Here is a 57,671-nt window from a genome sequence, read left to right as displayed (position 1 = left end):
TGTGGATTGGCCGGCTGCTGTATCCGCTGGCAGTGCTGGCGGTGGTGATCGCGCTGGTGCGGGTGCGGACGCTTAGAAGCCAGCCGCTGATGGGGACTCTGATCCTTTGGTCGGCTGGATATGGGGCGTTTCTGGCGTATCACGACAATCTGCAGCCGCGCTATTACCTGGTGATCGCGGTTCCGCTGACGCTTCTGGTGGCGCTGGTGTTCGAGCCGGCGTGGCATATGCTGCGTCCGGTGTTTCATGCGACGCACTCCACGCCGGCGCGGCCTGTGCTGGCTCTGGCATCGATGTGTGCGCTGGCGGCGGTGGTGTTTACGGATGTGCGGCAAAGCGTCTGGTATGTGCGGCATCCGCAGTTCACGCTGGTGGACGCGGCACGGTCGCTGGCCGAGGTGGTGCGGGCGAATCCCTCGCAGAGCGCCCTGGTGCTGTCGATTAGCGGCTCGGATCTCTCTCTGATGACGGGACTTCCGAGCATCTGCGACGACTTCGGTACGCTGGATCTGGCCAAGCGGGTGGCTCTCTACAAGCCGGGCTGGTATGCGGCGTGGAACGACCTGGAAGACGACAAGATGGATGCGTTATCGCGGTTTTACACGCCGGTGCGTGTGGCGACGTTTCCGGCGATGGACGATCCTGATCGTAACCTGTTGATTCTTTACCGGTTGGATCCGCGAAAGACGATCGAGCCCGCTCCGAAGAGGACGCGCAAGCCGATTCCCAAGTCGCTGCAGACGAAGATCGGACAGCAGCCGAGCGTGCAGCAACTGGAGCACTAGAGGTCTGACCACCGGTCCTAAAAAGTGGTCTGGAGTAGACCGTTTTCGGTGCCTGGTTTGTGTCGCCCGTATCCTGGCGATCTAAAGGAGTTATGGGCCGGCGACGCGAAAACCCCCATGTTTCACCAGAGACTTTTTGGACGCTAAAACGTGGGATTTTGCATGGAAAATGTGGCCAAAAAGCGTGAAAAACGTGTTCGTGCAAAGTGGTCTGTTTCTGCTTCGATAAACGCACTCACTACCGGAGGGGCGGTCTGGGGGCGAAGGTCTCGGCGATGTCGAGCTTCATGGGGGCCGGTGCGCCGGAGGCCTGGGCGGGGGTGAAGGTCCAGCGCCTGACCTGCTCGATGGCTCGGGCGTCGAGGCCGTAGCCGAGGGGCTTCAGGACGGAGACGAATTTGACGGCGCCGTGCTCGTCGACGGTGAGGCGCATGAGGAGGGAGCCGCGCACCTTGTCGTGCTCGGCCTCGGGGGTCTCGGGGACGTCGGTGCGGTGGGCCAGGGTGGGGGGCGCGGTCACGGTTGCGGGGGCGGGGTAGACGGGTTCGCCGTCCCAGGCGATGTGGGGGTCGAAGTAGTGGCGCCAGAAGTCGGGCATGGAGCGCTGGAGAGCGGGGTCGATGCCGATGGAGAAGATCCGGGCGAGGGTCTCTTCGATGGGCTCGGTGCCGAGAAGCTGATTCGAGGGAGAGCCTGTGCCGGGGATGGCGACGAGGATCTTGAGGTGCTGGTCCTTCTGGGGGTGCCGCTCGAAGAGCTGGTTGTCGGGGTTGAAGCGGATGGCGACCCGGACGCCGTCGAGCTCGAGGGTCGCGGGGTCGATGCGCTTGATGGCCTCGAGGTCGACGCCGGCGAGGGTCCAGTCGGTGGACTTTGGGGTGCCTTCGGCTTTGCCGGCGGGGTCGTAGTGGAGCTCGTTGGGGGCGTAGAAGCCGCGGAGGATGAGGGAGCGGCCGATCCAGCGGGCGGCGGCGGCCAGGGTGGGGTCAGGGCTCTGGGCATGGATGGGAGCTGCGGCCAGGGCGATGGCGAGGATGACTGCGGTTCTTGCGTTCACGGTTTTCCTCCGCATGATGCGTTGGATGCTTTGGGTGGGATCTGAAGCAAAGATTTTGGGGGATAAAAAGGATGGGAGACGCGCTCTGCGAGCGGCCCGCGAGGAGGACAACAAGGCATACCCCAGGGCTAAAGCCCGTTCCCCGACGGCCCTGTGAGACCCAAGGCTCAAGCCCTGGGGTACCTGGAAGCCAAGACCACGGCTTCAGGCTGCGGCGGGTTCGTGGCTGAAGCGGTGGTGGAGGATGAGGGCGAGGAACGGGGTGACGAGCGCGGCCCACTCGGCGAAGATGCGGAGCTCGACCAGAACGCCTACCACCATCATGCCGAGGAACCAGAGGGCCATGACGCCACCGGCGGCAGCGCTGTAGGCGGGGTTGCGGATCCAGCGGCGGCAGGCGATGACGATGGGCAGGGTGAAGGCACAGACGCTGAGCAGGACAGGCCACTGCTGGGGGAGGAGGAACTTCAGGTTCTGTCTGGCGTGGCTGGCGAAGAGGCCGTTGTCGCCATCCATGGGATTGCCCTGGAAGCGATGGGCGAGGTAGAGCTTGATGGCGATCCAGAGGGCGGTGAGGATGATGGCGTTCAGGGCGATGACGGACGGCTTTGCTTTTTTTCCAACGGAATTCCACAGGATGTAGAAGAGGACGAGGAAGATGGTGGTCTCACGGTTGAAGGTGGCGATGAGAAAGACGGGGTAGAGACCGAGGAGGCGTCCGGTGACGATGAGCCAGATGCCGAGGGCGAAGAAGGCGAGCGAGGGGACGTCGTAGGGGGCGGTGTAGTTGAGGCCCCAGGTGCTGGCGAGGTCGAAGTAGGACATGAGGACGACGAGGAGGGCGATCCAGCGGGCGAGCGAGGCGTCTCCGGTGAGGGCCTGGATAGTGCCGCGGGTGGCGTAGACGGCGGCGAGCATGCCGAAGAAGGCGAGCAGCGCCATGACGAGGGAGGGGACGGTGTGGTCGCCGAAGGGGAGGTGGGCGGCTACTTTCGTCAGGGCGTGGACATGCCCGGCGGCTCGCATGAGGAGCATGGGGAGTTCGCGGTTCTGGTAGGGGAGGCGCTCGTGGCCGGCGACGTAGTCGGGGAGGCGGAGGAAGACGCTTTCGGCCATGTAGGCGAGCATGAAATGGAGGCAGAGGAGGAGGGTGAAGAGCGTGCGGCCGAAGCGGGCGAGGGCGGTTTCGGGGCCGAAGATGCCTGCGGTCGGGGTGCTCATGGGGGGTGGATCTCCTTGGTGGGTGTGAGTGCAATAGTAAACGGGGGGGGTGGACGGGCATGGTGAGACGTCCGCGGTGGCGCCCAGATCTCAGGAGCGCGCTGTGGGGAGCGGATTCCGGGATTGGTAAAAAGCTTGGAATCTGTTGACTCCGTGCAGGATTTCAACTATTCTGGACACTCGCGCAGTCTCTCTGCACGTCCGGGTGGTTGTTTGCCTGAAGATGTGATTCGAGAAGACGACGTTGTGGATCCACCTGGGGCGGCTTTTTTGAGTCTGGCCCCTGAAGCACCCACTCCTCAGGCCCCATCCAGGCTTTGTGCGGACCCGAAGCAGTCAGATGTTTGACGCGTATTGGAGATGCGTTTTCTCCATGGTGTCGGGCGTTTCCTGCGTCAAGGCTTTTCCGCGAGCGGTAGGATACTGCGCGCATGCACTAAAAAATCGTTCCACTTCGATTCTTCCGATGTACGCCGACCCAGGAAGACGGCAGAACCAAGGAGTACTCCGCAGTGACTAACAACTTCACCACGATTCCGAGTGGCAAGAACATTCAGCGCAAGTGGTATGTGATCGACGCAACGGGCAAGACGCTCGGCCGTCTCGCGACCACCGCCGCCTCCGTGCTCGCCGGCAAGATGAACCCGCTGTACACGCCGTACATCGACATGGGCGACCATATTGTCGTCATCAACTGCGAGAAGATTGTGCTGACCGGCATGAAGTCGAGCCAGAAGCTTTATCGCCGTTACACGGGTTTCCCGGGTGGACTTCGCGAAGAGTCCTTCGTCAAGCTGCTTGCGCGCCGTCCTGAGGCGATTGTGGAGCAGGCCATCAAGGGCATGCTGCCGAAGAGCAAGATGGGTCGCCAGATGGCGACGAAGCTGAAGGTCTACAAGGGTTCGCAGCATCCTCACCTTGCCCAGCAGCCAGAGCCTCTTGAGTTCCACGCTTCCAACGCTCCCAAGGCGTAAGGCGTAAACGGACAAGCACCATCATCGGCACACCTCACGCCGGGGCAATGAAGCCCGAGAGGAAAGTTCAAGGAGCACCATGGCAGATCTGATCCAGTTTTACGGTACCGGCCGCCGCAAGTCGAGCATTGCTCGCGTCTTCCTGCGTCCCGGAAGCGGCAAGTTCACCGTCAACAAGAAGGACGTGGACGTTTACTTCGTCACCGCCCAGCAGCGTGCAGCGGCCAAGCGGTCGCTTGGCATCGCCGACATCGGCGAGACCTTCGATGTGCTCACCACGGTTCGTGGTGGGGGCGTCATGGGCCAGGCCGACGCGGTCAAGCTCGGCATTGCGCGCGCGCTGATGGAGTTCAACCCCGAGCTGCGCAAGGCTCTCAAGGCAGAAGGCCTTGTGACCCGCGATTCGCGCGGCAAGGAACGCAAGAAGTACGGACAGAAGGGCGCACGCGCTCGCTTCCAGTTCTCGAAGCGCTAGTCCGAGCAGTTCTAAGTTGGAGGTTGTCAGTTGTAGGTTGGGCTTGCTCACTTACAACTGGCAACTTAGAACTTACAACTTAGTCGCAGCACCCTTCTTCTTCAACCGGGAGAAGGTTTGGAGTTCAATTTCCCGACGCTTCATTGCCAGGGATCAATCCAGACCGCGGAGCGATGGTCCAACAGAGCCCCTCCGGGCAAGGTCTATAAACAGGAGCCAATTATGGCAAGCATTACGATGAAGGAACTGCTCGAAGCAGGCGTACACTTCGGCCACCAGACCAAGCGTTGGAACCCGAAGATGAAGGAATACATCTTCGGTGAGCGCAATGGCATTTACATTATCGATCTGCAGAAGACCTTGAAGATGTTCAAGGAAGCTTCGAAGTTCGTGACCGATCTGACCTCGACGGGCAAGCTGATCCTGTTCGTCGGCACGAAGCGCCAGGCCCAGGATGCGATCGCTGAGGAAGCGACCCGCGCCGGCATGCCGTACATCAACTCGCGCTGGCTGGGTGGTCTTCTGACCAACTGGGTGACGGTGCAGAAGTCGGTGAAGCGTCTTGCCGAGCTCGACGACATGTCGACCGATGGCCGCTATGAGCTGCTGACGAAGAAGGAAGTCATCAAGCTGGAGCGCGAGCGCAAGAGCCTGTCGACGAACCTGTCGGGTATCAAGAACATGAAGCGCCTGCCGGATGCGATCTTCATCGTCGACTCGAACAACGAGGCGATTGCTGTTTCGGAAGCGCGCAAGCTGGGCATCCCGGTTGTCGCGGTTGTGGATACGAACTGCGATCCGACCGTGGTCGACTATGTGATCCCTGGTAACGACGACGCGCTGCGTGCGATTCGCCTGTTTACCACGAAGATTGCCGATTCGGCGTACGAGGGTGTGCAGATGGTTTCGGAGCGTGCGTTTGCGACCGAGTCCGCTGATGTGACGCCGATCGCGACCGAAGCGCACTTCCTGGGCGAGGACGAGGAAGGCAACACGATCGTTGCCGACGCGCCTGTGCAGGAGTCTGCCGGAACCGCTGAGGCAGCCACGGAAGACGAGACGGTGGATCTGGAAGCCGCTCTTGGAGGCAACATCCGCAAGGCCCCTTCGGCCGAGACGGAGCCTGAGCTCGAGGCTGAGCCGGCTCCCGTAGAAGCCACCGCATAAGTAAGCCACAAGTCTCAACCGAGAGAGCGTGGCTGCGAAACGCGACCACGCTCTTTCTGCGTCCGGCCCTGCCTGATGCAACCGAAACGAAACATTTGTCGCATACGCTGACAAGAGAAAAGGGAAACGACATGTCTACCGATACCGCTGTGAAGATTGACGCCAAGCTTGTAAAGGAACTCCGCGAAAAGTCCGGTGCCCCGATGGGCGACTGTTTGAAGGCCCTGCAGGAATCGAAGGGCGACATGGACGGCGCGTTTGTGGTGCTGCGTAAGCGCGGCATGGCTTCGGCCGCGAAGAAGGCGACGCGCACGACGAACGAGGGCGCGGTTGGCACGTACATCCATGCCGGCGGCAAGATCGGCGTGCTGCTCGAGCTGAACTGCGAGTCGGATTTCGTCGCCGTGACGGAAGACTTCCAGGAGCTGCTGCGCGACATCGCGATGCACATTGCTGCGACGGATCCTCGCTACATCGGCCGGAACGAAGTGCCGCAGTCGGACCTGGACCGCGAGAAGGAAGTCTTCCTGGCGCAGCCTGCGATGAAGGGCAAGCCGGAGGCCGTGGTGGCGAAGATTCTCGAGGGCAAGATCTCGAAGTTCTACGAGGAGGTCTGCCTGCTGGATCAGCCGTTCATCAAGGAAGCGACGCAGACGATTCAACAGTTGATTGCAACCAAGATCGGCAAGCTCGGCGAGAACATCAGCGTGCGCCGGTTTGCTCGCTTCAAGGTTGGCGCGTCCGATTGGACCGTCGCCCAGGCAAAGATTGCAACGGAGGAGACCCAGGCATAGGCCTATCTCCGATCCGCAGCACACCACGAGCCTGGGCGACAGCCCAGGCTCTTTCTTTTGCTCCGAAGGCGAGCTGCGCTGACGGAACAACCCAACCTCGGTACTTCGCCGCCGTGGCGAAAAGGCCAGAAAGGAACTACTTGTATGCAGATGATTGATGACATTCCCGTATGGGGAACGCACGAAGCCAACACGCTGGAGCAGGCGAAGGTGTGTGCGCGGACCGCAGACCACTTCGCGCTGATGGCCGATGGGCATCTTGGCTATGGCGTGCCGATTGGCGGTGTGATTGCCTCCGAGACGCGGATCTCGCCTACGGCTGTGGGCTTCGATATTGCGTGCGGCAATAAGGCGGTGCTGCTGGATATGCCGGGGGCGGAGCTGCGGGCGAACATCCACACGATTATGGACGACATCTGGAACACGCTTTCGTTTGGCGTGGGGCGGAGGAACAACGAGAACAACAAGGACTCACCGTTCATTACGGATGAGCATGAGGGATGGCTGACTGAGGCGGCGAAGCCTTTGAAGCACAAGGCGAATGCGCAGCTTGGGACGATCGGCAGCGGGAACCACTATGTCGATCTGTTCACGGACGAACAGGACCGCGTCTGGTGCGGGGTGCACTTCGGTTCGAGGGGACTCGGGCACGGCATCGCTACGTGGTTCCTGAAGGCCGCGGGCGCGCAGGACGGGATGATGGTCGATCCGGTGTGGTTCGACGTCGAGAGCGATCTGGGCGCGCAGTATATTGCGGCCATGCAGCTTGGCGGAACGTATGCGTACGCCGGCCGGGACTGGGTGTGCGCCCGTGTGGCTCGGTTGCTGGGCGCGGAGGTGGTGGAGGAGGTGCACAACCACCACAACTATGCGTGGCGGGAGGAGCATGACGGCAAGTCCATGTGGGTTTGCCGGAAAGGCGCTACTCCGGCGTTTCCGGGGCAGAAGGGCTTTGTCGGGGGAACGATGGGGGAGATCTCCGTCATTCTCGAGGGTCTGGATGCTCCTGAGGCGAAGCTGAGCCTGCGTTCGACGGTGCATGGTGCGGGTCGTGTGATGGGCCGGAAGATGGCTACGGGCACGGTCGACCGGAAGACCGGCGTCTTGAAGCGCGAGGGGCTGGTGAAGCCGGAGATGATGGAAGGCTGGCTGCAGCGTGGCGGGGTTGTGCTGCGGGGCGGCGGGCTGGATGAGTCTCCGGACTGCTACAAGAGGCTGCCCGAGGTGCTGGCAGCGCATGGGGAGACGATCCGTGTGCTGCATACGCTGACGCCGGTTGGTGTGGCGATGGCAGGGGCGAATGAGTTTGATCCTTATAAGGATTGAGCCTGGGCCTTCCTGTTCCTTCGCGTCTTGCGGAGGGACAGGAAGGCTTTAAGAGCAAAGGCCAGAGCCGAAACGATTCTTTTCGGGAATCTCAGTACAGGATTGTAAAGACAGAAGCTTTTTGGCCTGGCTGAGGCCAGGCCCTTCCGGTTTGCGTCCACGGATAGTCAGGTGGGACGGTTCGGTCACTTGATTGGATGGGATGGAGTGGGGATGCTTGGTACAGTGATAGATATCCCCAACGAGTGAGGTTTTATGCGTCCTCTGGCTGCTGTTTCTTTGCTTCTTTCCTTTGTGGCTCAGCCTGCGGTGCAGGCGCAACGGGCTTCGCCTTATCTCGGGTATTCTGCGGCTTCTTCAGCTACGGAACAGACGTGGGAGTCGAAGTTTCGGGCTCTTCCCGAGGCGCCGCGCGTTCATGCCAACATGCTGAAGCTGGCCGCGCACCCGCACCACGTCGGATCGGCGGCGCAGAAGGCCAACGCCGAGTGGGTGCTGGCGCAGTACAGGTCCTGGGGATGGGACGCGCACATCGAGCAGTTCGACGTGCTGTTTCCCACGCCCAAGACGCAGCTCGTCGAGCTGCTGGGGCCGAAGCCGTACACGCTGAAGCTGGATGAGCCGGAGACTGTCGATCCGTATACGCATGAGACGGCGACGCGTCTGCCGAGCTACAACATCTACTCGGCGGATGGCGATGTGACGGCTCCGGTGGTGTATGTGAACTACGGGATGCTCGACGACTATGCGGAGCTGGCGCGGCACAACATCTCGGTGAAGGGCGCGATTGTGCTGGCGCGTTATGGCGGCGGGTGGCGCGGGTTGAAGCCGAAGCTGGCGTATGAGCATGGCGCTGTGGGGTGCATCATCTACTCCGACCCGGCGGACGATGGGTATGGCGTGGACGATGTGTTGCCCAAGGGGCCGATGCGGCCTCCGTTCGGGGCGCAGCGCGGTTCGGTTTCGGACTCGCCGCTGTATGCGGGCGATCCGCTGACGCCTGGGGTGGGGTCGGTTCCTGGGGCGAAGCGGTTGAAGATCTCCGAAGCCAAGACGATCATGAAGATTCCGGTGCTGCCGATCGGATATGGCGATGCACAGCCGATTCTGGAGGCGCTGGATGGGGCGGCGGTGCCGGCGGCGTGGCGGGGTGGGTTGCCGCTGACGTATCACTTTGGGCCGAGCGTGGCGAAGGTGCATATGAAGCTGACCTTCAACTGGGATACGAAGCCGGTGTACGACGTGATTGCGACGATGGTGGGTTCGGTAGAGCCGGATGTGTGGGTGGTGCGGGGGAACCACTATGACGGATGGGTGAATGGCGCGGACGATCCGGTCTCGGGGCAGTCCGGCTTGCTGGAGGAGGCGCGAGCGCTGGGTGAGTTGCACAAGCAGGGATGGACGCCGAAGCGGACGCTGATCTATACGGCGTGGGATGGCGAGGAGCCGGGGCTGATCGGGTCGACGGAGTGGGCCGAGACGCATGGCGAGGAGCTCTCGAAGAAGGTTGCGGTGTATGTGAACTCGGATGAGAGCAATCGCGGATTTCTGAGCGCGGGTGGGTCGCACTCGATGGAGCACCTGATCAACGATGTGGCGAAGGATGTGATCGATCCGGAGACCAAGGCTACGGTTTGGCAGAGGCAGCAGGCAGGCATGCTGACGCGGGGCGGACGGGGCGGCGTGAAGCTGGACCCGGGGAGCACGACGATTCCGATCGGGGCGATTGGGTCGGGATCAGACTTTGCGGGGTTCCTGGACCACTTTGCGATCGCTTCCATCGATCTGGGGTTTGGCGGGGAGGATCGTTCGGGCACGTATCACTCGGCGTATGACACGCCGTGGTTTATCGATCACTTCGGGGATAAGACGGGATCGTATGGGGTGGCGCTGGCGCAGACGGCGGGCACACTGGTGATGCGGATGGCGGATGCGGATGTTCTGCCGTACGACTTCTCCAACCTAGCGACGACGATCAAGGGCTATGACGCGGAGCTGAAGCAACTGGTGAAGACGAAGCAGCAGGAGTCGGTGGTACGGCAGAGGAATCTCGACGCAGGCTTGTACAAGCTGGCGGCGGATCCGCAGGTGCCGCTGGCGATGCCGGAAGAGCTGCCAGCTCCGCCGGAGATCGACTTCAGCGCGCTGGATCAGGCGGTGACGGCGCTGGGCGCGGCGGCGGAAAACTTCAACCAGGCGCGAGCGACGATGAAGGGGGCGACTCCGGCGCAGCTTGCGGCGCTGAATGCGCAGTTGGCGTTGACGGAGAGGAAATTCCTGTCGACGGCGGGTCTGCCGGGGAGACCGTGGGTGCGGAACACGTTGTATGCGCCGGGGATGTACACGGGGTATGGGGCGAAGACGATTCCCGGGGTGCGGGAGGCGATCGAGGACGGGCGGTATCCGGAGGCGATCGAGCAGATGGTGATTGCGGCGAAGGCGATCGAGGATGAGGCGAAGTTTATCAACGAGATCGCGGCTTCTGTTCCGCGCTAACCGCAGAAGCCGTTGCCCCGGGTCAGATTCCGTCTGACCTGGGGCTTTTCTTTTTGAAGCACTTCTTTGCTGTGGCCGCATCCAACCGGGATATAGGTTGGGCGTCTGTGCCGTTGGGCTCATATTCCTGTTGCGGCGCGGGTGTATAAGCAGCGGAGAGGGAAGGGAATCGACCGGTATGCGTGTCCTCGTCCTGAACGGTGGGTCTTCGTCGATCAAGTTCTCGGTGTATGAGACGGCGGTGGGCGATCCACGGCTGTTGGTGGATGGAGAGCTGAGCAACGCCGGGATGCCCGGGCAGACGCTTGTGGTGGGGGGCGATCCTGTTCCGGCTTCGTCTGGCCCGCCGATGGAGCAGGTGCTGGCCGCGGTTCCTTCGGAGCCGCCGATCGATGCGGTGGGGTATCGGGTGGTGCATCCGGGGCCGAAGATCCGCGACCATGTGCGGATTACGGCGGCGGTGCTGGAGGAGTTGACGCAGGCGATTGCGTTTGCGCCGCTGCATGATCCGGCGGTCATCGAGATGATACATGCGGGAATGGCGCGCTATCCGGCGCTGCCGCACTACGCTTGTTTCGACACGGTGTTCCACCAGACGATGCCGGTGGAGACTACGACGTATCCGATTCCGCTGGCGTGGCGGGACAAGGGCGTTCATCGCTATGGGTTTCATGGGCTGAGCTGCGAGTCGGTGGTGTATCAACTGCGGGCGGTGGCGGGGCTGAGCTTTCCGAAGAGGATGGTGATCGCGCACCTGGGTTCGGGATGCAGTGTGACGGCGGTGGTGGAGGGGAAGTCGGTCGATACGTCGATGGGGCTGACCCCCACGGGCGGTGTGTTGATGGGAACGCGGCCGGGCGATCTCGATCCGGGGCTGGTGTTTTATCTGCTGCGGCAGCCGGGGGCCACGGTGGATTCGGTGGAGCGGATGCTGAACCATGACTCCGGACTGATGGCGCTGGGCGGTATCAACGACATGCGGAGGCTGCGTGCGGCGAAGGATGCGGCGTCGCATTTGGCGATTGCGATCTTCGTGCAGAGCGTGCGGCGGGCGATCGGCGGGATGGTGGCGCTGCATGGGCTGGATGCGCTTGTGTTTACCGGGGGGATTGGGGAGCACGATGCGAAGACGCGGTGGGCCTTAGGCAATGGCTTCAGTCACTCTGCGCTGATCGATACCGAGATTGAGTTTGCGGCGAATGAGCTGCCGGCGAAGGGCCTGCGCAAGGTCAGCGATGAGGATTCGCCGTATAGCGTGTTTGTCGTCCCGGCGGAGGAGGATCTGATGATCGCCCTGCATGTCCAACGAATGGCATCCAATGGTTGGTGACTGCGGTCACATTGTGTTTCCGGTCACTGAACAACAATCGAAAGAGCACTTGATAAGGACGCCCCATGACGACTCCCCAGACGCCTGCCGTACTCACTCCTGAAGAGCTTCGCCTGACCCATGCTTACTGGCGCGCGTGCAACTATCTCTGCGCGGGCATGCTGTATCTGCGGGAGAATCCGCTGCTGCGCGAGCCGCTGAAGCCGGAGCACATCAAGAATAGGCTGCTTGGGCACTGGGGATCGGACCCCGGGCAGAGCTTTATCTGGGTGCATCTGAACCGGCTGATCAAGAAGTACAACCTCGATCTGATCTATCTGTCGGGGCCTGGGCATGGGGCGCCGGCGACTTTGTCGAACTGCTATCTGGAGGGCGTTTACTCGGAGGTGTATCCGAGCATCACGCAGGACGTTGAGGGCTTGCAGAAGTTTTTCAAGCAGTTCTCGTTTCCGGGTGGGATTGGAAGCCACTGCACGCCGGAGACGCCGGGGTCGATCCACGAGGGTGGCGAACTGGGGTACTCGCTGTCGCATGGGTTTGGCGCGGCGTTCGACAATCCGGACCTGATCGTGACGGTCTGCGTGGGCGATGGCGAGGCGGAGACGGGGCCGCTCGCGACCTCGTGGCACGCGAACAAGTTTCTGAACCCGATTACGGATGGCGCGGTGCTGCCCATCCTGCATTTGAACGGGTACAAGATCGCGAACCCGACGATTCTTGCGCGCATCTCGGCCGAGGAGCTGGAGCAGTTGTTCCTTGGATACGGCTGGACGCCGCACGTCATTGAGGGCGACGACCCGGAGGTGATGCACCAGAAGATGGCTGCGCTGACCGAGCAGTGCATCCTCGACATCCAGGCGATCCAGGCGAAGGCGCGTGCGGGCGGCGAGCCTGTGGAGAGGCCGCGGTGGCCGATGATTATCATGCGCACGCCCAAGGGCTGGACGGCGCCGAAGGAGATTGACGGGCACAAGCTTGAAGGCTCGTGGCGCGCGCACCAGATGCCGATTCTCGATCCGGTCACCAATCCGGCGCACATGGCGCTGCTGGAAGGGTGGCTGCGCAGCTATAAGCCGGAGGAGCTGTTCGATGAAAACGGGACGCTGCTTGCGGAGATTCGGGCGCTGGCTCCGGAGGGGACGAGCCGCATCTCGGGCAATCCGCATGCGAACGGCGGGCTGTTGCGCAAGCCGCTCTCCATGCCTGACTTCCGCGACTACGCACTGGACGTGAAGAAGCCGGGGCAGGTCGAAGTCTCCTCGACGGCGACGATCGCGAAGTTTCTCTGCGACGTGATGCGGCAGAATATGACGAGCTTCCGGGTGTTCGGCCCGGATGAGACGGCTTCGAACAAGCTGGACGGGATCTACCCGGGATCGCATGGCAAGACGTGGGTGAACGCCACGCTGCCCGAGGATGCGGACGGGGGGTATCTCTCACCGGAGGGGCGCGTGATGGAGATGCTCTCGGAGCACACGCTCGAGGGCTGGTTCGAGGGCTACGTGCTGACGGGGCGGCATGGGTTTCTTTCGTCGTATGAGGCGTTCATCCACATCATCGATTCGATGTTCAACCAGCATGCGAAGTGGCTGGAGAAGTCGAAGCTGGAGCTGCGGTGGCGGGCTTCGATCTCGTCGGTCAATCTGCTGATCAGTTCGCTGGTCTGGCGGCAGGATCATAACGGATTCACTCACCAGGATCCGGGATTCCTGGATCTGGTGACGAACAAGAGCCCGGAGATTACGCGCATCTATCTTCCACCCGACGCGAACTGCCTGTTGTCGGTGACGGATCATATTCTGCGGTCGACGGATTATGTGAACGTCGTGGTGGCGGACAAGGCACCGCATCTGCAGTACCTGACGATGGACCAGGCGATCAAGCACTGCACCAAGGGCATCGGGATCTGGGATTTTGCGTCTTCGGACGCGGGGCACGAGCCGGATGTGGTGGTGGCGTGCGCGGGGGACATTCCCACGTCCGAGGCGCTGGCTGCCGTGGCGATTCTGCGGGAGCACTGCAAGGACCTGAAGATCCGGTTCGTCAATGTCGTCGACCTGTTCCGGCTGATGCCCGAGAGGCAGCATCCGCATGGGTTGAGCGATCACGAGTTCGATTCGCTGTTCACCAAGGACAAGCCAGTCATCTTCAACTTCCATGCGTATCCGACGCTGATCCACAAGCTGACCTACCGGCGGACGAACCACGACAACATCCATGTGCGCGGGTACAACGAGAAGGGCAACATCAATACGCCGCTGGAGCTGGCGATCCTGAACAAGGTGGATCGTTATCACATTGCGATGGACGTGATCGACCGCGTGCCGAGCTTGCAGGTGTCGGCGGCGCACCTGAAGGAGTGGCTGACGGACCAGATGATCGATGCAGTGAACTATGCGCACCAGGAGGGAATCGACCGGAAGGAGATTCGTGAGTGGAAGTGGCCTTTATAGGGCCACGCACGACGGTGCTTGCAGGCTACGTTACTTTCGCGTGAAAGAAAAAGGTTGCCCTGTGGAAAAAACTTGACTCGATTTGCCTTGATGACGTACACACAAGCTACCGGCTTCTCGCACTCGGAGGGCTAGACCGTAGAGTCCCGGAATACGGCGTGAATGAAGGTACGTTGAAACGATGACCTGCAACAGGTGCCAATCCGAAGCTTGCAACACGTTCCCAGCCGATGTGCGTATCTACATGAACAACTCCCGGACGGTGGCCGCACCACCGATGAACCCGGGTCCGACGATTGCGGTGTGTCTGAGTTGCGGTTGGTCGGAGTTTAACGCGCCTCCGGGCTGGCTGGCTGCGGGATGGCTGCGACCGATTCCCGCGCCTGCGTATAAGGGCTTTAACGGCCCGTCGCGCTAGGCTCTTGTCTCCACATTGTCCAGTTTTATCCAGCCACGTTGTGTGTGGTGGATAAACCATTTAACAATGAGTTTCCGATGGTGGGAAAGGCCTGCTTTTGTCGTCGATCCGACAGATCCTATGCTAGTCTTCGAGGGTCGAGCTACCGCACCGCAGGTCTCATCGTTCGAGACGCTCGCTATCTTTGGAGGTCTCTTGTCATGAAGCAATTCTCCTGCGGAGATGTTGTTCCCGGTTGCACGGCAAAGTTTACCTACGAGACGCAGGAGGAGATTCTGGAGGCGGTCGCGGTTCACGCGGAGGATGCCCATGGAATCAAAGAGGTCACGCCAGACCTGATCTCCCTGATCACCGCCCGTATACAAGAAGTTCGGTTTGCATAGGGAACTCCGGGTGGATCGTTTGTGTTCGTCAGTATCCCCCGGTTGAGATCGCGTGGCTTATTTTGAAACGAGAATGCCGGTCTGCTGGATAACGCGATCTTTGTGGCGCTTCTCGACCGTCTGATCGACGGTTCGCTCCCGTTCGTGTTCCACTACCAGCCGATCGTCGATTTGCGGCGCGCCACGGTGGTAGGGTACGAGGCGCTGGTGCGGTTTCCGCCGGAGATTGGGCTTGCCCCCGATGTCTGTTTCCAGGCAGCGGGGCTGTGCGGACGCCGCATGGATCTCGAGGAGGCCGTGCTGACGCGTTCGCTGGCGGCGCGATGCAATCTTCCGCCGAACTGCTTTCTGAGCATCAATCTGAGCCCAACCTTTCTGCTGACGCCGCGCTGGGACGCGGTGCTTGCGGCAACGGGTTCGCTGGCGGGCGTGGTGATCGAGATTACGGAGCAGGACCGGGTGGAGGACTACGACCGGATTCGTCCGAAGATCGACCTGATCCGCGCCCAGCAGGGATGGGTCGCGGTGGACGATGCGGGCTCGGGGTACGCGTCGCTGAAGCACATCATGGAGCTGAAGCCGGACTTTGTGAAGCTGGACCGGTTCTTCGTGGGGAACTGCCATGCGGAGAACTCGAAGACGACGCTGATCCAGATGATCGGGCATGCGACGGACCGGCTGGACGCATGGATTGTGGCCGAGGGCGTGGAGACGCCGGATGAGTTGGATGAACTGTTGCGGCTGGAGGTTCCGCTCGCGCAGGGGTTCTTCCTGGGGCGACCCAAGCCCGATATGCTTCCGCTTCCGGTTGAAGTCACGGCGATTCTGCGGGAACGCGCGCGGGTGCTGGAGCATCATGGAAGCCTGCTGGCGCACGCGGACCGGTGCGTCATTGCCGCGACCCGCGACGAGGCGGAGAGGATTATCCAGAACGCGGACGAGCCGGATTTTGCCGTCGTCCTCGACGAGTTTCAGCGAGCTCTTTTCCTGCTGGAGGTTCACCCTCTGCTTGGTGTGCGCGAGGTGAAGGATTTTATGCGGGTGCAGCTTTCGAACGACGCCAGGACGATTCTGCAGCGCGCCCTGACGCGCCCGGCGACGCATCATTTCGACCCGATCGTCGTGCTCGATGAGCAGGGGGGCTTTCAGGCTGTGGTTCGGATCGACCGGCTGATGCGCAGCGTTCTCGACGCCCGGGATTACTGATGGTTCGGCGTTGCGCTAGAGATCCATGGCCTTCGCGGGGCTGAGGAAGAGGCCGCTCCAGGAGGGATCGAGGTGCAGCCAGCGCTGGGTACTGAACCAACTGGTGGCCATCTCGGGGACGTGCAGGAAGCCGTGGCCGCCGGCGCAGATGAGCTCCGTGCCGTTGAAGGCGAGGAAGTTGCGTGAGGGCTCGCCGACGCGCGCGGGGCAGGTGAGTTTGCCGAGACAGACCGGGCAGCGCCGGCGCTGGTCGCGGAGGGCCCAGCGCAGCGCGAAGAGGGTCATGCCGAACGTGGTCACCAACTGGATGTACTGCGGCGTGTACGGGCTGGCGGAGCGCAGGCCATAGGCCGCGATGAGGCTGGCACAGTAGATCGCCGGCATGGCGCAGCCGATCTTGGCCGCGAGAAAGAGCCAGCGGCGCACCGCGGCGACCCAGGGAAGATTCACCGGGCGGGCGGCATACTCGCCGAGCGAGAGGGAGGTGGTGGCGGGCAGGGCCAGAAGCGCGAGGAACGCGGCGAAGAGGTACATCTTCCAGATGTCGGCTTTCAGGGCGGGCAGCATGCGGCAGTCGTAGAGGACGTCGCCATCCGGGCCGGGCACGGTCAGCTCCCAGGCCGAAGAGAGCATGCTGCGGCTGGGATCGAGGCGTCCGATGAGATGGACGGGCGTTGCGTCCGGCCATGAGGCGGTGTCGGGCAGAAGGATCCAGCCATCGAGCTTGCCGGCCGGAGCGGCCTCGTCGGGGACGATGCCGCCGATCTGTACCCGCTGGGTTCCGACGTTGACGGTCTCGCCGAGAAGGCTGGTGTCGCTGCCGAAGTCCGTGCGCCATGCGGTCTCGCTGAGCATCAGGACGGGCTGGCCGCCGCGCGTCTCCTGTGCCAGCGCGACGGGGACGCCGAGCAGGGTGAGGATGTTCGCGCTGGCCCGGGCCAGAGCCAGGGGACGCGTGGTTCCGGCCTGGAGGTGGATGGCGCGGACCGTGGGAGCGTAGACGGCGAACTCGCGGAAGAGATGTTGTTTGCGCCGCTGCCAGGATCGCACCAGGCTCATCGGGACCACGGGGCCGGCCTGGTGGTCGGCGGGCGAGATGGCGACTGCGTCGGTGGCGCTGCGATAGACCGGAGAGCTGCTGGCCAGTTTGACCGCCGGGATGGACTGGGCGATCGCAAAGCAGAGGACCGCCACGGCTCCAACCCAGGCGACACATGTCCTCGCCGAACCGGCGGCACGGACGGGCCTGACAGGATGCATCGCGCGGAGCGAACGGGCGTCCTCGACGGCTCCCCAGCAGAAGGAGGCGATCTCCACTTGCGTGGCGGAGGCGGCCATGTACCAGAGCTCGGAATCCCATTCTGCGATCCACTCGCTGCGCAACGTGCGCGGCACCGCGAGGCCCACCGCACGGAGCGCCATCCGGTAGCCGAGCAGGGTCATAGGGCCTTCACCTCGTCCATCGCGCCGAGCCGCTCCAGCAGCGGGTAGCGCTTCATCATGGCGGTGAGGGTCGTTTTGCCGGCGGGGGTCATCTTGTAGAACTTGCGGGGCGGGCGCATCTCCTTGTCGGCGATTGCCTGCTTCTCCCACTCGGAGCGGATGAGGGCGTCGCGCTCCAGGCGGCGAAGCGCCGGGTAGACGGTTCCGCTGGGCAGCCCGGTGCGTTCCATGATGCCGAAACCATAGACGGTTCCTGCAGAGATGGTCTGCAGAATCATGGCCGCGGTATGGGAGAGTTTGATCTCGACCGGCATGCGTTGAATTGTACCTATGTAGATCGCTACTTGACGAGTCCAATACAGAATGCTACATAGGGTACAGAGGAATTCATTCATGCTCAGCATCCAGAACCTCACGAAACGGTATCGGGGTATTCCGGCCATCGACGATGTCAGCTTTACCGTCGCGCCGGGAGAGATCGTCGGCTACCTGGGACCGAATGGCAGCGGCAAGTCGACCACGGTGAAGATCATCACCGGGATTCTCGAACCAAGCGGGGGCAGCGTGCTCTTCCATGGGCGCGATATCCGCGATGATATGACGGGGTTTCGGGCGTCGTTCGGCTATGTGCCGGAGGAGGCGCAGGTCTATACGCATCTGAGCGGGCTCGAATACCTGCAGCTCGTTGGCCGGCTGAGGGGGTTGGAGGAGAGGCCGCTCGAGGCGCGGGCCACGCGTTTGCTGGAGTTGCTTGGGCTGCAGTCGTGGAGGCATTCGCCGATCTCGGTGTACTCCAAGGGCATGAAGCAGAGGGTGCTGATTGCGGCGGCGCTGCTGCATAATCCGCGTCTGCTCATCTTCGATGAGCCGCTCTCGGGGCTGGACGTGGTGTCGGCCCGGTTGTTTAAGGATTTGCTCGTGGAACTGGCTGCGGAGGGCAAGGCGATCCTCTACATCTCCCATGTGCTTGAGGTGGTTGAGCAGGTATGCGATCGGGTGATCGTGATCGCAAAAGGGCGCATTCTCGCAGATGCGCCTCCTGCCGACCTGACTCGTTTGATGGCGCTGCCGAACCTGGAGAGCGTGTTCGCAGAGCTGGTCGAACAGCAGGATACGAAGTTGGCGGCGAAGAACCTGGTGGAAGCGATGAGGTCTGCGCATGTCTAGCCTGGGGATGTCGACGAAACCGGCGGTGATGTCACTCAACGTGCAGGCGGGGATGCGGCAGGATATGCGGCGGCAGAGCCAGTTCGAGGTCATGGTGCGGCATCTTTTCGATCGGATGCTGAACAACGAGGCCTTCGGCGAAGACGCTGCGGCGCGGATGACGGAGCTGGCCGGGGCGATTGCGATCCCCGGATTGCTGGTCGCGCTGTTCCTGTTTCCCGCCTACCATCTGCCGCCTCCGCTGCATCTTCCGCGCACACTGATGCAGCAGGCCTGCGATCATCTGTTCTTCTGCACCTACTCGTTCGTGATTCTGGGGCTGGCAATGGTGTTTCAGTGGGACTCGCTGTTTCCCGACCTGCTGGACGTGTATGTGCTGACCAGCCTGCCGATCGAGCGGAGGCGCATGCTCTGGGGCAGGCTGACGGCGCTCGCGATCTTCCTTGGCCTGGTGCAGGTGGAGACGAGCACGCTGGGCACGATCTTCCTGCCTGCCGTCGCCGATCTGAAGCTGGGCTTCTTCCACCATGTGTTCGCGCATGCGATGGCAGTCAGCATCAGCGGGGCGTTTGCGGCTGCGTTCTTCCTGGCGATGCAGGGGGTGCTTGGCTGCCTGCCTTTTCCGGCTTTGGCCGCAAGGGTGGCTTCGGTGGCGAAGATCGTCTCGGTGATCGTGCTGTTGATGATCCTGTTTCTCTTCCCCCTGGCTGCGCACTCGATCGAGGCCATGCTTGCGCCGCCTTTTTTTGCGCGATACCTTCCTCCCTTCTGGTTTCTTGGCGTGTACGAGGTGCTACTGGATGGTGCTGGTGCGGCGCCGGTCTTTCATCGGCTTGCGCACACGGCGGTGTGGACGACGGGTGCGCTCGCGGTGGTGGGCGTGGTGCTTTATCCGCTTGCGTACCGGCTTCGGGTACGACGGCTGGTCGAAGGCAGCGCCAGTGGACGCCGCATGCGGTGGACGCTGCTGGATGGGTTGACGCATCGTCTGATGGCGCGCACGCCGAACGCGCGGGCCGTCTTTCACTTTACGGCGCAGACGCTGGCGCGGCTGCCGAGGCTGCATCTCTATCTGGCGATGTATGCCGGGGTTGGGCTTGCGCTCATTCTGTCGGGGCTGCTGACGTTCCGCACCGTTGGCGGCTGGATGCAGGTCGTTGTGCCGGTGGATGGTGTGCGGCTGGTGTTTCCTTTGGTGGCTTTCTGGACGGTGATGGGGCTGCGGACGGCGCTGATGTCCCCTCTGCTGTTGAAGGGAAGCTGGCTGTTCCGGGTGATCGACGGATGGCCGCGCGAGGAGGGAATGCGGGCGGCGCGGGCGCTGGTGTTCACGATTGCGACGATTCTGATCGTCCTGTCGGCGGTGGTGCTGCACTTCGTGGAGCCCGTTGCGATGAGGACAGCCTCCACGACGGCGGTAGAGCTGCTGCTTGGCGTGGGGCTTTCGCTGATCCTCACGGACCTCGCGTTTTTGACAATGCGTACCATTCCGTTCACCACCGCACGCATCAAGACGGTCCACCAGATGCCGATGGCTCTCGTGCTTTACCTGGTGGTGTTTCCGTTTTTCACGTTGAAGGTGCAGATGCTGGAACTTTGGGATGCTCCGACTCCGGTGCATCTGTTCCGGGTCGCGCTGCATTTCGTGGTGGCGCATGTTCTGCTGTTGCTGGTGAGGCGGCTCATTCTTGAGGCTGAGCCGCCTGTCCCGGAGTTTCTCTATCTGGGGCTTGGGTTGCGGGATCGGTGATCAGCGCGAGGCCCAGGCGGATGGTTTGGGGCCCATGACCAGATCGAGGGTTGCGCCCTGCATGATGTCGTCGTAGCGAAGGACGGGTTTATCCAACGGCTTGCCGTTCAGCGTGGCGGACTGGATATAGAGGTTCGTGGACGAGTTGAGCGGGGCGTTGACGCGGAGGGTCTTGCCGTTGGCGAGACGCATGGACATGCTCTTGAACAGGGGGCTGCCGATCATGTAGTCGCCGGAGGCCGGGTTGACGGGATAGAAGCCGAAGGCGGTGAACAGGTACCAGGCCGACATCTGCCCGCAATCGTCGTCGCCATCAAGGCCGGCGGGAAGGTTGGCGTACTCGGCTGCGGCGATTTCGCGGACCTTGGCCTGCGTCTTCCAGGCCTGGCCGCTAAAGTCGTAGAGATAGCCGTAGTGGTGGCTGGGCTCGTTCTTGTGGACGTTGTGGCCGCCGGCGAAGTGCTGGTCCAGCATGGCGTTGTACTTCGCGGGACCGCCCATGAGGTCGACGAGTCCGGGCAGATCCTGCAGGACCATCCATGTGTAGACCCAAGAGGTGCCCTCGGTCCAGCCGGCGTCGGGGCTTGCCCAGTCGCCGTTGCGGAGACGGCCCTGCATCAGGCCGGTGTCCTTATTGAAGAGGTTGCGGTAGTTCTGGGAGCGCTTGAGGAAGAACTCGTAGTCGGTGGTCTTGCCGAGGGTCTTTGCGACCTGCGCGACGCACCAGTCATCATAGGCATCTTCGAGCGTGCGTGAGGCGGCTTCAGCGGTGGTGTCGGTGGGGATGTAGCCGAGCTGCTTGTAGTAAGTGAGGCCGCCACGTGCCTCATACGGCACATGCTCCTCGCGGTCCTTCCAGAGGCGGTGGGTGTCGTCGTCGGGCGGCGTCATGGCGTCTTTGTACACGGCGTCCCATGCGGTCTGGTAGTCGAAGCCCTTGAAGTGCTTGACCATGGCTTCGGCGACGAGCGAGTCGGCGTGGGTGCCGATCATGATGTTGGTGTAGGAGGGGTTGGGCCACTTGGGCATCCATCCGCCTTCCTTGTAATTCTGCAGAAGGGCCGTGATCATGCCGGGGATGCGCTCCGGAGCGAGTAGCGTGAGCAGGCTGTTTTCGGCGCGGAAGGTATCCCAGATGGAGAAGGCGGTGTAGGAGTCGCCGTTGTGGATGGTGTCGTCGAAGGCGCTGTAGTAGCGGCCCTGTTCGGAGAAGACTCTGGGGTAGAGCAGCGCGTGATAGAGGGCGGTGTAGACGATGTGCTTCTGGTCGTCGGTGGCGCCGGTGACCTGCACGCGCGAGAGCTTGTCGTTCCAGGTGGCGTGGAGCTTCTGGCGTACGGCCTCGAAGCCCCAGGTGGGGATCTCGGCCTTCAGGTTGGCGCGAGCCTGATCGATGCTGATGAAGGAGGTTCCGACGCGGACCTCGATCTGCTCGCCTTCGCGGGTGTCGAACTCGGCCCATGCTCCGCGCTCGGCCTTGCCTTCGAGTCCGTAGGTTTCGGCGCGGTGGAAGGGCTTGCGGAACTGGACGACGAAGTAGCCCTTGAAGTGGGGAAGAGGGATGGTGCTGAGGTGCTTGTCCATGCGGTCGGGGTTGTAGCCCGTGATCTCGTGCGTGGAGTGGTCGACTGAAGCGGAGCCATCGATGCCGGGGCGGGAGGCCTCGATGAGGATGCGAGAGGTCCGACCTGCGGGAAAGGTCACGCGGAGATAGGAGCAGCGTTCGGTTGCTGTGATCTCGGTGCGGATATGCTTGCCGTCGGGGTCGGTCATGCGGACGGAGTAGTAGTCCGGGTGGGTGATCTCGTCCGCGTGGGTGAAGCTCATCCCGCGCGACGCAGGCTCGGTCGCGAGCGGACCGGTCTCCGGCATCAGGGTGACGTAGCCGTAGTCGCCCATCCAGATGGCGGGCTGATGGGTGCCGATGAATCCGGTGATCTTCGTGTCGTCGTATTTGTAGGAGACGCCGCTGATCTTGTTCTGACGCGTCTGCGGAGTCCAGTCGGTCATACCGAAGGGAGTGTTGACGAAGGGCATCATGCCGCCGTAGCCGATGGGGCCCGAGCCGGTGCCGATGTAGGGGTTGACCCAGGCGACGGGGTCGGCCGGAACAGATTGGGCCCCCGCCGTAACAAGCGCGGGAGCCCAGAGAAGAAGACAACAGAGAGCAGTTTTCATGTCGTTAGAAAGCATACCTGAGGCTGAACTGGAACTGACGATCGGCAGCGTAGGTGTTGCCCTTCGTCTTGCTTTGACCAAACGTTCCTGAGGTGGGATTGGTCGTGGGGTTGTCGGCGGTGGGATGGTTGGCGAGGTTGAAGGCTTCGGCACGGAAGACGAAGGTCTGGCTATCGTGCGCAGGGACAAAGTGAATGGTCTTCTGGAGCGCGGCGCTATAGCTCTGGAAGCCGGGGCCAAAGATCTGGTTGCGAGATCCGCGCGGCGCAAAGGTGCCGAGCGTGGGAGCTACCCAGACTGCGGTGTTGAACCAGAGCGCCGACCCGTTTTGACCGGCAAAGTTCTTCAAGGTGTTGGCGGTGCCGTTGTGACGGAAGAGCTGCGTTCCCGAGCCCGGTCCGACGCCTGCGTACTCGCTGCCGGTGGAGATGTTGAGAGGACGACCCGTTTGCGCCTGGAGGGTTCCGGAGAACTGCCAGTTGCCGAGTGTGCTGCGCTCGATGAGATTGCCGTGGCTGAAGAACGGAATGTTGTAGACGAAGTTCGAGACGAAGACGTGACGCGTATCGAAGTCGCTTGGGCCGTAGTAGATGGATTTGTCGAAGGCGTTGGGAAGGGTGGTGCCGTTGCTGGAGCCGAAGTCGAGAGACTTCGACCAGGTGTAGGAGACTCCGAGAAGGAGGTTCTTCACCAGGCGGCGCTTGAGGTTTGCCTGCAGGGAATGGTAGCTGGAGGCACCCTTGTTCTGGGTTTCCGTGATGTTGGAGAAGCCCTTGTAGGGACGGAGTGCGTCGGCCTGCTTGATGGTCGGGTTGGCCTGGATGGTTCCGGGCTGGAGCTGGTTGATGTTGGCAAGCTGCTCGAGGTGAATGCCGCGACGGCCGGCGTAGGCGAGGGTGAAGGTGCCTATCTCTTTGAACTCCTGCTCGAGGGTGACGTTCCAGTTATAGGCTTCCGGGCTGGGGTAGTTGTAGGCCTGCGAAGAGAAGTTGAACGGGAAGTTGTTGGTGCCCACGCCGCCCGGGGTATCGGCCGAGCCATTGGTGACGGTGGACGAGGGCTGGAAGGGAGCGTTGCCGCCGGTGAAGACGTTGTCGGTGATGCCGAGACGCTGGAAGTAACGTCCGCCACCGAAACGGAAGACGGTGGTGGGATGGATCTGCCAGGCGACGCCGAAGCGGGGCTGGACGTTGGTCTTGACCGTGGGCGAATAGGTATTGCTGAATCCGCGGAAGAGCCCCTGATAGCCGGAAAGAATGGCGGGATCGACGTGCCCCGCGGCGCTCGCCGGGAAGCCGCTGCCTGGGATGACGACGCCGTTATAGCGATCGCCACCGGTGACGACGTCCGTCGACGGGTTGACCGTGACGGCGTTGGCCGCGACGTAGCTGCCGGGGTTGAAGACGGCGAGGTTGCCCCACTTGGCGTAGTAGGGGTTCATGATGCTGTAGCGCACGCCCCACTCGACGACGACGTTGGAACGAACGCGCCACTGATCCTGCAGGAAGCCCTCGTACATGGTGCCGCGATAGAGCGTGTAGGAGCGCTGTCCGATCTCACCGTAGGTGTCGAAGAGGCCGGTGGCTACGTTGGCGACTGCCCTGCCTGTGGTGGCGGGGATGGCTCCATTGGTCAGACCATTGCGCGTGTCGGTGAAACGGAAGTAGCCGTTCTGATTGTTGGTCGCTCCGGGTACGGTGCTGGAGACGCTGATCTGGTCGAAGTTGTTTTCGCCTGCGTACTCAAAGTTGAAGCCTACCTTGAAGGTGTGGCTGCCGAGCACCTTGGTGAGGTTGTCGCCGATGCCGTAGACGATACCGCCGGAGTGCGAGGGATAGGGACCGCCATCGAGAGTTCCGAAGTTCGAGATGCCGATGGTCGGAATCTTGTTCGGGATGGTCTTGGTGGAGGCGGAGTAGAGGTAGGGATAGTTGATGCCGTACTGGCTGCGGTCGTACAGGCCCTTGGAGGTGTCGATGTTGATGAAGACGTGATCGGAGGAGGCGGAGACGACGAGCTCATTGACGAGCGTCGGGCTTGCCGTCCACGCGTAGTGCAGCACACCGACCTGATTGGGACGATGGAAGATACGCGGGGTGCGGTTGAAGTTGCCGTAGTGCGGCTCGTAGTCGTCGTAGTTGTAGTTCAGGACGGTGAAGCGGATGCGATGTGCGTCGAAGGGGACGTAATCGATCACCAGGGTGTCTTTGCGCTGACGCTCGGAGTAGAGAGCGGCATCGGCCCAGTTGTAGGTCGGGGCGTTGGTGTTCGGGTTGGGATAAGCCTTCAGGAGGCCGAGGCCGTTGGCGCTGAGATCCGATGCGGGAATGATGTTATTGGCGTAGGGCAGGCCGGTGTAGGGACTGTAGATCTGGTTGCTGGCGCAGGGGTTGGATCCAGTTGCCGTGCAGCCGTAGAAGTAATTGGGAGCGAGCAGCTCGGAGAAGTTGCCGGTGCGCATGAGCGCGGTGGGCACCTGCTGGAAGGCGGTGTCGTCGTGGTTGTACTTCACCCACTCCTGACCGGCGAGGAAGAAGAGCTTGTCGCGGTTGCGGTTGAAGGCCTTGCCGAGGGTTACGGGGCCGTTCAGATTCCAGCCGAATTGGTTGTACCGGAAGCCCTGTGGCTTGGACTGGAGGGCGATGGGGTTGGTGGGGAGTTTGCGCTGCCAGGTGTTGGCGTTGAGGGCGGTGTTACGGAAGTATTCGTAGGCGGAGCCGTGGAGATTGGTTGTACCACTTTTGGGCACCATGCGGATCTGCCCGCCTGCGGTGCGGCCGTACTCCGCCTGGTAGCTGTTGGTGAGGATCTGGACCTGCGAGGTGGAATCGACGTCGGCGACGCCGGTGCTGGTGCCGTTGGAGCGGGTGCGGACCATGGGTGCGCCGTCGAGGGTGAGGACGCTTTCCTGGCTGCGCGCGCCGCCGATGTTGATGTTGTTGTCGAGGCCGAAGGCGAAGGCGGCCATGGAAGAGTTGCGCACGACGCCGGGTTCGAGCTGCGAGAGGTACATCGGGTTACGGCCGTTGAGCTGGATGTTCTTGACCTGCTCCTGGGTGACGAGCTGTCCGACGGCGGCGCTCTCGGTCTGGACGGTGTTGACGCCGGCTTCGACGGTGACCGAGGAGGTGGATTCACCGAGCTTGAGGGAGACGTCGACGTGACGGCCGATGCTGGGGTCGACGTTGACGTTGTTGAGCGTGACGGACTGGAAGCCCTTGGCTTCGATGCGCACGGTGTAGCTGCCGGCCTGAATGTCGGGCGAGGTGAAGTTGCCGCTGTCGTTGGTCATGACGACCCGCTCGCTGCCGGTTGCGTTGTTATGGATGGTGACCTTCGCGTTGGGAAGAAGGGCTCCCGTGGAGTCGGTCACGCCTCCGGAGAGGGACGAACTGTCGGACTGGGCGAAGCTCTCTTTCGAGAAGAGAGGGCTCATGAGCATAAGCATGCATATGCCGAGACGAAGCGATTTGAAGCGCATAACTGTTCCTCCGGAATGAAAGTGCAATTTGGAAAGATCGTTCTTTAGTTACCGCTTTCGCCCGTTAGGCGAAGGCTACCCCTTTTAGTGGATGGAGAGAGCGCGTGTCAAATGAAATTCGTGCTGTCCGGGATTAATATTCCCTTTACATTCCAAGACTTTACGAGGGGACGAACAAGCGGCCAGCAGCAGGGCGCAGCGCTGCCGTGCCTGCCCTGGAAGGCAAGCGAAGGGTATTTACCGCTAACTGGTCAGACCGCTTGGGAGAGTGCTACAGGGAGTGCAGTTGGATCTTCCAGCTCCCCTGCCGTACGGCTGCCGGGGTGGTGAGGAGGACGCGATAGAGGGCGTCTCCCCAAACGTGCTGGAAGGAAGGATCGGTCAGTTGGATGCGTTCGGAGGTTGCCGTGAACTGGGTGGGGTCGTACTGCAGGACGACGTTGCCGAGGCGGACGTTGCCGCGTTCGATCATGGGTGGTCTGGGGGTGAGGAAGGCGAGGGCTACGGTCTTCGCTTCCCTGAGCGTAAAAGTCTCCTCGAGCCGGACGGACTTCGTGGTGCGGTCGAGGGTCGCGGTGCGCATCCAGCGGGTGACGCCCGCTTCAGCCGGGTAGGCGGGGGCGAGGTTCGCGGTCATGCCGGTGGAGGCGGGGGTGTCCAGGGAGGTGGCTTCGGTGGCGCGATACTCCTGGGGCGGTGTGCCGGGGCGGCTGCCCTCGTGCTCCCCGATGCCGCCTACGATGGGCAGGTTGTGGAACTGCGACTGCATGGACCAGATGGTGTAACGGTCCCTGGAGAAGGTCTTGGCCTCGTAGGTTCCTACGCCGGCGTCGACGAGGAGGGGTTGGCCGTCGTGGAAGACGAGGATACTGCCGGAGTCGTTGTGGCCGTGGCTGCGGGCGTTGCTGGCGGCCTGCATGGCGAGATAGAAGCCGGTGGTAGAACCTTCGGTTTGGCGGGCGGTCATGAGGGCCAGGTCGGGGTACCAGCTTGAGCGCACGAGGGCGTCGTGGCGGGGGGCGGTGCGGATCTCCCGGGCGACCAGGAGCGCGTTGAAGGCGCGGGTGAGGGAGGCGATGCCGCCTACGTTGTCGGCGACGGCATCGCGGAGGGCTTTGCCTGTGGCGGCGAGGCCGCGATCGGCGGAGAGGAAGGCTCCGAAGGCCACCATGGCGGGATCGTTGCAGTCGTGTCCGTAGCGGTAGATGAGCTCCGGCGGAGGATCGGCCTGGAGATGCGCGTCGCCGTAGTTGCAGTACATCTCCCCGGCGATGTGGGCGTTGAGGATGAAGCGGCCCATGGCCCTGGTGAAGGGATGCTGCAGGACCTCAGAGCCCATGCCGCCGTGGCAGGAGACGAGCATCTGGCAGAGGTCGAAGAAGGTTCCGGCGGAGCGTGTCCAGTAGGCGGGGCCCTCTTCGCAGGCGCCGTCGGCGGAGTAGTCGGCGAGGTACTCGTCGGTGGAGCGGCAGAGCTTGAGGACGGTGTCGGCGCGGCGGGTGGCGTCGGGCTCGAGGACGAGGGTGGTGGTGAGGATGTTGGAGTTGATCCACGGGTTCCAGTTATTGAGGTGGTGCGGGCGGCCGTTGAGGCCGAGCCAGGACCAATCGTTGCGGGCGAGGTACGGATCCAGAACACGTTGCCGGGACTCTCGGACGATGCGTGGGAGAAGCAGGGGCGAGACGGTGTCGAGGCGATCGCCGAGCAGATGGACGATGAGGGCGAGGGTTGCGGAGGTCTCGGAGGCGAAGAGATCGATGATGGGCTCGGCGGTGTCGGCGAGGCCGGTGCCGGCCTTTTGGGCGCCGAGGTGGGCCTGTGCGCCCCAGAAGCTCTCTTCGCAGATGAGCCAGATGCCGTTGGCGATCTGGTCGAGGTATTTGCCGTCGTTGCTGAGGCACTCGCCGAAGACGAGATCCATGAGGCGCGTGCGGCGTCCGAAGTGGAGGGCTTCGAAGCGGGAGCGGTTGCCGTTGCGGCGGAATTCGAGCTCAAGGGTGGCGAGTAGCTGGGGCCAGTCGCCGGTGTTGGCGGTGTCGGCGCGGGTGGTGAGGATGTCGCGGATGTCCTGGGGGAGGCCGGTCCAGAAGGCGCGGGTCGCGAGGGTAGGGTAGAGGGTCCAGGCTGAGCCGGCGATGAGATTCGCCTTGAGCGGGCTGAAGGTTTTGGCGAGGGATGGCTTGCCCAAAAGTGGCTGCTGCTGGGCGCGGAGCAGCGAGGGGAGGGCGGCGTCGAGGGTGGCGAGGCTGCCGGCCGCGAGGGTCGATGCGACGAAGCTGCGGCGGTTGATGCTGTGGCTGCGTGCCATGGCGCTCCGGGTGGAATCGTTTCTAGGCCGGCTCCTGTGTATCAGGTTGGCTGGCGAAAAAGCAAGGTTTTCGGTTTTTGAGGGTCGAGAGGTCCTACCTCAGAGGCTAAGGGGCGGGTTAAATTGGTCTGTTTTGAGCCGTTTCAGTGTGTGTCTGTACGCGTGGTCTTCTAAAGGGGTTAGGGTGCTTCGATGTGAAATTCCCCATGTTTCACCAGAAGCGTTTTGGACCCTAAAACGTGGGCAAATGGATGGAAAGTGTGGCCAATTTGTGGTGAACCATGCTCATGAAGAAGTGGTCTGTTTTGGTTTCGATTATCGCTCGAAACGGGGCATGAACGACGGATCAGAAGCTGCGCCATGCAGGATGTTTTTTGTTAACGGATCAGGGCCGGCGTGGAGCCGGCCCTGATCCGTTTTGAGGTGAGGAAGGGTTATGCCTTGGGGGCGGCGGAGAAGATCTCTACCAGGCGGTCTGCGATGATCTGGTCCTCGCCATCCTTGAGCTGCCAGACGGCGAAGCCGAAGGTGTTGGGATCGCGGCCTGGTCCGTTGCCGCGGCGGCGCTGCTGGGCCAGTTCGGGGTGAGCCTTCATGCGGGCTTCGGCCTCGGGATCGCGGCCACGCATGCCGCCTGCGCCGGCACCGAAGCTGCCGATCCCGACGGGTTTGGTGTCGGCGAGGCCCTGCATGACGTCCTGACCGGTGATCTTGAGTTTGGTGGGATCGATCTGCCAGCTATAGCGGGGGGTGACGTTGCCGAGGGCGTTGGGGTTGAACTCGCGGGGGCGGGCGGTGACGCCGAACTTCGCGATGGCGTCAGAGATGAGTTTGGCGCGCGCGTCGTACATGCGGAGGGTTTCGTCGTAGTCCTGATTGACGAAGATCTCGAGGGCCTTGAGGAGCCCGAAGATGGTCTCCTTGCCGACCTTGCAGCAGCGTCCGATGCGGTCTTCCTGGGGGCTCATGTTGAGGAGGGCCCAGTGGATGAGCTCTTCCTTGCCGATGAGGATGCCGGAGGCCTGGGGACCCTGGATGTCCTTGCCGCCGGAGAAGGTGACCATGTCGAAGCCGACGGCGGGGTACTCCCAGAGGCGGGAGACGGGGGGAACGTCGGCGGAGGCGTCGTTGAAGGTATAGATGCCGTGGGCCTTGGCGATGGCGACGGTCTCGGGGCCGGAGACCTGCCCGCGGTCGGACTGGATGTTGGTGAAGTGGATGGCGACCGTCTTGGGGTTGATGGCGGCGATCATCTCTTCGCGGGTAACGACTTCGACGAGCTTGGCGCCTGTCTGGCGGATCTGGTGATCGAAGGCGTAGCGATGGGCCTTCTGGATGATGACTTCGTTGCGGGGGAAGGTGGCGACGTCGGGACAGAGCTTGATGCGCTCCTCGAGGTCTTCGGTCATCATGGCGGCGTAGCCGACGACCATGGCGGCTGCGGCTCCGCCGGTGACGAGGCCGGTGTATCCGGCGGGCGACTTGCAGAGCCTGGCGATGAACTTTCCGGCGGCGACTTCGAGCTCGTCGATGAGGACGAAGTGCTCGTTGCCGCGGCGGATGAGCTCCATGACCTCGGGCTTCATGACGGATCCGCCGATGACGGTGACGGTGCCCACGATGTTGATGAGGGGCTTGACGCCGAGTTCGGCGTAGATGTCGCCGGTGGAGCCGAGTCCGGAGGTGATGGGGACGATGGGGTTTCCATCGACCAGACGCTTGGTTTCGGCTTTGGGCTTCTTGCCGAACATGCCTTCGGCCTTGGCGGTCGCGGAGGTGAGCAGGCTACCGCTCGCGACGCCAAGCGAAGAGAGAAACGAACGTCGACTCCAGGCGGACTTCAAATTCATGTGGATTCCTCTTTCAAGCACGGTTGGTTGTTCTGTTTAGCTGCGGACAGGCGGCGGAGCGGGGGGGCCGACGACGAGTGCGCTGCCTACGATTTCGATGAGAGAGTCGCCGGGGATCCACTCGAGGGCCATGCAGGCGCGGGAGGGAGCTTTGCCGGGCGAGAAGTAGGTGCCGTAGATCTTGTTGAGTGCGTCGTACTGGGCCTTGTGAGCGGCGAAGCGCGCGCTGCCGGTGGGCATGGGGATGGTGTCGTCGTTGGGCAGGCAGAGGAAGACTTCGAGGTGGAGGATGCTGTCCATGTTGCTGCCGGCGCGCTCGAGAGACTTTTTGAGCGCGTCCATGGTGCGGGTGACGTGCTTCTCGAAGGGGTCCTTGACGGTGATGTGGTCTTCGCGGCCATAGCCGTCGTTGGAGCCGGTGCCGGAGAAGTAATAGATGCCTTCGTGGGTGTGGTTGTTGCGCGGGCCGCGGGGTCTCTCGGTGCCTGGAATGACGGGCTCGGCGGGTGCCGGCGCGGACTGCTGCGCGAATAGCTTTGTCGAGCCGGTGACGACGGTCGCCATCGCAGCCATCTTGCCGAAGAAACTACGCCGTGTGCTGTTCTCCATGTGCGTCTCCTATGCTGCCTCTGTGTGCTGCCTCTCCGGACGCTGCCGGCGACGACTACAACTTACCACTTTGTAACGTTCGTTTCGTAACGGGATTCGGTGGCGAAGGTCTTCTGCGATGGGGAAGGTGTTGCGAGAGCGTGACTGGGTGGATCGAGTGTACGCCTGTGGGGGCGGGTGTCTACGGGCGATTGGCCCACGGTTTTCTAGGGCTGTGGGACTAGTGGTTCCGCGTTGATCTGGCGGCGTGGGCGAGGGCAGGAAGGCATACCCAAGGGCTCAAGCGCTCTCGATGACGGCCCTGTGAGACCCAAGGCTAAAGCCCTGGGTACCCAGACGCCAAGACAACGGCACGGAGATGCTCCAGATGGACCCTGGCGGGCTGAGGTCAGGTGCGGGCGTATTGGGACTCGGTGGGGGAGGGGTAGGCGATGGCGAGATGGGGGGTGAGGATGCGCTCGTTGCGGCGATAGCGAGAGGTCGCGCATGCGTCGAGAACCCCGGTGGCGAGGAGGGTGCGCTCGGCGGAGTAGGGAGCGGTTTTGGTGCGGTAGAGCTCTTCGATCTTGCCGGCGAGGCAGGCTGAGTGAGTCTCGTTGGGAGGCACGCTCATGAGGAACTGCGTGGAGAGGATGCCGTGGCCGGCGACCCTGATGGCGATGTTGTGGTCGCGGAGGGCACCGTTGAGCATGAGCAGGGTCGCCCGGGTCCCGTCGGCGTACTCGATGCAGAAGGCGGTGGGGTCTTTGACGAGCTGCGAGAGGACGCCGGGGGCGGCGAGGTTCTGGGTGCGGCCGTCGAGGAGGGTGAGGCCGAGCGGGGTGTCGCTGCGGGAGAGGGCGGAGGTGAGGAGGTCGTGCGACCAGCGGCCGGATCTGGCGGCGTCCCATACGTCGTCGCCCTCGAGGAGCTGTACGGCTTTGACGCCGGTCTCGCCGCCCTTGCGACGTTCGAGCATGGCCTGCATGGCTTCGAGGGCGTCGAAGTCGAGGGTGCCGGCGCCGACCATGACGGCTTCGGTGACGGTTGCGCCGAGGGGAAGGTCGATGTCGGGGAGGCGCCAGGTGACAGGCATGGAGGAGCCGGCGAGGAGAGGCATCCTGAGCTTCTTCGCAGTCTTCACCATTTCGTCGGCTTCGTCGAAGTTGAAGGACAGTGAGCCGTAGTTGAAGTAGGGCACGGCGCGTCCTTCGGAGGTAAAGACCTGCGCGCATTGCTGGAAGAAGTCGTAGGTGGGGAGGAGGGCCTGGCCCTTGTGATTGAGGGGGTAGTCGTCCTGCTCGACGATGGTGAGGACGGCGTCGACGGCGAGGCGGTTGCCTCCGTCGCGGAGGGCCTGCTGGATGTTGTTGCAGAGTCGGAAGCCGAACTGCTGCGAGCGGGCGTGGCTGAGGTCGTCTGAGGCTTCTTCCGCTGGGGGGCGCGGTGTGGGGGCGGATGCTCCGGAGAGGAAGCGCAGGTAGTCCGGGGGCGCGGAGGCCATGCGGCGTGCCCTGGCATCGACGTAGAGGGAGACGACCTGCACGTGGGGTATGTGCCATTCGCCTTCGCAGGGATAGCCGACGAGGAAGCGGTCGGCGATGGTCTGGAGGCGGGAGCCGAGCTTGTAGGTGCTGCCGAGGATAGCTAAGCGGATGGGACGGTCGGAGGGTGCGGCGGCGCGGAGGAGCTGCGGGTAGGCGAGGGTGGCGGTGGAGAGGGCGGAGGACGCTACAAAACGGCGGCGGCTGATGGGCGTCATGGGCGTCAGCTTCTCCAGAAGGTGGATGCGGGGTTGGGTTGGTAGGTGACGGCGGCGAGGTGCGGGGTGTCGAGGCGCTTGCCTGCGATGGCGCTGTCCACGCCTGCGATGAGGAGGCCGCTGGTGAGGAGGGAGCGCTCGACGGGGTACTGCGCCTTGCGGGTGAGGAACATCTGCTCCGCGTTGTTGACGAGGGGCGAGAAGAAGCTGGCGAGGGTGGTGCGGCCATCGGGCATGGGAAGGTACATCTGGGTGGAGAAGGGCCTGGACTGGCCTTCGATGTGGGCGGCGAAGGTGAAGTCGCGGACGAGTCCGTCCATGAGCATCATGGTGGAGAAGAGGCCGTCGCGATGCTTGTAGTGATAGGCGACGGGCTTGCTGACGAGCTTCTTCAACTGTTCGAGGGTGGGGAAGGTGTTGGTGAAGGTGGGCGATGCAGGTGCCACGGTGGAGCTGCGGCTGAGGGCGGCGTTGAAGAGGGACTTCGACCAGAGGCCTTCTTCGTGAGCCTTCCAGAAGGCGTCGCCCTGGTAGGTCTGGACCCACTCGACGCCGGACTCGCCGCCTTTGCGTCGTTCGACCATGCACTGGAGGGTTTCGAGGCCGTGGAAGTCGTAGCTGGTCATGCCTCCGTAGCCGATGGAGAGGGCTTCTTGGGTGACGGCTCCGAGAGGGAATTCGACGGAGGGGATGCGCCAGGTGACGGCGAGGCTGGATCCGCCCTGCAGGGGAAAGTTGAGCTCGCGGGCTGTGTCGACCATCTGCTTCGACCACTCCCATTTCCAGGAGAGTTCCTTGTCGTTGAAGTAGGGGACGGAGCGGCCGCTGGCGCGGAAGACGTTTGTGATGGCTTTGAAGAACTCGTAGTGCGGGCGCATCATGATGCCGTTGGTGTTGAGCGGATAGGTGCCGTGTTCGGCTACGACGAAGACTCCGTCGACGGCGAGTTTGCCGGTGCCGAGGGTGAGGGCTTCTTCGATGGTGGAGCAGAGCTTCATGCCCGGATGACGGTCGACGCGCTCCTGGGTGAGATCGTCTTCGCCACGCTGATCGACGTAGAGCGAGACGATGTCCATGTCGGGGCGATGCCATGCGCCGTTCCAGCCGTAGCCTTCATTGAAGCGATCGATGATGTGCTGCGGGTGCGCATACTTTCGATAGATCGTCACCACGCCGGCGAGCTTCAGCCGTTTGGTTGGAGTCTGTGCAGGAGTCATGCGATCCTCGTTTGCGGGAACGTTTCGCCGAAGTATAGCAACCGCTATACTCTCCCCAATGCAACCAATGTCCTATGGAGGATTTAAGTGCTGAATCGCCGCCGCTTCCTGGCCATGTCCGCTGTTGCACCTGTGGCGCTTCGTGCGCAGCCGGGGAGGCAGGTCCACCAGCATGCGCTGATCGTCGATGCGCATGTGCATGCGCTGGATCGCGAGTTTTACCATGGCGGTTCGATGGGCACGCGGTATCCCGATGGGCAGTGGGATCTGGTGCGGGCGAAGGAGGGTGGGGTCGGTGCGTTCTTCCTTTCGATCTATGTGCCTGAGGAGTATCTGCCGGGACGATTTGAGACGAAGCAGACGCTGCGACGGATCGACCATGCGCTGGAACAGATTCGGCTGAATCACGATCTGGTGGAGCTGGCGTTGACGCCGGACGATGTTGCGAAGATTCGTGCGCGGGGGAAGATGGCGGCGATCCTCGACATTGAAGGCAGCTATGATCTCGATGGGGATCTGGGTGTTTTGCGCGATCTGCATCGGCTTGGGCTTCGGTCGGCACAGCTCTCCGCGCACAACTGGAATCAGCACTATGCGGATTCGTGCTGCTCGACGCCGGAGCATCATGGGCTGACGGAGCATGGGCGCGAGGTCATCCATACGATGAACCGGCTTGGGATCATGATCAATGTTTCGCACTCGGGGGATGAGACGATCGCGCAGGCGATCGATGTGAGTAGCGCGCCGGTGTTTGCCACGCACCATGGGCTGCGGAGCGTGAACAATATTCCGCGCAACCTGTCCGACGAGATGTTGAAGAAGCTGGCGGGGAAGGGCGGCGTGATCGGGTTTCAGATCGGCAGCGACTTCAACAACCTGCGCGCGTACGACTACAACACGAAGCAGAAGGGCAAGACGTTCTGGGATACGAGCAACCTGAAGGATCGGGTGCAGGGCAAGACGATCTATGAGGTCGATCAGATGGTGGCGCCGGGGTTCCCGATGATTGGGCCGCGTCTGCCGGACGATGTGGCGATGACGGTGGATGAGTGGGTTGGGGTTGTCGACAAGGCTATACAACTTGCCGGTGAAGATCATGTTGGGATCGGCTCGGACTTCGATGGCGGGCCGCCGTTGGCGCGGGGGATGCGCGATGTGCGCGACCTGCCGATGATTACGGATGCGATGTTGCGCCGGGGCTACTCGACGGGGCGTATTGAAAAGTTCTGGGGAGGCAATGCGATGCGCCTCTTCCGCGACGTTACCGCGCAGAGTAACAGGAGCTAATGCAGCGATGTCACAGAAACCTCTTCGCGTCTCTCTGATTGGATACGGCTATGTCGGCAAGACCTTTCATGCTCCGTTGATCTGCGCGGTGGAGGGGTTGGCACTTACCGTTGTTGGATCGAGCCGTCCGGACGATGTGCACGCGATGTATCCGGATGCGCGGGTGTGCTCGTTCGAAGAGGCTGCGGTTGCCGACGATGTAGACCTCGTGGTGATTGCGACGCCGAATACCAGCCACTTTCCGCTGGCGGCGGCGGCGCTCAGGGCGGGGAAGCATGTTGTGGTCGATAAGCCCTTTACCACGACGCTGGCCGATGCGCGTGAGTTGGTGGCTCTGGCGAAGGAGCATGATCGTCTGCTGTCGGTCTTTCACAATCGGCGCTGGGATAGCGAGGTGCTGGCGACGAAGGCTGTGCTGGAGTCGGGTGCGCTGGGCAGGGTGACCCACTATGAGTGCCACATGGATCGCTTTCGGCCGGTGGTACGCAAGCGGTGGCGCGAGGACCAGGGCGAGGGGGCGGGGTTGTGGTTCGACCTGGGGCCTCACCTGATCGACCAGGCGGTGCATCTGTTTGGGCTTCCTGAGGCGGTCACGGCTAGCTTTGGGACGCTGCGCGATGGCGGACAGACGGATGACTGGGCGCATGTGCTGCTGACGTATCCGGGGTTGCGCGTGATTCTGAACAGCACGCTGCTGGCCGCGGGACGGGGGCCACGCACTACGGTGCATGGGACGGCTGCGACGTGGATGAAGTACGGCGCGGATACGCAGGAGCCGCAGCTCCAGGCCGGGATGCTTCCGAGCGACCCGCTCTTTGGGCACGATCCCGACCCAGGCATTCTGATCGACGGGGCTACGGGTGAGCGGACGGAGATTCCTGCGCCGAGGGGGCTGCAGCAGGGGTACTACGAGGAGATTCGCGACGCGATCCTGTCCGGGCAGCCGCCACGGCTTACGGGCAAAGACGCGATTGCCGTGATGGCTATTCTCGAGACGACCTTCGCGTCTGGCCGCGAGGGACGGACGCTGCCCCTTCCTCTTACGGAAGAGGAGCGTCACGATTGGAAAACGAAGGGGTAGGCGCTCTTCCGGAGGCCGGGAGCATCGGAGGTGTGCGTCGTCGGCTACACTGGGTGTGAACCCTTTCGACCAGATTGCACCCTATCCCAGAGTCCGGACGCCCCGGCTCGATACTGCCCCAGGAGAGTTTGTTGATACAGACGCCGCTATCGGTTCCGAAGATGGAAGCACATCAGCCGCTCTTTTCGGGAGGAAGACTTTCATGAACGTGCGCCGCATTCTTCAGCTCCTGTTTACCAGCCTTCTGGGCCAGGGCATTACCGTCATTTCGCAGTTGCTGATTCCGCCGTTTTTCCTTCGCTTCTTCGGGCTCGAGGTGTATGGCGAGTGGATCGCGTTGAGCGCTTCGGTGGATTACCTGGGGACCTTGAACTATGGGATCCAGAACTACGCCAATAACCAGACGACGATTCTGTATAACGGCGGCGACGTGAAGGGCGCGAAGGATATCCAGGCGAGCGCTTTCCGGCTGCTTCTTCTGCTGTTTGTTTCGTTCGCCGTGCTTGGAGTGGCCGTCTTCTTTATCCCGATTGCCTCGCTGTTGCACCTGAAGCATGAGAACGCTCATGTCGCGGCTCTCGCGCTCTATCTGCTGATCCTGCGGGTGGCGTTCAACATGATGTTCAGCCTGCTGGCGAACAGCTACATGGTGGTTGGCCAACTGCATCGCGGAAACTACTTCCAGAGTGCACAGCGCCTGTTTATGGTGCTGGCGATGGCGTTGGCTATCTTTCTGCATGCGTCCTTCCCGGTGCTTGCCGCCATTCAGCTTGGGTCGCTGTTTCTGTTCTTCTTCCTGATCCTGATTGACGTGAGCCGAACTGCCCCGGTGCTGCTTCCCGATCTGCGCTACGGAAGCTGGAAGCAGGTGCGTCAGATCATCAAGCCGAGCGGGCACTTCGGGCTGATCGCGATGGCTGGATTTCTTACGTGGCAGGGGCCTGTGCTGATGATCCAGATTGTGCTGGGTTCAGCGCAGGTGGGTATCTTCCAGTTGGTGCGTACGGTGTTCCAGATGTCGCGGCAGATTCTTTCGATTGCGAGCAATACGATCTCGCAGGACATTACGCTGCTGGTGGGCAAGAACGACTGGCGGCAACTGCGGCGGCTGTACGATCTTTCCGAGCGGATTGTGCTGTTCCTGATTCCGATTGTCAGCATCGGCAGCCTGCTGATGTGTCCGTTCCTGTTTACGGTGTGGCTGCACAAGCGCAATCTGTATGACTGGAAGCTGTGCTGCATGATGGCGATCATCTCCGCCGTGCTGGGCATCAAGGAACACAAGACGCAGTTTCAGTCGTCGAGCAACAAGCATGAGGATCTTTCGGTCTTCATCCTGGTGGGCTATGCCGCGATGCTGCTGGTGTCGATTGGGACGATGAAGTTTCTCGGGCTGTATGGCTTCCTGGGGACCTGGCTTCTCTGGGAGATGATTCAGACGCAGTTCGTGCTGGGGTTGAACGACAAGATGTTCCCGAAGGAGTATCGGATCAGCACGCAGCCGATTGTGCGTCTTACGATCTTTATGACGATCGCGTTTCTGCTGGCGGGGTATCCTGCGTATCGCGAGGTCAACTGGCCACTGGCATGGACGGTAGTGTGTGCGGTGTCGGTCACGGCTGTTTTCGGCATAGCGGGGTACTTTGTGTTTGAAGTGGATGAGATTCGTGGGTTGCTGGCATCGCGCTTCAAGAATCGCTTCGCCCCCAAAGCCAGCACGACCTAGACCGGTTCGACGACCCCAGAGGATGCATGAGCGCTAATGTGAGGAAGCTGGTTTTTTCGCTGGGCAAGGCTCTGATGCGGGCGAGTCTCTGGGTGCCTGCGATTGCGGTTCTGATGTACTACGATGCGCTGGACGGCTCGGATCGCAAGGCGAAGATCCGCATGCTGTACTGCTTTCTGATGGCGCGGCACAGTCGCACGGCGCGGGGTCTTTATGTGAAGCTTCTGCGGCGCAATCTGGATCGTTCGGCAGAGGCGAACTTTGCGCTGGCTGTGGTGGCGTATCGCTTTGAGCGTTACCGGCTGGCAGGGCTGATCGACCGGCGCACGGCACGGCAAGCACACCCGCCGGTGGCTGCCGCGGTGGCGCGCACCATGGCGCGATTCGACGAGGCGATTCTCTCGGGTGCGATCTATGACATGGTGGCCGCGATGGTCGATCGTCTTCCGCTGGCAGCGGGTGAGGATGTTGTCCTGGTGGCTGCGGGGGAGCGTTACCTTGGGCTCTTCGGGCTTTGGCTGGAGCAGGCGCGCAAGCATATCCGTGGACGGATCTTCGGGCTGGCCATGGATGCGGGCGCGTTCGCGGCCATGGGTGAGGCTCTCGATGGCGGCGTTGTCGATCTGTCCACTTTCTTTGTCTTCGATGAGCATGGCAAAGTGGACGATCGCTGCCGACAGGTTCTGTGGATTGTGCGGGTTTTGTTCCTCCGCGAGATTGTGCGGCGTGGGCATCGTCTGCTTTCGATCGATCTGGATGCGGTTGCGATGGGCGATCTTGCGTCGATGCTGGACCGCATGCCTGAAGCAGATATCGTGGTGCAGAAGGACTATTCGATTCCGCAGGAGGTTGCGCGGAAGCTTGGGTTTATTGTGTGCTGCGGCTTTATGGTCTTTTCGCCGACGCAGGCGACGAAGGATTTTCTGGATCGCTATGTGAAGCGCACGATGCATGAACTGGACGACCAGGCCGCGATCAATCATATGATTGCGGATGCCGGCGTGGCGGATGTGGTGACGACGAGTGAGTCGATGAGCTTCCGTGCGGATGGGGTGCGGTGGGTGTGCCCGGATAAGACGCTGGTGTCGCGGGATATTGCTACGGGCAAGGTAATACGGCATTTCCACCAGGGGCAAAGTGTGGATGAGTTGCGTGCGCTGCTAGGGCTTGGCTAGGGCTAAGAGGCGACTACTTTTTCGAAGTGCTTTTTGATGGACGCTCTCGTTCGGAGTTATCGGGACGATCTAGAAGACACCGTTTCAATAAAAATAATTTCTATCGACTGCTTTCGTCTCTCTGCTCTACACTACTGCTCAATCAGCGGCCGCGGAGATTTACGCCATGACGATAGCAACCTCATCTTCCAATTCACGTTTGCCAGAACTTCAAACATGGAATCGTCCTATCAAGGCTCTCGATGGGATCCGAGGCACAGCTTTACTCTGTGTCTTCTGCCTTCATCTGTTGGGCTCAAATCAGCTGCCCGGACATCGATTGATCAATCTGATGCTGAAGGTGAGCGGTGCGGGCTGGGTGGGGGTGGATCTATTTTTTGCACTTTCCGGGTTTCTGATCACGGGAATTTTATTCGATTCGGTTGGTACCGCGCGTTATCTTCGAAACTTCTATCTGCGTCGTGCGTGTCGCATTTTTCCTTTGTACTATGGCTTTATTTTGTTGCTGGTCTGCATTTTTACAGTGATTGTGCCTCTCCGTCTTCGACCTATATCGTTTCTTCCTCTTTTTATGCAGAACACGCCACTCTGGTGGAGCAATATCCACGGAGGGAGGGTTGCGGATGCCTCTTTTCATCTTTGGTCGCTCGCCGTCGAAGAGCAGTTCTATCTTGTCTGGCCGCTTGTGATTTTCGTGGTTCGCGAGAGACGACGGCTGCTTTGGATCGCGGCGATGCTTGCGTGCGCGGCACCGCTTATCCGGATCTTCCTGCTGGCCCATGGCTCTCCTCTTGAAGCTACTTACAAGCTCACCTTCTGCAGGATGGATGCGTTGCTGGGAGGGGCGTGGCTGGCCCTGATGGTTCGCGGAGCCTATGGCGGGAGGGTGCAAGCCTATGCGCCCAAGGCGTTCTTGATCGCGGTGACGGGATGTCTCGCGATCGCGTGGAGGACGGGGGATTTCTATTGGGAGAGGAACCTTGCGATCAATCGGTTTGGGTATAGCCTGCTCGCGATTGCGGCAACATCGCTGATCGCCATGGCACTGAACGGAGAGTCGTTGGTTGCGCGCGTGATGACCGCGAAGCCGCTTCGCTTTGTCGGACGCTATAGCTTCGGGCTCTATCTCTTTCAGCCTCTGGTCAGTGTGCTTCTCGCGATTCGCTTTGCCCGTTCACTGCACGCGCATATTGCTTCGCCGCTGCTCTACCGTGTGTTGCTGGAATCGATCGTTCTTGCGATTACCTTTGCGGTGGCACTGTTGAGTTTCCGGTATTTCGAAACTCCGTTTCTGAGACTCAAGAGATTCGGTCAGGCGGAAGAGGTGAAGGAGGCGATGCACCGGCCGCAGCCATTGTCCGCGGCCGGTGCGATCGTGAGCCGGTTGCAAAGGACTTGAGACTCAGGCTCGCACGGCCTCCCAGGTGGCTTCGCCGTATTCTCCCATGGTGACCGTGCCCGTCATGGTGTTGCCTTTGACGGTGCCTTTGAAGTTGCAGGGGATGGGATAGCCCGTCACGGGCAGGCTGCTTGTGAGGACGACCTGATCCGCGTGTACGGCTCCTTTGAATGGAGCATGGTAGATCTCTCCCTGCTGCTCGCCGGTGAGGTCGTTGCCGCTCTGGGAGAGGACGAAGCGTTGCTCGCCGGTGCCGCGCACGTAGTGGATGGTCACGGCCCAGTTACCTGCGACGGATGCGGGTTCGCCAGTGGGTACGATGGGGTCGGGATAGACGCCGGGCTTCGTTAAGGCTTCGTAGATCGCATCGCCGACGATCCCGACTTCCACGGGCGTGAGGATGTAGGCCCATACGATGACCGAGCTCTTCATGTGGTCAGGGCGCGTGCCTGTGCCGCCGAGTGAGATGCGGACTGCGCCGTCGTCGAGTTTCCTGGACAACTCCGTGCCGGTGATCTTCGTTACGGCTGCGTCCCACTCGATTCTGACCCCGGGGCAGCGATCGATGGAGCCGACTGGAGGCGGCGGCAAGACGGTCGCCTTGACCGAGGGCAAGCCCTTCATCTTGTCTGCAATCTGCTGCATCCAGCCCATCCACATGACTTGTTCGGCGGCGTGGTCGCGCTTGCGCCATGCTCTGACGGCGGCGAGGAGGCCCATCGTCTCTTCCTTGCTGCACTTCATGGCGCGGCCGTAGTTGTGGTGCGGAGAACCCTGGAAGTAGGCGGCCTTGCAGAGGGACTTGTTGCCGATGAGGAGCCCGGCGGATTGCGGGCCGCGCATGCATTTGCCGCCTGAGTAGGCGACGAGATCGGCACCGGCTGCGAGGTGCGGGTTTGGCAGATCCGGTTCGGTTGCGGCGGCATCGACAAACACCGGCACGCCCTTGGCTTTGCAGATGGCAGCTAGGTTCTTCGTGCTCATCGGGGTATCGTCCCAGCGCGGGTTGGCGAGGATGTAGAGCATGGCGGTGCGATCGCTGATCTTTGCCTCGAGCTCTTCCGGCGTGGAGAACTCTACCATCTCGGCCCCGCACATGCGTACGCCGATGTCGTATGGATTGCGCGAGGTCTTCGGGATGACGACCTGGTCCTTCTTCTTGATGTAGGGTAGCGCCTGACTTTTCTCGATGTCGGTTCCGGCGATGCAGGCGATGGTGGCCTGGCAGGTGGCGGCGGCGGTGCCCGTGGTCGCGATGCCCCACTCCGCACCGCAGAGCTTGCCGAGTTCCGCGCCGACCGCGTCCATCATCTCGTCCATGCGGACGTGGTAGAGCGAGGCGTTGTACATGGCCTGCTTGACCTCGGGCAGGGAGGTGGATCCGCTGACCGCCGTGATGGTGCCTCGACAGTTGATGAGAGGGCGCAGGCCGATGCGGGTGAAGAGGTTGTCGTGAAAGTCTCCGTCGGTAAAGGGGACTTCATGCGCGGACAATACCTGTCCTGCGGCGGGCTTTCCGTTCTTCGCCGGAGCGGCGGCGTGCAGCGTTGCGGGGGCGAGGACGTTGACCGCGCCCGCAACCGACAACATTCCAGACTGCTTCAGTACATCCCGTCGCGACCAACCTGTCGTCTTTGCCATCGTCATCCTCTTTCTGGTGGTTTTGCTTTACTTTGCGGGTGTGCCTGCGGGCGTGAAGGCGATCTTCTCCGACGACCCAGCCAACTCGTCGACGGAACGGAAGACCAGACGCACGATTCTGGTGAGCTTGGGATAGTTGATGCGGTCCCAGCTATCGTTTTCGGTGTGGTAGTCATGGTGAAGACCGGTCTGGAACTCGACCTGCGGAATGTGCAGGGTGGCGAACCAGAAGTGATCGCTGCGCGACCAGAGGGAGTCGGGATCCACGGTGTCCATCTTGTAGTCGAGCTTCAACCCTTCCTTGTTGCCGGTGTCGATGATGCGTCGCAGGCTCAGGTTGTAGCGCGTTCCGAGGACGTTCACCATGTTGGCGTTGTGGTCCGTGGGCAAAGGCCAGTTGGGATCTTCTTCGTCGCGGCCGATCATGTCGAGGTTGATGTTCGCTACCGTGTTCGCGAGCGGAACGATGGGATGGGTGACGTAAAAATAGGAGCCGAGGAAGATGCGCTCTTCGCCGTCGTACGCGATGAAGAGTACGCTTCGCTTTGGTTTGACTCCTCCCTTCACCATCGCGCGGGCCACGCCGAGGATGCCTGCGACGCCGGAGGCGTTGTCGTCCGCGCCGTGGAAGATGTGACCGTCGATGACGCCCATGTGATCGTGATGCGCGGTAAGGATGATGGTCTGTGCTTTGAGGGCTGGGTCGGAGCCCTCGAGCATCGCCACGACGTTGCGCCCGTGGATTGTCTTGAGTCCTGTGTAGGCTTTGGTCAGGCAGACGGAACTACGCGGCACTTCGAAGGTTTGAGGCTTCAGGGTGTGGTCGATTCCGGCCTGCAGGGCGTCGGAGGTCTTGCCGCTGGCTGCCAGCATCCGGTCGGCAACGTCTCGATCGATGGTGAAGACCGGCAGATCCCACATCTGCCCGGCGAGCGCGTAGGACGGGCCTCCCGCTGAGCGTACGGCGCTTGCGGGGATGGGTTTTACGCTGCGGGGGACGCGGTCCTGCACGATGAGTACGGCTGCTGCGCCGCGCTTGCGGAGTTCCTCGACCTTGTCCCAGAAGAAGGCGTGATAGCTGTCGAGCGTGCCCATGAACCTGGATGTGGGATCGCCGGCCTGCGGCTCGCGGCCGAAGACCATGACCACCTTACCCTTGAGATCGGTGCCGGCGAGATCGTCGTAGGCAAACTCCGGGGCGGAGATGCCGTATCCCGCGAAGAGGATGGGGCCACAGGCGTTGTCGGCGCGGAGGCTTTGGCGATTCCAGCGGAAATCCTTGTCGATGGCGTAGGTATGGTCGACGCCATCGAGCTTCGCGGTGAGCGTTGTGTGCTGCTTGTCCACGTCGCCGGAGAGGATGTCCATGTTCTGAAAGTAGGTGCCGTTGTCGCCAACTGGTTTCAGGCCGAGGCGCATGAACTCCGCCGCGATGTAGTCGGTGGCGATGTGGTCTTCGATGCTGCCGATGTTGCGGCCCGCCATATCGTCCGAGGCGAGGAAGTAGATGTCGGCTTTCAGATCCGCCGGTGTAATCAGGCTTGCGGGATTTGCCGGCGACTGTGCGGTGCATGCCGTCGCTGCCAAGAACAGCAGCGCTGCGCGACGCATCGTGGTGAAAGCTTTGGTCCTTACCGTGGTGCTGCGGATCATGGAGGCCTGCTTCAGATGGAATTTTTCAGCGTGCAGGGAATGGAGATATCTTCGCAGGATCTGCGCGTGCGCAGGACGGACAAATGACGTAGCTTCGGAGCAATTCGCCGGGCGGGTTGGGGATTGGCCATAATAGGGGGGGATGCGTCTCTCCCCGACTGGAGCCTACCCTTTGCCGCTCGTCTTTCGAAATCTCTCCGTTGCCGCTGTTCTTGCTCTTTGTTCTCTTGCGCATGCACAGACGAAGCCCTCGCAGGTGTGGGTTGCCGACCAGGGTGACGGCACGTATGTGAATCCGGTGCTGAACGCCGATTACTCCGACCCGGATGCGATTCGTGTGGGCAATGATTTTTATCTTGTCGCCTCGAGCTTCGACCAGGTGCCGGGGCTGCCGATTCTGCACTCGAAGGACCTGGTGAACTGGGAGCTGATTGGCCATGCGCTGTCGGAGCAGCCGCCGGTGGAGGTGTATGCGAAGACACAGCATGGCAATGGGGTGTGGGCTCCGGCGATCCGTCAGCATGCGGGGATGTTTTACATCTACTATCCGGATCCGGAGTATGGAATCTATGTGACGAAGGCCGCGAAGATTACGGGACCGTGGTCGACGCCGAAGCTGGTGCGTGCGGCGAAGGGCTGGATCGATCCGTGCCCGCTGTGGGATACGGATGGCAACGCGTATCTGATCAATGGCATGGCGGGGAGCCGGTCGGGCATCAAGAACGTGTTGATCCTGAGCCGCATGTCGCCGGATGGGGAACACATGCTCGATGATGGGACGATCATCATCGATGGGCATGGGCAGGACCTTACGGTGGAGGGGCCGAAGATCTATAAGCGGAATGGGTTCTACTATGTTTTTGCGCCGGGGGGCGGCGTGCCGACTGGATACCAGCTTGTGTATCGCGCGAAGGATATCTATGGGCCGTATGAGCGCAGGGTTGTCCTGTCCAAGGGGAGTACGCCGACCAACGGTCCGCACCAGGGGGCGTGGGTGGAGACGGCCGCGGGCGAAGGATGGTTTCTGCACTTTCAGGATCGCGGGCCGTATGGACGGGTGACGCATCTTGAACCGCTGCAGTGGGAGCATGACTGGCCGGTGGTGGGCAAGGATGGCGAACCGGTGCTGCGGTATAAGAAGCCTGCGGTCGCGGTGGTAAGCAAGGTGATGACGCCTCCGGATTCGGATGAGTTCGACTCCGCTCGCCTTGGGTTGCAGTGGCAGTGGCAGGCGAATCCCGTTGCGGGGTGGGCGCTGCCCTCGCAGGCTCTTGGCGTGCTGCGCCTGCTGAATGTGCCGGTGGATGCCGTGCTGGGCGAGAGGCTGTGGACGGCTCCGAATGTGCTGACGCAAAAGCTGCCCGCAACGGCGTTTACGGTGACGACGAAGCTGAACCTTGCGTCGCACTCGGTGGGGGATCGCAGCGGTCTGGTACTGCTTGGGCAGGACTATGCGTATGTCGCGACGCGGCGTACGGAGAAGGGGCTTGTCCTGGTCTATGGCGTGAGCCACGATGCAGGCGCGGAGACGGAGACCGTCATCCGGCCGCTTCAGGGAGAGACGGTTTACCTGCGGATGCAGTTGAGCGAGGGGGCGAGGGCGCAGTTTTTTGCGAGCGAAGATGGCACGCACTTTACACCGGCGGGAGAGGTGTTCCAGGCACGTACGGGAGTCTGGATTGGCGCGAAGGTGGGTCTCTTTGCACAAGGGCCGGCGATGCGTGGAGAACGCAGCTACGTCGATGTCGATTGGTTCCGCTTCGAACGCTGAGGCGGTGGCTACTTCGATGCTTGCGTATGGAGCGTGATGGCAGTGTGGCCGGCTTTGATCGGCGTGGTCAGGGTTCCATTGGGAAGAGAGAGGCCATGCAGGGTGAGGGTGGTTGCTTCCTGGGTGTCTACTTCGAGCAGGATGATGGCATCGTCCTTGCGCGTGATCTGCATGTCGACGGGATTCTCGAAGAGGAGAGTTGCGCCGGTGGTTTTATCCCGGTAGTGCATTGCATGGATTGCCATGGCACCATGCGCCCACCAGGCGGTAATGGATGACTCGGCTTGGTTGAGCTCGACTGCAGTGTCTGCTGCGGTGAGGGTCGCGGTGTTGCCGGTCTGCACCCATGTGGCGTTCGCGATGGACTCGCGACGATCGGGCTGGAGGATGGTGACGATGGAGGACGATGTCTGGGGGGTGAGGGTGGAGATCTCGAAACGTGTGGGGCGCTCGATGCTCTCGTGTTCGGCCTTCTCGTAACTGGCGAGCGGCATGGGGGATTCGCGTTGAGAGGTGGCCAGGGGTGTGGTGGCAAAGGCTCGCACGGTGAGGTCGTGGCTGCCACCGGTCAGGCGGAAGGTGTTGGGCAGATCTTCGGTTGCGACCTTTTGTTTCGGATGCCAGACCTGGGTGTAGGTGTGGGGCGTGGGGGACTCTATCTGATCGATAACGATGAGCGGGCCGTTCGCTTGAAAGAACAGCGTCCGCGTGTAGCGCGTCAGCTTTGCGGCGTAGGCTGTGGTGAGATCGGCCTGGACGAGCGACGCGGATGGACCGATGAGGGCGTGCGTGATGGAGGGCGATGCGCCGAAGACTGCGTTGCCGGGAAGGATCTGGCTTTCGGGATTGCCGTCGAGGAGTAGTGTATTGTGGCCGACGGCCTGCGCGTTGAAGGTGAGGAAGGCGGGGTCTTTGTAGTAGTCCGCGTAACCGGCTTCGCCGAGCCATAGCTTGCCTTCGCGTGCAAAGAAGATGCTGCCCTGATCGGCGTGGTTGTGGTTGAAATTCTGTCCCGCACGCATGGCGATGACGGTGCTGTCGGGGCTCCAGTTCTGGCGGAGAACTACGATGCCGCGACGGTCGAAGAGACGGGATGGGGGATCGTCGGAGGGCGGCGCGTTGACGGGATGGATGTTGCTCTCCCAGAGCACGCGGCTCAACAGATCGCCGTTCCCGGTTCCACGGTACTTGAAGTAAAAGCCGGTCAGGCTAGCCGACTGGTTCAGCGATGCGAGATAGGCGAAGACGTTTGCTGGCTTGAGGTCGACGTGGCTGTCGCCGTAGTCGAGCACCTGATCCGGGCCGAAGGTTGCGTAGCGCATGTATCGTTCGGCGGGCATGAGATCCGCATCCAGCGACTGGCCGAGGAGACGCTTCACTGCCGCTGCTGCGAGTGCGGTTGTTTCGAGGTCGAAGCGCTGATAACTTACACCCTCACCGTAGCTGCCGTCGGAGGTGTAGGCGGCGCGGATGTGATCGCGCTGCTTGATGTAGAGACCGAGGGCGTAGCCTGCGGCGTCGGGATCGTGGCTTGCGAGCGCAGCCAGGAGTGCACCGCCGTCGGTGTTGCCGATCCAGTTGCTGGTGCCCCATTGCAGCCTGTCTTCGAGGACGTACTCTTCGTAGATTGGCTTGATCGCGAGATGCATCAGGCTGCGTTCGAGTGCGGTGCGATCGGTTTCCGCGAGGTCGTTGCCGAGGAACTGCTGGGCCATGACGAGAGAGCGCGTCATGATGCCAACGGGGTAGTAGCTGTGGTATCCATGTGCGGGAAACCAGGGGTGTACCCAGAGCGGCCATTGCGCGATGCCTGCGAGCAGGGTGCGCGCTTCGTTGAGCGAGGCTATGTCGCCGGTGCTGCGGTAGACGATTGCGTCGAGCAGCGCGAGTTCAGGCGGCTGCGACAGGATTGAGAAGTAGGAGGGCAGGCCCGGGAGCAGCCAGTCGGGGTCCATCTTCGCGATGTTGTTTCCCAGCGCCACCTGCACTGTGCCGCGGAGCCGGTCGCGGCGGTCGCGCACCGTTTTGAGCAGTTCGGGTGACAAGGAAGGGGGTTGGTCGAAGGCGATTCCCGTTGGCTGGGTGGGGCGAAGGAGGAGGAGCGCTGTTGTTTCCGCGGACTTGCTCGTTGCCTGAATTGTCCAGACGCCATAGGGGTCGGAAGGGGCGAAGTGGTAGTGGATGGCGCCTCTGCCTTCCACCTTGCGTGTGCCATCGGGAGAGACGAGAACCCAGCGCATCTGCGCGGGCGGGCTGCTCATGACGACATGGAGATCGCTTCCGGAAGTGAGCGCGCGTTGCAGATAGTAGAGTTCGCGCGTTGGATCCCAGAGAGCATCGGGCGTGCGTAGCTCGATGTGCTTCGTCGCGAAGGCCTTCAGGCTTAGATCGCGAAGGTCGATGCGCTCCTGACGGCCATGTACAGCGTGAGGGAGTTCAGCTTCGACTGCGACGGCGGTGATCCATTGGTTTGAGGGAGACAGGTTGAACTCGAGATTGCACCACCCGTTGCCGTTCACAAGTGCATCATGGAGCTCTTCTTTTTCGCCATGGAAGAGATGGATGTGGAGAGATACTGCTCCGGCGGAGTCCGGCAGACGCACCTGCATATGAAGGGATGCGTTGCTGCCGGAGACCATATGCAAACGTTTGATGAAGCCTAACCTGAAGGGGCCGTCCTGCGTTGGGGCGGAGGTACGGGTGAGCATGCTCTCGCCGTGAAGTGTGATGGGTTCGATGGTGGGATCGAAGCCGGCATCTTCGGCTAGCGGGTAGCTTTCCCATCCATCACGTGAACCGGAGCTGGGGGATGCGCCGGGGTTTGGCGCGAAGTGGCTGCGATACTCCGCAGGGCCAAGGTGATTTGTGTCCAGGTCTTGCGCATGCAGCGCGATCGCGGAGCAGAGTCCAAGCGAGGCAGCGGCGATGCGGAGAAGGCCTGGATGGCGGGTCATCGCAGTGCGACCCGATTGCGCAAGGTGCCGATGCCACCAACCTCGCACTCGATGACGTCGCCGTCACGCAGCAGACGTCCACGCGCCATGCCGACGCCGGAGGGTGTCCCCATGGAGATGACGTCGCCGGGCTCGAGCGTCAGCACCTTGCTGATGTAGACGATCGCTTCGGCCACGCTGTGAATCATCGCGGAGGCCGGAGCCTCCTGCACCAGCTCGCCGTTCAGACGGGCGCGCACGACGAACTCATCGGCGATCTCATCGGCGGTGACGATATGCGGGCCCATGGGCGCGGATCCATCGAACCACTTCCCGACGAGCCAGTCGAAGAAGTCGTCGTTGGAGCGTTTCTTGCGGTCGACCATCCCGTCGTTCAGCTTGCGTTCGGAGATGTCGTTCACCACCGTGTATCCCCATACCGCATCCATGGCGTTGTCGAGCGTCGCATCGCGAAGCTGCGTGCCGATGACCACGGCAAGCTCGGCTTCGTAGTCCAGCGCGTGATTCGCGGAGGTAAGTGGGATCTCCTCGGTGGCGCCGATAATGGTTGTCGAAGGCTTGATGAAGAACTGCGGGGTGAGGTTCTCTTCCGGCGCGGCGGCAAAGCCCGACTCGATGACATGCGCGCGAAAGTTTCCGGCGAGCAAGAGAAACTTCGGCGGATTAGGAAGGGGGGCCAACCAGACGATCGGCGAGGACTCGCCTTCGGTGCGTGCGACGAGCTCTTCAAGGATCGGCTTCCAGTGATTCCAGTTGCGGATGATCGCTGTGATGTCGAGTGTGCCAACTGTCTGTTCGAGGTCGACAGTCTTTGTGCCTTCCTGTGCAGCCATGAAGGTGCGTTCGTTTGCCCGTGCGATTCCGAGTCTCATGCGGTCACCTTCTCGTGAAGCTTTGGCGCGATGGTTTCGGCGAGTACCGCTTCGACCGCGTCGAGGGTCTGGTCGATGTCGGCGTCGCTGTGCGTGGAAGAGAGGAACCAGTTGCCGCGAGGGATGATGCGGACGCCGCGATCCACCATGGCCGAGACGAAGTGGGTGTAGAGCTCCTGATCCATTGCGAGCGAGCTGCGATAGTCGTACACGGCCTGATCTGCTGCAACCTCAGTCGTCGGGAAGCCCATGTAGAAGATGGGGCCGTAGCCCTGGACGACGACGGGAATACCTAACTTCGCCGCACGCTGCTTGATTCCATCCATCAGTCGCCCACCGGTACGCTCCATGGTTGCGTATACGGCTGCTCCATCGCGCTCGAGCATATCGAGCGTGGCGATGGCTCCTGCTACGGCTGGAGGCAGGCTGTTGTATGTGCCGCCGTGGCCGACCTTTCCTGCGGCGATCAGGCCCATGTATTGCTCGCGGCCTGCGAGGCAACTGATCGGCATGCCGTTGGCGATGGCCTTGCCGAAGATGGTGAGATCGGGCTTTACGTTGAAACGGCCTTGCGCACCTGCGAGTGAGAGACGAAATCCGGTGATGACCTCATCGAAGATCAGCACTATGCCGTATTGCGTGCAAAGATCGCGAAGGGCCTCCAAGTATCCGGGCAGCGGCGGGATGACGGCTGTGTTGCACATGACGGGTTCGGTGATGATGGCGGCGATGGTGGTGCCGTGTTGGGCGAGATACTCTTCGAGGACCGGGATGTTGTTCCATGGAAGAACGACGACATGACTCTCCGTGCCGCTGAACTGGCCGGCGGACTCCGCAAGGGCTGCGGGGTGCAGGGCATCGCCGGCGCGATTGGGATCGGGGGAGAGGCTATAGAGGATGTTGTCGAGCCATCCATGGTACTGGCCTTCGAACTTGAGCACGGTCTGCCTGCCGGTGGCGGCGCGAGCCAGACGCAGCGCGCCGTGCACGGCCTCCGAGCCGGAGATGCCGAAGCGCACGAGATCCGCGCAGGGGACGATGCGCGAGACGCGTTCGGAGAGCTCGAACTCGAGCTCATGCTGTGCGGCATAGATCTGTCCGCGCCACATTTGATCGCAGGTTGCCTGAATGACCTCTGGGGGCGTATGTCCGAGGAGCAGGGGGCCGCGTCCGAGCACGTAGTCAATGTACTCGTTGCCATCGACGTCCCAAAGATGAGAGCCGGTGCCGCGTTCGAAGAAAAGCGGGAAGGGCTTATCGCCGAGACGGACGTTGCTGCTGACACCGCCGGCCAGGGACTTCTTCGATCGCTCCAGATCGGCGATGGATCGTGCGTAGCGTTCACTCATGATGCGTATCTCCCTCGGTATAGCCAGACACGGGCACGTTCGTGCCGGTGCGTAAGGATTCATGGATTGCCGTAAGCACGGCAGTCACCTTGCGGCCATCGCGTACGCCCACGGCTGGTGCGATGTCTTTGCGGATCGATGTGATGAAGTCATCGAGGCAGGATGGGAAGGCACCGCGCAGTGTGCCGAAGACGTCGGCGGAGAGGAAGGTCTTGGGGTAGACGAACTTCTCGGGCGTGCTCATCTCGAGGCTCTCGCGCTTGCGGTCGAAGTGCAGATGGCCTCGTTCGCCGACGATGCCGATGAAGGAGTCCACCATCGTTGGGAAGGTGTTGGGATGCACCCAGCCGGATTCGAAGGTCGCGATGGAACCATTCGCGTATCGCACCTGTGCCTGGATCATGTCGTAGGTATCGATTCCCTGTGCGAGGAGGACACGCTTGATGCCCCATGCGCGCGCTTCGACGGGTTCACTGTTGAAGAACCATGTGACGAGGTCGATGTCGTGGCAGCTCAGGAACCATGCGGGCGTGGTCTGGTGAGCCCAGTTGATGTACTTTGTCGGGACAAAGATGGTGTCGTTCTTGCGAGCATAGGCGCAGATGGGTTCGCCGATCTCCCCGGCCGCGATGGATACCTTGCCTTGATGGTAGGGGGCAAGCCAGCGATGATTGAATGCGACCTGGACCTTCAGCTTCGAAGCCTCGGCGAGGCGAACGATCGCGTCCGCCTCGGGTAGGCTCGTGGTCATCGGCTTCTCGAGCAACACATGCTTACCGTGTCGAAGAGCGCTTTCGGTGGCTGCGAAGTGTTCGTCGTCCGGCAGTGCGATGCAGACAGCATCGACGATATCCGACTCGGTGATGGTGTGCCAGTCGTCGGTGGCACGCGGCACGCCGTAGCGGTCTGCCACATCCTGCGCGCGCTCGCGATGCCTGGCGGCGACGGCAACGACGGTGGCGTACGGATGATCCTGGTAGATGCGGATGTATTGCTGGCCCATGATGCCGGCGCCGATGACACCGATGCGAATCTTTTCTGTCATAGCGCTTCCTTCAAAGCGTGCAGCATGCTGGCTGCTTCCGATTGCAGTATGTCTCCGGCGATCGCGGGTACGCGCGATGCGACGACTTCGTATCCGGAGTCGCGTGTGGCTTCGTGATCCGGCAGGTAACCGATGTAGTTGTTGGTCAGGCCGAGGAAGAGGGTCTTCGCGAAGGGTGAGGCCGCGCGGATGGCGAGCGCGACTCGTATGAAGATCTCTCCCGGCAGGGTGATGAATGCTGTTTCGCCGAGCAAAACTGCGGCGAACTCCACGGTCAGTGTCTTGGGTTCGGGGGCTTCCGACTCTTCGTACAACCTTGCGTGGTATTCCTCGATGCGGGCGTAGAGAGACTGTTGCCGTATGGCGAGCATCTCTGCGTCCATTCGGTCGGCGACGATCGCGCGGCCTGCCTTTTCACGCGCCGCTGTCATTACGGCCAGAGGCTCATACTGCTTGAGTGGGAGCGCCACATTCTTGCTAAGCACTTGGACTCTGGATGCTTCCGGTGTGAGCGTTGGCAGTCCTGCCAGCACTGCGTCCGCGAGCCTTTCTCCCAATCGCTGTGCGGTCGCGAAGGTGCGGAAGGGGTCGATGATACCTACGGCGCTGAGATTGCTCTTGTGTCCGATGCTGAGGTCTCCCTGCGCTCCATTGAAGTAGAGCGTCTCGACATCATCGCCGAGTTCACTCTTCAGCTTCGCAAGGGTGTAGAAGGGAAAGTCCTGTGTCAGGCTGAGCGTGTTGGGACCGAGCACGGTGGTGTGACAGGCGTAGATGACGGCGATTGCAGCGATCGTGCCGTCGGTCTCTTCGATTGCGAGGACGCCTGCGTAAGGATCGACGGGCAGGCCATCCGGGGTGCGGCGGTTGACCGCGATGCCTTCCACGGGCGCCATGCCAGTCTTCAAGACTCTGGGCTTTCTGCTTTCGCTCGCTCTGACGACTGCGCTCACGACGTGTTCGTGGAGTGAGAGCAGGTAGGCGGGGTCGAGGAACTGACCCTGATTGAAGAAGCCATTGATCGTGACCGGGCCGCAGTGGGTATGGGTCGCGGCCAGGAAGACGTTGCCGGCTGGAATGCCTGTGCTGCTCTCGATATCGCGTCTGACCGCGAGCGAGAACTCTGCCGATACCGCGATGACGTCGATGCTGATGAGTGCAGCCTGCGTGCCGCCGTCATCGAAGATGAGCGCATGCGCGTGCAGATCGTCATGCACTGCGTTGGCAACACCCATGCGGGCATCGAACCCCGCCATCTCGCAGCCGAGAGGCGGGGTGATGCGCTGCCGTGCAAAGCCGATGCGCCAATCAGCCATTCTTCGCCGCCGCGTCGGGGATGCGCGCGATGCAATCGATCTCTACCTTGATGCCAAGGCCGAGCATCGATTCCACCGTCGTGCGTGTGGGCAGGATGCCGGTGAAGAACTCCTGGTAGACGGCGTTGAAGCGCGCAAAGTCCTCGATATGGATGAGATGCACCGTGCATTTGACGACGTCGGAATAGTCGCATCCGCCAGCCTTCAGCACATCGCCGAGATTCTTCAGCGTGAGCCGCACCTCTTCTTCGATGGTGCCGGGGACGGCCTGACCGGTGCTCATGTCCAACGGACCTTGTCCGCTGACGTAGAGCCATCCATCTACGATGATGCCGTCGGAGTAGGCTCCGGTATTTGCGTTCTTGTTGGGATTCTTGACCTGCGTGAAAGCCATGTGCGTTCTCCGTGATGCTGCGGTTAGAGTTACGATATCGTCGGTTACGGTAAATCCGTACTCCTTCATTTGTATCGTGTCCATCCCGCTGGACGGGTGGGTGTGGCTCGACTGTTGCGGCTTGACGCCGGGAATGCAGACCCGAAGAATAGTATCTCCATGACAATCCAGCGAGCTGTCCCGAAAACAGTGAGGTCGAGCGGCAAGAACCAGGCTCCGGTGGAGCAGCGTGTGGGCATCGTAGGCCTCGGCCTGATGGGGCAGGGAATCGCCGCATGCCTGCTGGCAAACGGACATGACGTGATGGGGTTCGATAGCGACCCAAGCAAACATGCTGCGACTGTGCGTCATGCGGCAACGGCTCTTGCAGAGCTGAAAAGACAGAAGCTGATCGATGTGGAATCTTACAAAGGGTGGAGGCCGAGGCTCCATGCGGCGTCGAGCCTCGCCGATCTCGCTGGATGCAGCCTTGTCATTGAATGTGTGCGGGAGGATCTGGAGCTCAAGCGCTCCATCTTCGCCGAGCTCGATGCGCTGGTACCGCGGAGGACGATTATCGCCTCGAACACTTCGAGTCTGCCTATCAGCTTGCTCCAGGAAGGACGTGTCGCGCCGGGCCGGTACATCGGCATGCACTGGGGAGAGCCCGCGCAGATTATGCGCTATCTCGAGATTATCCCGGGGAAGCAGACGAGCAAGGCAACACTCCGGGCTTGCCTGCGCTTCGGGATCTCCTGCGGCAAGGAGCCCGCGGTGTTGAAGCAGGATATCCGTGGATTCCTCTCGAACCGGCTGATGTATGCGATGTTGCGCGAGGCTTGTCATCTGGTTGAATCGGGTATCGCCGATGTGGAGACGGTGGATCAGTCTTTCCGCAACGATATCGGATGGTGGGCTCTGCTTGCAGGGCCATTCCGCTGGATGGATCTTACCGGGATCCCTGCGTACGCCGCGGTGATGGAGGGTTTGCTGCCGGAGCTCTCGACGGGAACCGATGTGCCTGCGATGATGCAGCGCATGGTGAAGCGCAAGGCGCTCGGTGTCGCGAACCAGAAAGGCTTCTACCCATACACCAAGGCCAGTGCGGCGCAGTGGGAGAAGGACTGGGTGCAGTTCACGTACGATATGCGCAAGCTTGCGGAGAGGTATACCCCGAAGTCATGACGACGCCATCGCAATCGAAGCTGGTCTCCTGGTTGTTGCTCTTCTCCTGCAATCTGATGTGGGCGCTGCAGTTCACGTGCATCAAGCTGGTGCAGGATCAGGCAGGACCGCTCTTCACCGTCTGGTTTCCGACGGCGATCTCGTTGCTGGTGCTCTATCCCTTCGTTCGCGCGGAGCGCAAGCAGAACCAGGGTGCCGCACCGCAGACCCACGGGAAGAAGCGCCCGAACCTGTTTGTTATCTATCTTGTGCTTTGTGTGTTCGGGGTGATTCCCGGCCAGCTCTTCATGACGTGGGGAACGCGTCTGACGCTTGCCAGCAATGCCGCCCTGCTTACCTTGGTTCTGCCCGTTACGACTGCGATTTTCGCGGTTGTTTTTCTGAAAGAAAAGATGACCGGCCTTCGGTGGCTCAGCTTTGCGCTCGCGGTTTGTGGAGTCGCTCTTTGTTCCGGGCTCGATATACACAGCGTGAACTTCAACAAGAGCCAATTGCTCGGTAACGTGCTCGTCTTCGGCGCGATTCTTGGCAGCTCGTTCTATAACTCCTATGGCAAGGCGGCGCTCGACTGGCACTCTCCCATGGAGATGCTCTTCTGGACTTACGCCGGGCTTACGCTTCTGATGACGCCTTTTGTCGTTGCGCTGGAGCGGGACAGCTTTCTCCATGTGCCGCACTTTACGCTGACTACATGGTCTGGGCTTGCGATGCTGATGCTCTTCCACACGACGCTCTCGATGATTCTCTTTCTGAAGGCGCTCAAGTCTATCGACGCGATCCAGGCTGCGCTCTCGAACTACCTCATCGCCTTCTTCGGGCTGCCCATCGCGGCCATATGGCTGCACGAGCGCATCAGTCTTGTCGCGGCCGCTGGCGGCGTTCTCGTGCTGGCAAGCACGATGCTGATCACGCTGCTGGAGAAGCCTGCTCCAGTAGAGAGCGTCCTGCCCTGATCACGTAGCGGATGCCCTCGGGAGAGCGAGCTGGATTCTCATAGGTTGCGAGGCTGCGGATAGTCTTCGGGTCATAGACTGTGATGTCCGCGATGTATCCGGGACGGAGGTAGCCCCGGCCCTTCATGCCAAAGCGCGAGGCTGGAAAGCCCGTGATCTTGTGGATTGCGGTCTCGGTCTTCATCCACTTGCGCTCGCGGCAGAGGTTGCCGAGTAGTTCGGGGAAGGTCCCGTGCAGACGCGGATGGGGCCGTCCCTTCACATAGAACCCATCGCTGATGATGATCGCGAGTGGATGATTCAGGTTGCGGCGCAGGTTCTCTTCGCTCTGGTTGAACTCGAGAATATTGACCTGCCCCTGCTCCTCCAGCAGGAGATCGAAGACGGCATCGACCGCGCGCTGATGGCGGAACGACGCGATCTCTTCAAGCGTCTTGCCGACGAGCGACTGGTTGCGTGCGGAGCCAATCGCACTGATGAGAAGCTCGCTCCAGAGGTTTGCCATGCTGACGAGCATCTCGTCTTCCATGCGCTGACGTTGCTTCTTGCTGCCCAGACGCTGCATTAAGGTCTCCGTGCCACCCTCAAGCGCCCATTGCGGCAGGAGCTGCGTCATCACGGTGCTTCCTGCGATGTAGGGGTAGCAGTCGAAGGCGACGTCTACGCCGCGCACGTGGGCCTCTTCGATCCGTTCGAGGGCGCGCGCGTTGAGATCGCGATTGGCGCGGCCCACGGCCTGAAGATGCGAGATCTGCAGGCGGCATCCGGTGCGTTCCGCAAGGACGATCTGCTCGTCGATCGCCTCGATGAGCTTGAAGCTGTAGTCGCGCATATGCGTGCAGTAGATCTTGTTGCAGTCGGCGACCACCTGGCACAAACGCAGCAATTCGCTCTGATCGGCGCTTGAGCCGGGAGCGTACATCAGACCTGTCGAGAAGCCGATGGCTCCTTCCGCGAAGGCCTGCCGCAGATACTGTTCCATGGCGGCGATCTTGTCTTCCGAGAGCGTGTTCATCTGGTTGCCCGCGACTGCGATGCGCAAGCTGCCGTGGCCGATGAGCGAATAGACCGAAGCCACGGCATCCGCGCCACGGGTCTTCGACAGATAGCCCGAGGCAGAATCCCACCCCCACGCTTCATCGCCGCAGAAGATGCCGTTGGCAAAGCTGCGCAGCTCGTTTGCATGATTGCCCTGCGGATAGGGCGAAAAACCACAGTTGCCGACCACCTCGGCGGTTACGCCCTGCAGCAGTTTTTCGCGGCGGCCTTCGATCACCTGCAGGTCGGAGTGACTGTGCGCATCGATGAATCCCGGGGCGACGACGGTGTCGCTGCAATCCAGCACCGTTGCCGCTGCGGGGATATCGAAGGAGTCGACTGCTACGATTCTGCCTTCATGCACCAGCACATCACCACGACGAAGCGGCGCACCGCTTCCATCTGCGAGTACGCCGCCATGCAACACCAAGGGGTTGGCATCCATCCAGTTCACCCGTTTAGAGTAGCTCGTTTGCCCACCGTTTGCAGCCTTGCGGCCAACACATCTTCTACCGCTTCGAGCGTCTGGTCCACATCGGCCTCGGTGTGGGCTGCCGACAGAGAGCACTGCTTCATGGGCAACTGGAAGAAATAGACGCCGCGCTCGAGAAGCTCACGACGCAGATGAGCATCCATCTCCGTATCGTGGTGCGTCGCAAGATCGTGCCAATCGACCGGAAGATGATCCATGAAGTAGGTGCAGAAGGCCGAGCCCTGGCGTGCAACAACAGCCGTGGTGCCTGCATCCTTGAAGATCTTCTCAAGGCCGCTCTGCATCCTTTGCCCCAGGGTTTCGAAGTCCCGATAGATTGCGCCGTCGTTGTGCGCGAGACGCTCGATCGTGGCGATGGCCGCGGCCGTCGGTATGGGATGCCCGTTATAGGTGCCGGCGAGAAGAACGCGCTTCGTGGCATCGGGACTGACGAAGAGATCCATCAGTTCCTTCTTGCCGCCAATCACAGCGAGGGGATATCCGTTCGCGATCGCCTTGCCGTAGACCACGAGGTCCGGCGCGACCCCGGCG

General features: G+C 61.7%; 42 protein-coding genes (2 of these 42 running past the window's edge). 21 read left to right on the top strand and 21 right to left on the bottom strand.

Annotated elements, in window-relative coordinates; all coding sequences use genetic code 11:
* On the top strand, positions 1-785 hold the final stretch of the coding sequence (locus tag BM400_RS01500; RefSeq protein WP_089835966.1) for a hypothetical protein. It extends 889 nt beyond the left edge of the window; the window shows 785 of its 1,674 coding nt (coding positions 890-1,674); the start codon falls outside the window, past its left edge; the stop codon is at positions 783-785.
* A 238-nt stretch (positions 786-1,023) separates the two neighbouring features.
* Here the strand turns inward: BM400_RS01500 and BM400_RS01495 are convergent, their stop codons facing one another.
* Both BM400_RS01495 and BM400_RS01490 read right to left on the bottom strand, forming a co-directional pair.
* Positions 1,024-1,842, bottom strand: coding sequence for an energy transducer TonB (locus BM400_RS01495; protein WP_175528813.1), 819 nt, complete (start codon positions 1,840-1,842; stop codon positions 1,024-1,026).
* Between the two features lie 204 nt (positions 1,843-2,046).
* Positions 2,047-3,063 (bottom strand): hypothetical protein, encoded by a 1,017-nt coding sequence (locus BM400_RS01490; protein WP_089835962.1) that lies wholly within the window; start codon positions 3,061-3,063, stop codon positions 2,047-2,049.
* Positions 3,064-3,575: 512 nt separating this feature from the next.
* On the opposite strand from BM400_RS01490, the gene rplM reads away from it, so the two are divergent.
* From rplM to BM400_RS01440, 10 genes are all read left to right on the top strand, one after another.
* Positions 3,576-4,037, top strand: a complete 462-nt coding sequence (gene rplM, locus BM400_RS01485; RefSeq protein WP_245781623.1) for a 50S ribosomal protein L13 — start codon at positions 3,576-3,578, stop codon at positions 4,035-4,037.
* A 79-nt stretch (positions 4,038-4,116) separates the two neighbouring features.
* Entirely contained in the window at positions 4,117-4,512 is a 396-nt protein-coding gene (gene rpsI / locus BM400_RS01480; RefSeq protein ID WP_089835960.1) for a 30S ribosomal protein S9, read from the top strand.
* 222 nt (positions 4,513-4,734) lie between these two features.
* Positions 4,735-5,679 (top strand): 30S ribosomal protein S2, encoded by a 945-nt coding sequence (gene rpsB, locus BM400_RS01475; RefSeq protein ID WP_089835958.1) that lies wholly within the window; start codon positions 4,735-4,737, stop codon positions 5,677-5,679.
* A gap of 131 nt (positions 5,680-5,810) precedes the next feature.
* The gene (locus BM400_RS01470) at positions 5,811-6,473 is read left to right on the top strand and encodes a translation elongation factor Ts (protein ID WP_089835956.1); all 663 of its coding nucleotides are present in this window, start codon (positions 5,811-5,813) and stop codon (positions 6,471-6,473) included.
* Between the two features lie 144 nt (positions 6,474-6,617).
* The gene (locus BM400_RS01465) at positions 6,618-7,799 is read left to right on the top strand and encodes an RtcB family protein (protein WP_089835954.1); all 1,182 of its coding nucleotides are present in this window, start codon (positions 6,618-6,620) and stop codon (positions 7,797-7,799) included.
* A gap of 255 nt (positions 7,800-8,054) precedes the next feature.
* Positions 8,055-10,295 (top strand): transferrin receptor-like dimerization domain-containing protein, encoded by a 2,241-nt coding sequence (locus BM400_RS01460; RefSeq protein ID WP_089835952.1) that lies wholly within the window; start codon positions 8,055-8,057, stop codon positions 10,293-10,295.
* A 178-nt stretch (positions 10,296-10,473) separates the two neighbouring features.
* Positions 10,474-11,625, top strand: a complete 1,152-nt coding sequence (locus tag BM400_RS01455; protein ID WP_089835950.1) for an acetate/propionate family kinase — start codon at positions 10,474-10,476, stop codon at positions 11,623-11,625.
* A 65-nt stretch (positions 11,626-11,690) separates the two neighbouring features.
* The gene (locus BM400_RS01450; RefSeq protein ID WP_089835948.1) at positions 11,691-14,078 is read left to right on the top strand and encodes a phosphoketolase family protein; all 2,388 of its coding nucleotides are present in this window, start codon (positions 11,691-11,693) and stop codon (positions 14,076-14,078) included.
* 618 nt (positions 14,079-14,696) lie between these two features.
* The gene (locus BM400_RS01445; protein ID WP_089835946.1) at positions 14,697-14,879 is read left to right on the top strand and encodes a DUF1059 domain-containing protein; all 183 of its coding nucleotides are present in this window, start codon (positions 14,697-14,699) and stop codon (positions 14,877-14,879) included.
* Positions 14,880-14,981: 102 nt separating this feature from the next.
* On the top strand, positions 14,982-16,085 hold the full coding sequence (locus tag BM400_RS01440; protein ID WP_175528812.1) for an EAL domain-containing protein: 1,104 nt from the start codon (positions 14,982-14,984) through the stop codon (positions 16,083-16,085).
* A gap of 15 nt (positions 16,086-16,100) precedes the next feature.
* Here BM400_RS01440 and BM400_RS01435 read toward each other — a convergent pair whose 3' ends face one another.
* Positions 16,101-17,528, bottom strand: coding sequence for an ABC transporter permease (locus BM400_RS01435; RefSeq protein ID WP_089835941.1), 1,428 nt, complete (start codon positions 17,526-17,528; stop codon positions 16,101-16,103).
* Entirely contained in the window at positions 17,525-17,842 is a 318-nt protein-coding gene (locus tag BM400_RS01430) for a PadR family transcriptional regulator (protein WP_089835939.1), read from the bottom strand. Before BM400_RS01430 ends, BM400_RS01435 begins: the two co-directional genes overlap by 4 nt.
* Positions 17,843-17,921: 79 nt before the next feature.
* On the opposite strand from BM400_RS01430, the gene BM400_RS01425 reads away from it, so the two are divergent.
* Both BM400_RS01425 and BM400_RS01420 read left to right on the top strand, forming a co-directional pair.
* Positions 17,922-18,695: an ABC transporter ATP-binding protein gene (locus BM400_RS01425; RefSeq protein WP_089835937.1), complete on the top strand. Its 774-nt coding sequence runs from the start codon at positions 17,922-17,924 to the stop codon at positions 18,693-18,695.
* Positions 18,688-20,445 carry a hypothetical protein gene (locus tag BM400_RS01420; RefSeq protein WP_141223769.1) on the top strand — a complete coding sequence of 586 codons (1,758 nt, stop codon included), beginning with the start codon at positions 18,688-18,690 and terminating at the stop codon, positions 20,443-20,445. Before BM400_RS01425 ends, BM400_RS01420 begins: the two co-directional genes overlap by 8 nt.
* On the opposite strand, the gene BM400_RS01415 is transcribed toward BM400_RS01420, so the two are convergent.
* The 7 genes from BM400_RS01415 to BM400_RS01385 form a co-directional block, all read right to left on the bottom strand.
* Positions 20,446-22,623, bottom strand: a complete 2,178-nt coding sequence (locus BM400_RS01415) for a GH92 family glycosyl hydrolase (RefSeq protein ID WP_089835934.1) — start codon at positions 22,621-22,623, stop codon at positions 20,446-20,448. It abuts the gene before it with no gap.
* A 4-nt stretch (positions 22,624-22,627) separates the two neighbouring features.
* Positions 22,628-26,059 (bottom strand): TonB-dependent receptor, encoded by a 3,432-nt coding sequence (locus BM400_RS01410; protein ID WP_245781622.1) that lies wholly within the window; start codon positions 26,057-26,059, stop codon positions 22,628-22,630.
* 316 nt (positions 26,060-26,375) lie between these two features.
* Positions 26,376-28,412: a heparinase II/III domain-containing protein gene (locus BM400_RS01405; RefSeq protein ID WP_089835930.1), complete on the bottom strand. Its 2,037-nt coding sequence runs from the start codon at positions 28,410-28,412 to the stop codon at positions 26,376-26,378.
* Positions 28,413-28,846: 434 nt separating this feature from the next.
* Entirely contained in the window at positions 28,847-30,262 is a 1,416-nt protein-coding gene (locus tag BM400_RS01400; protein ID WP_089835928.1) for an L-seryl-tRNA selenium transferase, read from the bottom strand.
* 36 nt (positions 30,263-30,298) lie between these two features.
* Positions 30,299-30,871: a RidA family protein gene (locus BM400_RS01395; protein WP_089835926.1), complete on the bottom strand. Its 573-nt coding sequence runs from the start codon at positions 30,869-30,871 to the stop codon at positions 30,299-30,301.
* Positions 30,872-31,259: 388 nt separating this feature from the next.
* Complete coding sequence (locus BM400_RS01390) at positions 31,260-32,612, bottom strand: hypothetical protein (protein WP_089835924.1); 1,353 nt, start codon at positions 32,610-32,612, stop codon at positions 31,260-31,262.
* 5 nt (positions 32,613-32,617) lie between these two features.
* Positions 32,618-33,829 (bottom strand): hypothetical protein, encoded by a 1,212-nt coding sequence (locus tag BM400_RS01385; RefSeq protein WP_089835922.1) that lies wholly within the window; start codon positions 33,827-33,829, stop codon positions 32,618-32,620.
* 87 nt (positions 33,830-33,916) lie between these two features.
* Here BM400_RS01385 and BM400_RS01380 point away from each other — a divergent pair, with 87 nt between their 5' ends.
* The 5 genes from BM400_RS01380 (at position 33,917) to BM400_RS01360 (ending at position 40,497) form a co-directional block, all read left to right on the top strand.
* Complete coding sequence (locus tag BM400_RS01380) at positions 33,917-35,116, top strand: dipeptidase (RefSeq protein ID WP_089835921.1); 1,200 nt, start codon at positions 33,917-33,919, stop codon at positions 35,114-35,116.
* Positions 35,117-35,123: 7 nt separating this feature from the next.
* The gene (locus BM400_RS01375; RefSeq protein ID WP_089835919.1) at positions 35,124-36,197 is read left to right on the top strand and encodes an oxidoreductase; all 1,074 of its coding nucleotides are present in this window, start codon (positions 35,124-35,126) and stop codon (positions 36,195-36,197) included.
* A 202-nt stretch (positions 36,198-36,399) separates the two neighbouring features.
* Entirely contained in the window at positions 36,400-37,923 is a 1,524-nt protein-coding gene (locus BM400_RS01370; protein WP_089835917.1) for a lipopolysaccharide biosynthesis protein, read from the top strand.
* Positions 37,924-37,949: 26 nt separating this feature from the next.
* The gene (locus BM400_RS01365) at positions 37,950-39,098 is read left to right on the top strand and encodes a putative nucleotide-diphospho-sugar transferase (protein WP_089835915.1); all 1,149 of its coding nucleotides are present in this window, start codon (positions 37,950-37,952) and stop codon (positions 39,096-39,098) included.
* A gap of 166 nt (positions 39,099-39,264) precedes the next feature.
* On the top strand, positions 39,265-40,497 hold the full coding sequence (locus BM400_RS01360; protein ID WP_089835913.1) for an acyltransferase family protein: 1,233 nt from the start codon (positions 39,265-39,267) through the stop codon (positions 40,495-40,497).
* 3 nt (positions 40,498-40,500) lie between these two features.
* On the opposite strand, the gene BM400_RS01355 is transcribed toward BM400_RS01360, so the two are convergent.
* Positions 40,501-42,138 (bottom strand): aminotransferase class V-fold PLP-dependent enzyme, encoded by a 1,638-nt coding sequence (locus tag BM400_RS01355; protein WP_342714542.1) that lies wholly within the window; start codon positions 42,136-42,138, stop codon positions 40,501-40,503.
* A gap of 27 nt (positions 42,139-42,165) precedes the next feature.
* Complete coding sequence (locus tag BM400_RS01350) at positions 42,166-43,791, bottom strand: M28 family peptidase (protein WP_089835909.1); 1,626 nt, start codon at positions 43,789-43,791, stop codon at positions 42,166-42,168.
* 142 nt (positions 43,792-43,933) lie between these two features.
* On the opposite strand from BM400_RS01350, the gene BM400_RS01345 reads away from it, so the two are divergent.
* A complete protein-coding gene (locus BM400_RS01345; protein ID WP_089835906.1) occupies positions 43,934-45,562 on the top strand; it encodes a glycoside hydrolase family 43 protein in 1,629 nt (542 codons plus the stop codon).
* 8 nt (positions 45,563-45,570) lie between these two features.
* Here the strand turns inward: BM400_RS01345 and BM400_RS01340 are convergent, their stop codons facing one another.
* The 6 genes from BM400_RS01340 to BM400_RS01315 are packed head-to-tail and all read right to left on the bottom strand — an operon-like array spanning position 45,571 to position 53,492.
* Entirely contained in the window at positions 45,571-48,516 is a 2,946-nt protein-coding gene (locus BM400_RS01340) for a heparinase II/III domain-containing protein (RefSeq protein ID WP_089835904.1), read from the bottom strand.
* Complete coding sequence (locus BM400_RS01335; RefSeq protein WP_089835902.1) at positions 48,513-49,388, bottom strand: fumarylacetoacetate hydrolase family protein; 876 nt, start codon at positions 49,386-49,388, stop codon at positions 48,513-48,515. The genes BM400_RS01340 and BM400_RS01335 overlap by 4 nt, the downstream gene beginning before the upstream one ends.
* Complete coding sequence (locus BM400_RS01330) at positions 49,385-50,737, bottom strand: aspartate aminotransferase family protein (RefSeq protein ID WP_089835900.1); 1,353 nt, start codon at positions 50,735-50,737, stop codon at positions 49,385-49,387. Before BM400_RS01330 ends, BM400_RS01335 begins: the two co-directional genes overlap by 4 nt.
* On the bottom strand, positions 50,730-51,782 hold the full coding sequence (locus BM400_RS01325; protein WP_089835898.1) for a Gfo/Idh/MocA family protein: 1,053 nt from the start codon (positions 51,780-51,782) through the stop codon (positions 50,730-50,732). Before BM400_RS01325 ends, BM400_RS01330 begins: the two co-directional genes overlap by 8 nt.
* A complete protein-coding gene (locus BM400_RS01320) occupies positions 51,779-53,098 on the bottom strand; it encodes a neutral/alkaline non-lysosomal ceramidase N-terminal domain-containing protein (RefSeq protein WP_089835896.1) in 1,320 nt (439 codons plus the stop codon). Before BM400_RS01320 ends, BM400_RS01325 begins: the two co-directional genes overlap by 4 nt.
* Positions 53,091-53,492: a RidA family protein gene (locus BM400_RS01315; protein ID WP_089835894.1), complete on the bottom strand. Its 402-nt coding sequence runs from the start codon at positions 53,490-53,492 to the stop codon at positions 53,091-53,093. The genes BM400_RS01320 and BM400_RS01315 overlap by 8 nt, the downstream gene beginning before the upstream one ends.
* A 159-nt stretch (positions 53,493-53,651) precedes the next feature.
* Here BM400_RS01315 and BM400_RS01310 point away from each other — a divergent pair, with 159 nt between their 5' ends.
* Complete coding sequence (locus BM400_RS01310) at positions 53,652-54,656, top strand: 3-hydroxyacyl-CoA dehydrogenase family protein (RefSeq protein WP_089835893.1); 1,005 nt, start codon at positions 53,652-53,654, stop codon at positions 54,654-54,656.
* Positions 54,653-55,609: a DMT family transporter gene (locus tag BM400_RS01305; protein ID WP_089835891.1), complete on the top strand. Its 957-nt coding sequence runs from the start codon at positions 54,653-54,655 to the stop codon at positions 55,607-55,609. The genes BM400_RS01310 and BM400_RS01305 overlap by 4 nt, the downstream gene beginning before the upstream one ends.
* Here the strand turns inward: BM400_RS01305 and BM400_RS01300 are convergent.
* Complete coding sequence (locus BM400_RS01300; protein WP_141223768.1) at positions 55,563-57,092, bottom strand: N-acyl-D-amino-acid deacylase family protein; 1,530 nt, start codon at positions 57,090-57,092, stop codon at positions 55,563-55,565. The two genes, BM400_RS01305 and BM400_RS01300, sit on opposite strands and share 47 nt — an antisense overlap.
* A 5-nt stretch (positions 57,093-57,097) precedes the next feature.
* A protein-coding gene (locus tag BM400_RS01295; protein WP_089835887.1) for an aspartate aminotransferase family protein crosses the window boundary here: on the bottom strand, positions 57,098-57,671 show its final stretch. It continues 785 nt past the right edge of the window; only the last 574 of its 1,359 coding nucleotides appear in the window; the start codon falls outside the window, past its right edge; the stop codon is at positions 57,098-57,100.

This window comes from Granulicella pectinivorans, from assembly GCF_900114625.1.
Taxonomy (GTDB): Bacteria; Acidobacteriota; Terriglobia; order Terriglobales; family Acidobacteriaceae; genus Edaphobacter; species Edaphobacter pectinivorans.
The sequence above is the reverse complement of the archived record's forward strand: the minus strand, read 5'-3'. Positions and strand labels throughout refer to the sequence as shown.

What these genes read in the sequence shown, in the direction of transcription:
- BM400_RS01490 (WP_089835962.1), bottom strand. Translation starts at nt 3,063, where the DNA reads ATGAGCACCCCGACCGCAGGCATCTTCGGCCCCGAAACCGCCCTCGCC.
- rpsI (WP_089835960.1), top strand. Translation starts at nt 4,117, where the DNA reads ATGGCAGATCTGATCCAGTTTTACGGTACCGGCCGCCGCAAGTCGAGC.
- rpsB (WP_089835958.1), top strand. Translation starts at nt 4,735, where the DNA reads ATGGCAAGCATTACGATGAAGGAACTGCTCGAAGCAGGCGTACACTTC.
- BM400_RS01470 (WP_089835956.1), top strand. Translation starts at nt 5,811, where the DNA reads ATGTCTACCGATACCGCTGTGAAGATTGACGCCAAGCTTGTAAAGGAA.
- BM400_RS01465 (WP_089835954.1), top strand. Translation starts at nt 6,618, where the DNA reads ATGCAGATGATTGATGACATTCCCGTATGGGGAACGCACGAAGCCAAC.
- BM400_RS01460 (WP_089835952.1), top strand. Translation starts at nt 8,055, where the DNA reads ATGCGTCCTCTGGCTGCTGTTTCTTTGCTTCTTTCCTTTGTGGCTCAG.
- BM400_RS01455 (WP_089835950.1), top strand. Translation starts at nt 10,474, where the DNA reads ATGCGTGTCCTCGTCCTGAACGGTGGGTCTTCGTCGATCAAGTTCTCG.
- BM400_RS01450 (WP_089835948.1), top strand. Translation starts at nt 11,691, where the DNA reads ATGACGACTCCCCAGACGCCTGCCGTACTCACTCCTGAAGAGCTTCGC.
- BM400_RS01445 (WP_089835946.1), top strand. Translation starts at nt 14,697, where the DNA reads ATGAAGCAATTCTCCTGCGGAGATGTTGTTCCCGGTTGCACGGCAAAG.
- BM400_RS01435 (WP_089835941.1), bottom strand. Translation starts at nt 17,528, where the DNA reads ATGACCCTGCTCGGCTACCGGATGGCGCTCCGTGCGGTGGGCCTCGCG.
- BM400_RS01430 (WP_089835939.1), bottom strand. Translation starts at nt 17,842, where the DNA reads ATGCCGGTCGAGATCAAACTCTCCCATACCGCGGCCATGATTCTGCAG.
- BM400_RS01425 (WP_089835937.1), top strand. Translation starts at nt 17,922, where the DNA reads ATGCTCAGCATCCAGAACCTCACGAAACGGTATCGGGGTATTCCGGCC.
- BM400_RS01420 (WP_141223769.1), top strand. Translation starts at nt 18,688, where the DNA reads ATGTCTAGCCTGGGGATGTCGACGAAACCGGCGGTGATGTCACTCAAC.
- BM400_RS01415 (WP_089835934.1), bottom strand. Translation starts at nt 22,623, where the DNA reads ATGAAAACTGCTCTCTGTTGTCTTCTTCTCTGGGCTCCCGCGCTTGTT.
- BM400_RS01410 (WP_245781622.1), bottom strand. Translation starts at nt 26,059, where the DNA reads ATGAGCCCTCTCTTCTCGAAAGAGAGCTTCGCCCAGTCCGACAGTTCG.
- BM400_RS01405 (WP_089835930.1), bottom strand. Translation starts at nt 28,412, where the DNA reads ATGGCACGCAGCCACAGCATCAACCGCCGCAGCTTCGTCGCATCGACC.
- BM400_RS01400 (WP_089835928.1), bottom strand. Translation starts at nt 30,262, where the DNA reads ATGAATTTGAAGTCCGCCTGGAGTCGACGTTCGTTTCTCTCTTCGCTT.
- BM400_RS01395 (WP_089835926.1), bottom strand. Translation starts at nt 30,871, where the DNA reads ATGGAGAACAGCACACGGCGTAGTTTCTTCGGCAAGATGGCTGCGATG.
- BM400_RS01390 (WP_089835924.1), bottom strand. Translation starts at nt 32,612, where the DNA reads ATGACGCCCATCAGCCGCCGCCGTTTTGTAGCGTCCTCCGCCCTCTCC.
- BM400_RS01385 (WP_089835922.1), bottom strand. Translation starts at nt 33,829, where the DNA reads ATGACTCCTGCACAGACTCCAACCAAACGGCTGAAGCTCGCCGGCGTG.
- BM400_RS01375 (WP_089835919.1), top strand. Translation starts at nt 35,124, where the DNA reads ATGTCACAGAAACCTCTTCGCGTCTCTCTGATTGGATACGGCTATGTC.
- BM400_RS01370 (WP_089835917.1), top strand. Translation starts at nt 36,400, where the DNA reads ATGAACGTGCGCCGCATTCTTCAGCTCCTGTTTACCAGCCTTCTGGGC.
- BM400_RS01365 (WP_089835915.1), top strand. Translation starts at nt 37,950, where the DNA reads ATGAGCGCTAATGTGAGGAAGCTGGTTTTTTCGCTGGGCAAGGCTCTG.
- BM400_RS01360 (WP_089835913.1), top strand. Translation starts at nt 39,265, where the DNA reads ATGACGATAGCAACCTCATCTTCCAATTCACGTTTGCCAGAACTTCAA.
- BM400_RS01355 (WP_342714542.1), bottom strand. Translation starts at nt 42,138, where the DNA reads ATGGCAAAGACGACAGGTTGGTCGCGACGGGATGTACTGAAGCAGTCT.
- BM400_RS01350 (WP_089835909.1), bottom strand. Translation starts at nt 43,791, where the DNA reads ATGATCCGCAGCACCACGGTAAGGACCAAAGCTTTCACCACGATGCGT.
- BM400_RS01345 (WP_089835906.1), top strand. Translation starts at nt 43,934, where the DNA reads ATGCGTCTCTCCCCGACTGGAGCCTACCCTTTGCCGCTCGTCTTTCGA.
- BM400_RS01340 (WP_089835904.1), bottom strand. Translation starts at nt 48,516, where the DNA reads ATGACCCGCCATCCAGGCCTTCTCCGCATCGCCGCTGCCTCGCTTGGA.
- BM400_RS01335 (WP_089835902.1), bottom strand. Translation starts at nt 49,388, where the DNA reads ATGAGACTCGGAATCGCACGGGCAAACGAACGCACCTTCATGGCTGCA.
- BM400_RS01330 (WP_089835900.1), bottom strand. Translation starts at nt 50,737, where the DNA reads ATGAGTGAACGCTACGCACGATCCATCGCCGATCTGGAGCGATCGAAG.
- BM400_RS01325 (WP_089835898.1), bottom strand. Translation starts at nt 51,782, where the DNA reads ATGACAGAAAAGATTCGCATCGGTGTCATCGGCGCCGGCATCATGGGC.
- BM400_RS01320 (WP_089835896.1), bottom strand. Translation starts at nt 53,098, where the DNA reads ATGGCTGATTGGCGCATCGGCTTTGCACGGCAGCGCATCACCCCGCCT.
- BM400_RS01315 (WP_089835894.1), bottom strand. Translation starts at nt 53,492, where the DNA reads ATGGCTTTCACGCAGGTCAAGAATCCCAACAAGAACGCAAATACCGGA.
- BM400_RS01310 (WP_089835893.1), top strand. Translation starts at nt 53,652, where the DNA reads ATGACAATCCAGCGAGCTGTCCCGAAAACAGTGAGGTCGAGCGGCAAG.
- BM400_RS01305 (WP_089835891.1), top strand. Translation starts at nt 54,653, where the DNA reads ATGACGACGCCATCGCAATCGAAGCTGGTCTCCTGGTTGTTGCTCTTC.
- BM400_RS01300 (WP_141223768.1), bottom strand. Translation starts at nt 57,092, where the DNA reads ATGGATGCCAACCCCTTGGTGTTGCATGGCGGCGTACTCGCAGATGGA.